General features: G+C 75.2%; 58 protein-coding genes, 1 tRNA gene and 1 pseudogene (2 of these 60 cut by a window edge). 19 read left to right on the plus strand and 41 right to left on the minus strand.

What is annotated here, in order from left to right; genetic code table 11:
* Positions 1-421, minus strand: partial view of a helix-turn-helix domain-containing protein gene (locus BJP59_RS14260; protein ID WP_194521242.1) — the start only. 1,727 nt of this gene lie to the left of the window's left edge; only the first 421 of its 2,148 coding nucleotides appear in the window; its start codon is at positions 419-421; the stop codon falls past the left edge of the window.
* A 206-nt stretch (positions 422-627) separates the two neighbouring features.
* Between BJP59_RS14260 and BJP59_RS14265 the strand changes: the two genes are divergently transcribed.
* The 3 genes from BJP59_RS14265 to BJP59_RS14275 all read left to right on the plus strand — a co-directional run bounded on the left by BJP59_RS14265 (position 628) and on the right by BJP59_RS14275 (position 3,083).
* Positions 628-1,320 carry a hypothetical protein gene (locus tag BJP59_RS14265; protein ID WP_194521243.1) on the plus strand — a complete coding sequence of 231 codons (693 nt, stop codon included), beginning with the start codon at positions 628-630 and terminating at the stop codon, positions 1,318-1,320.
* A gap of 507 nt (positions 1,321-1,827) precedes the next feature.
* Positions 1,828-2,058 (plus strand): hypothetical protein, encoded by a 231-nt coding sequence (locus BJP59_RS14270; RefSeq protein WP_194521244.1) that lies wholly within the window; start codon positions 1,828-1,830, stop codon positions 2,056-2,058.
* Complete coding sequence (locus BJP59_RS14275; RefSeq protein WP_061267978.1) at positions 2,058-3,083, plus strand: CorA family divalent cation transporter; 1,026 nt, start codon at positions 2,058-2,060, stop codon at positions 3,081-3,083. Before BJP59_RS14270 ends, BJP59_RS14275 begins: the two co-directional genes overlap by 1 nt.
* A 49-nt stretch (positions 3,084-3,132) precedes the next feature.
* Here BJP59_RS14275 and BJP59_RS14280 read toward each other — a convergent pair whose 3' ends face one another.
* From BJP59_RS14280 to BJP59_RS14320, 9 genes are all read right to left on the minus strand, one after another.
* Positions 3,133-4,773, minus strand: a complete 1,641-nt coding sequence (locus BJP59_RS14280) for a glycosyl hydrolase family 18 protein (protein ID WP_194521245.1) — start codon at positions 4,771-4,773, stop codon at positions 3,133-3,135.
* 221 nt (positions 4,774-4,994) lie between these two features.
* Entirely contained in the window at positions 4,995-5,435 is a 441-nt protein-coding gene (dtd, locus tag BJP59_RS14285; protein WP_194521246.1) for a D-aminoacyl-tRNA deacylase, read from the minus strand.
* Positions 5,432-6,514 carry an asparaginase gene (locus BJP59_RS14290; RefSeq protein WP_194521247.1) on the minus strand — a complete coding sequence of 361 codons (1,083 nt, stop codon included), beginning with the start codon at positions 6,512-6,514 and terminating at the stop codon, positions 5,432-5,434. The genes dtd and BJP59_RS14290 overlap by 4 nt, the downstream gene beginning before the upstream one ends.
* Before the next feature lie 8 nt (positions 6,515-6,522).
* On the minus strand, positions 6,523-6,861 hold the full coding sequence (locus tag BJP59_RS14295; protein WP_308200541.1) for a DUF2516 family protein: 339 nt from the start codon (positions 6,859-6,861) through the stop codon (positions 6,523-6,525).
* Between the two features lie 10 nt (positions 6,862-6,871).
* Complete coding sequence (locus tag BJP59_RS14300) at positions 6,872-7,267, minus strand: type II toxin-antitoxin system VapC family toxin (protein ID WP_228485076.1); 396 nt, start codon at positions 7,265-7,267, stop codon at positions 6,872-6,874.
* 51 nt (positions 7,268-7,318) lie between these two features.
* Positions 7,319-7,651: a type II toxin-antitoxin system prevent-host-death family antitoxin gene (locus BJP59_RS14305; RefSeq protein ID WP_194521248.1), complete on the minus strand. Its 333-nt coding sequence runs from the start codon at positions 7,649-7,651 to the stop codon at positions 7,319-7,321.
* A gap of 64 nt (positions 7,652-7,715) precedes the next feature.
* Positions 7,716-8,858 carry an FUSC family protein gene (locus BJP59_RS14310; protein ID WP_194521249.1) on the minus strand — a complete coding sequence of 381 codons (1,143 nt, stop codon included), beginning with the start codon at positions 8,856-8,858 and terminating at the stop codon, positions 7,716-7,718.
* The gene (gene ygfZ, locus BJP59_RS14315; RefSeq protein ID WP_076404532.1) at positions 8,855-9,997 is read right to left on the minus strand and encodes a CAF17-like 4Fe-4S cluster assembly/insertion protein YgfZ; all 1,143 of its coding nucleotides are present in this window, start codon (positions 9,995-9,997) and stop codon (positions 8,855-8,857) included. The genes BJP59_RS14310 and ygfZ overlap by 4 nt, the downstream gene beginning before the upstream one ends.
* Before the next feature lie 65 nt (positions 9,998-10,062).
* Entirely contained in the window at positions 10,063-10,659 is a 597-nt protein-coding gene (locus BJP59_RS14320; protein WP_043654723.1) for an FABP family protein, read from the minus strand.
* Between the two features lie 254 nt (positions 10,660-10,913).
* Here BJP59_RS14320 and BJP59_RS14325 point away from each other — a divergent pair, with 254 nt between their 5' ends.
* Positions 10,914-11,309: a DsrE family protein gene (locus tag BJP59_RS14325; protein WP_228485077.1), complete on the plus strand. Its 396-nt coding sequence runs from the start codon at positions 10,914-10,916 to the stop codon at positions 11,307-11,309.
* Positions 11,310-11,360: 51 nt separating this feature from the next.
* On the opposite strand, the gene BJP59_RS14330 is transcribed toward BJP59_RS14325, so the two are convergent.
* Genes BJP59_RS14330 through BJP59_RS14340 form a run of 3 tightly spaced genes read right to left on the minus strand, consistent with a single transcriptional unit; the run spans position 11,361 to position 13,096 of the window.
* The gene (locus BJP59_RS14330; RefSeq protein WP_076404531.1) at positions 11,361-11,840 is read right to left on the minus strand and encodes a DUF4395 domain-containing protein; all 480 of its coding nucleotides are present in this window, start codon (positions 11,838-11,840) and stop codon (positions 11,361-11,363) included.
* A 36-nt stretch (positions 11,841-11,876) separates the two neighbouring features.
* On the minus strand, positions 11,877-12,365 hold the full coding sequence (locus BJP59_RS14335) for a thioredoxin family protein (protein WP_194521251.1): 489 nt from the start codon (positions 12,363-12,365) through the stop codon (positions 11,877-11,879).
* Positions 12,362-13,096 (minus strand): hypothetical protein, encoded by a 735-nt coding sequence (locus BJP59_RS14340; RefSeq protein WP_043654716.1) that lies wholly within the window; start codon positions 13,094-13,096, stop codon positions 12,362-12,364. Before BJP59_RS14340 ends, BJP59_RS14335 begins: the two co-directional genes overlap by 4 nt.
* A 358-nt stretch (positions 13,097-13,454) precedes the next feature.
* Between BJP59_RS14340 and BJP59_RS14345 the strand changes: the two genes are divergently transcribed.
* Positions 13,455-14,237 (plus strand): winged helix-turn-helix transcriptional regulator, encoded by a 783-nt coding sequence (locus tag BJP59_RS14345; protein ID WP_228485078.1) that lies wholly within the window; start codon positions 13,455-13,457, stop codon positions 14,235-14,237.
* The gene (locus BJP59_RS14350; protein ID WP_086149747.1) at positions 14,234-15,178 is read left to right on the plus strand and encodes an alpha/beta fold hydrolase; all 945 of its coding nucleotides are present in this window, start codon (positions 14,234-14,236) and stop codon (positions 15,176-15,178) included. The genes BJP59_RS14345 and BJP59_RS14350 overlap by 4 nt, the downstream gene beginning before the upstream one ends.
* Positions 15,179-15,211: 33 nt before the next feature.
* Here the strand turns inward: BJP59_RS14350 and nth are convergent, their stop codons facing one another.
* Positions 15,212-15,937: an endonuclease III gene (nth, locus tag BJP59_RS14355; RefSeq protein WP_043654712.1), complete on the minus strand. Its 726-nt coding sequence runs from the start codon at positions 15,935-15,937 to the stop codon at positions 15,212-15,214.
* Between the two features lie 98 nt (positions 15,938-16,035).
* Between nth and BJP59_RS14360 the strand changes: the two genes are divergently transcribed.
* Positions 16,036-16,713 carry a Crp/Fnr family transcriptional regulator gene (locus tag BJP59_RS14360; RefSeq protein ID WP_047232250.1) on the plus strand — a complete coding sequence of 226 codons (678 nt, stop codon included), beginning with the start codon at positions 16,036-16,038 and terminating at the stop codon, positions 16,711-16,713.
* Between the two features lie 108 nt (positions 16,714-16,821).
* On the opposite strand, the gene BJP59_RS14365 is transcribed toward BJP59_RS14360, so the two are convergent.
* Complete coding sequence (locus BJP59_RS14365) at positions 16,822-17,310, minus strand: RidA family protein (protein WP_194521252.1); 489 nt, start codon at positions 17,308-17,310, stop codon at positions 16,822-16,824.
* Positions 17,310-17,474: a hypothetical protein gene (locus tag BJP59_RS14370; RefSeq protein ID WP_021481786.1), complete on the minus strand. Its 165-nt coding sequence runs from the start codon at positions 17,472-17,474 to the stop codon at positions 17,310-17,312. The genes BJP59_RS14365 and BJP59_RS14370 overlap by 1 nt, the downstream gene beginning before the upstream one ends.
* Positions 17,475-17,612: 138 nt before the next feature.
* Here BJP59_RS14370 and BJP59_RS14375 point away from each other — a divergent pair, with 138 nt between their 5' ends.
* The 4 genes from BJP59_RS14375 (at position 17,613) to BJP59_RS14390 (ending at position 22,586) form a co-directional block, all read left to right on the plus strand.
* Entirely contained in the window at positions 17,613-19,970 is a 2,358-nt protein-coding gene (locus tag BJP59_RS14375; RefSeq protein ID WP_194521253.1) for a transglycosylase domain-containing protein, read from the plus strand.
* Positions 19,967-20,914, plus strand: coding sequence for a metallophosphoesterase (locus tag BJP59_RS14380; RefSeq protein ID WP_144680168.1), 948 nt, complete (start codon positions 19,967-19,969; stop codon positions 20,912-20,914). The genes BJP59_RS14375 and BJP59_RS14380 overlap by 4 nt, the downstream gene beginning before the upstream one ends.
* Before the next feature lie 228 nt (positions 20,915-21,142).
* Positions 21,143-21,219, plus strand: a tRNA-Pro gene (locus BJP59_RS14385).
* A gap of 131 nt (positions 21,220-21,350) precedes the next feature.
* Positions 21,351-22,586 (plus strand): NAD(P)/FAD-dependent oxidoreductase, encoded by a 1,236-nt coding sequence (locus BJP59_RS14390; RefSeq protein ID WP_194521254.1) that lies wholly within the window; start codon positions 21,351-21,353, stop codon positions 22,584-22,586.
* A 116-nt stretch (positions 22,587-22,702) separates the two neighbouring features.
* Here the strand turns inward: BJP59_RS14390 and BJP59_RS14395 are convergent, their stop codons facing one another.
* From BJP59_RS14395 to BJP59_RS14410, 4 genes and pseudogenes are all read right to left on the minus strand, one after another.
* Positions 22,703-23,836: a bifunctional 2-methylcitrate synthase/citrate synthase gene (locus BJP59_RS14395; protein WP_194521255.1), complete on the minus strand. Its 1,134-nt coding sequence runs from the start codon at positions 23,834-23,836 to the stop codon at positions 22,703-22,705.
* A gap of 79 nt (positions 23,837-23,915) precedes the next feature.
* Entirely contained in the window at positions 23,916-24,833 is a 918-nt protein-coding gene (gene prpB / locus BJP59_RS14400; protein WP_137280731.1) for a methylisocitrate lyase, read from the minus strand.
* A gap of 98 nt (positions 24,834-24,931) precedes the next feature.
* A pseudogene (locus BJP59_RS14405) lies at positions 24,932-26,446 on the minus strand (MmgE/PrpD family protein); the annotation flags it as partial.
* Between the two features lie 29 nt (positions 26,447-26,475).
* On the minus strand, positions 26,476-27,204 hold the full coding sequence (locus tag BJP59_RS14410) for a GntR family transcriptional regulator (protein WP_168945279.1): 729 nt from the start codon (positions 27,202-27,204) through the stop codon (positions 26,476-26,478).
* A gap of 108 nt (positions 27,205-27,312) precedes the next feature.
* Between BJP59_RS14410 and BJP59_RS14415 the strand changes: the two genes are divergently transcribed.
* Together BJP59_RS14415 and sigJ are read left to right on the plus strand one after the other, a co-directional pair.
* Positions 27,313-28,068: an SDR family oxidoreductase gene (locus tag BJP59_RS14415; protein ID WP_336244575.1), complete on the plus strand. Its 756-nt coding sequence runs from the start codon at positions 27,313-27,315 to the stop codon at positions 28,066-28,068.
* The gene (gene sigJ, locus BJP59_RS14420; protein ID WP_194521258.1) at positions 28,065-29,000 is read left to right on the plus strand and encodes an RNA polymerase sigma factor SigJ; all 936 of its coding nucleotides are present in this window, start codon (positions 28,065-28,067) and stop codon (positions 28,998-29,000) included. The genes BJP59_RS14415 and sigJ overlap by 4 nt, the downstream gene beginning before the upstream one ends.
* Before the next feature lie 18 nt (positions 29,001-29,018).
* Here sigJ and BJP59_RS14425 read toward each other — a convergent pair whose 3' ends face one another.
* Complete coding sequence (locus tag BJP59_RS14425; protein ID WP_211932867.1) at positions 29,019-29,759, minus strand: DUF2625 family protein; 741 nt, start codon at positions 29,757-29,759, stop codon at positions 29,019-29,021.
* A gap of 214 nt (positions 29,760-29,973) precedes the next feature.
* Between BJP59_RS14425 and BJP59_RS14430 the strand changes: the two genes are divergently transcribed.
* On the plus strand, positions 29,974-31,476 hold the full coding sequence (locus BJP59_RS14430) for a DUF4232 domain-containing protein (RefSeq protein ID WP_194521259.1): 1,503 nt from the start codon (positions 29,974-29,976) through the stop codon (positions 31,474-31,476).
* Positions 31,477-31,480: 4 nt separating this feature from the next.
* Here the strand turns inward: BJP59_RS14430 and BJP59_RS14435 are convergent, their stop codons facing one another.
* The 5 genes from BJP59_RS14435 to BJP59_RS14455 form a co-directional block, all read right to left on the minus strand.
* Complete coding sequence (locus BJP59_RS14435) at positions 31,481-33,484, minus strand: cytochrome c biogenesis protein DipZ (protein WP_194521260.1); 2,004 nt, start codon at positions 33,482-33,484, stop codon at positions 31,481-31,483.
* Positions 33,485-33,641: 157 nt separating this feature from the next.
* Entirely contained in the window at positions 33,642-34,331 is a 690-nt protein-coding gene (locus BJP59_RS14440) for a fasciclin domain-containing protein (RefSeq protein WP_194521261.1), read from the minus strand.
* 133 nt (positions 34,332-34,464) lie between these two features.
* Complete coding sequence (locus BJP59_RS14445; RefSeq protein ID WP_194521262.1) at positions 34,465-35,232, minus strand: anti-sigma factor; 768 nt, start codon at positions 35,230-35,232, stop codon at positions 34,465-34,467.
* The gene (sigK, locus tag BJP59_RS14450; protein WP_085951324.1) at positions 35,225-35,797 is read right to left on the minus strand and encodes an ECF RNA polymerase sigma factor SigK; all 573 of its coding nucleotides are present in this window, start codon (positions 35,795-35,797) and stop codon (positions 35,225-35,227) included. The genes BJP59_RS14445 and sigK overlap by 8 nt, the downstream gene beginning before the upstream one ends.
* A gap of 163 nt (positions 35,798-35,960) precedes the next feature.
* Positions 35,961-37,043 carry a 3-deoxy-7-phosphoheptulonate synthase gene (locus tag BJP59_RS14455; RefSeq protein ID WP_255541894.1) on the minus strand — a complete coding sequence of 361 codons (1,083 nt, stop codon included), beginning with the start codon at positions 37,041-37,043 and terminating at the stop codon, positions 35,961-35,963.
* A gap of 385 nt (positions 37,044-37,428) precedes the next feature.
* Between BJP59_RS14455 and BJP59_RS14460 the strand changes: the two genes are divergently transcribed.
* Entirely contained in the window at positions 37,429-37,926 is a 498-nt protein-coding gene (locus BJP59_RS14460) for an NUDIX hydrolase (RefSeq protein ID WP_194521264.1), read from the plus strand.
* On the opposite strand, the gene BJP59_RS14465 is transcribed toward BJP59_RS14460, so the two are convergent.
* Both BJP59_RS14465 and BJP59_RS14470 read right to left on the minus strand, forming a co-directional pair.
* Positions 37,900-39,468, minus strand: a complete 1,569-nt coding sequence (locus tag BJP59_RS14465) for a PP2C family protein-serine/threonine phosphatase (RefSeq protein WP_194521265.1) — start codon at positions 39,466-39,468, stop codon at positions 37,900-37,902. The genes BJP59_RS14460 and BJP59_RS14465 overlap by 27 nt on opposite strands.
* Positions 39,468-40,292: an alpha/beta fold hydrolase gene (locus BJP59_RS14470; RefSeq protein WP_194521266.1), complete on the minus strand. Its 825-nt coding sequence runs from the start codon at positions 40,290-40,292 to the stop codon at positions 39,468-39,470. The genes BJP59_RS14465 and BJP59_RS14470 overlap by 1 nt, the downstream gene beginning before the upstream one ends.
* 78 nt (positions 40,293-40,370) lie before the next feature.
* Between BJP59_RS14470 and BJP59_RS14475 the strand changes: the two genes are divergently transcribed.
* Entirely contained in the window at positions 40,371-40,829 is a 459-nt protein-coding gene (locus BJP59_RS14475; RefSeq protein WP_034652034.1) for an RrF2 family transcriptional regulator, read from the plus strand.
* A 120-nt stretch (positions 40,830-40,949) separates the two neighbouring features.
* A complete protein-coding gene (locus BJP59_RS14480) occupies positions 40,950-41,879 on the plus strand; it encodes a sulfite exporter TauE/SafE family protein (RefSeq protein ID WP_034652036.1) in 930 nt (309 codons plus the stop codon).
* Between the two features lie 90 nt (positions 41,880-41,969).
* Here the strand turns inward: BJP59_RS14480 and BJP59_RS14485 are convergent, their stop codons facing one another.
* The 6 genes from BJP59_RS14485 to BJP59_RS14510 form a co-directional block, all read right to left on the minus strand.
* Positions 41,970-42,704, minus strand: coding sequence for a glutamine amidotransferase (locus tag BJP59_RS14485; RefSeq protein WP_031316529.1), 735 nt, complete (start codon positions 42,702-42,704; stop codon positions 41,970-41,972).
* A gap of 117 nt (positions 42,705-42,821) precedes the next feature.
* A complete protein-coding gene (locus BJP59_RS14490) occupies positions 42,822-43,631 on the minus strand; it encodes an ABC transporter permease (RefSeq protein WP_144679952.1) in 810 nt (269 codons plus the stop codon).
* Positions 43,628-44,710: an ABC transporter ATP-binding protein gene (locus BJP59_RS14495; RefSeq protein WP_194521267.1), complete on the minus strand. Its 1,083-nt coding sequence runs from the start codon at positions 44,708-44,710 to the stop codon at positions 43,628-43,630. Before BJP59_RS14495 ends, BJP59_RS14490 begins: the two co-directional genes overlap by 4 nt.
* Before the next feature lie 88 nt (positions 44,711-44,798).
* Positions 44,799-45,590: a hypothetical protein gene (locus tag BJP59_RS14500; protein WP_031315819.1), complete on the minus strand. Its 792-nt coding sequence runs from the start codon at positions 45,588-45,590 to the stop codon at positions 44,799-44,801.
* Positions 45,587-46,570 (minus strand): ATP-binding cassette domain-containing protein, encoded by a 984-nt coding sequence (locus BJP59_RS14505; protein WP_194521268.1) that lies wholly within the window; start codon positions 46,568-46,570, stop codon positions 45,587-45,589. Before BJP59_RS14505 ends, BJP59_RS14500 begins: the two co-directional genes overlap by 4 nt.
* A 5-nt stretch (positions 46,571-46,575) precedes the next feature.
* The gene (locus BJP59_RS14510; protein ID WP_031316974.1) at positions 46,576-46,995 is read right to left on the minus strand and encodes a GntR family transcriptional regulator; all 420 of its coding nucleotides are present in this window, start codon (positions 46,993-46,995) and stop codon (positions 46,576-46,578) included.
* 190 nt (positions 46,996-47,185) lie between these two features.
* On the opposite strand from BJP59_RS14510, the gene BJP59_RS14515 reads away from it, so the two are divergent.
* Together BJP59_RS14515 and BJP59_RS14520 are read left to right on the plus strand one after the other, a co-directional pair.
* On the plus strand, positions 47,186-47,878 hold the full coding sequence (locus BJP59_RS14515; protein ID WP_194521269.1) for a hypothetical protein: 693 nt from the start codon (positions 47,186-47,188) through the stop codon (positions 47,876-47,878).
* Between the two features lie 125 nt (positions 47,879-48,003).
* Positions 48,004-48,411 carry a VOC family protein gene (locus BJP59_RS14520; protein WP_194521270.1) on the plus strand — a complete coding sequence of 136 codons (408 nt, stop codon included), beginning with the start codon at positions 48,004-48,006 and terminating at the stop codon, positions 48,409-48,411.
* 99 nt (positions 48,412-48,510) lie between these two features.
* Here BJP59_RS14520 and BJP59_RS14525 read toward each other — a convergent pair whose 3' ends face one another.
* The 7 genes from BJP59_RS14525 to BJP59_RS14555 form a co-directional block, all read right to left on the minus strand.
* Positions 48,511-49,629, minus strand: coding sequence for an aspartate-semialdehyde dehydrogenase (locus BJP59_RS14525; RefSeq protein WP_194521271.1), 1,119 nt, complete (start codon positions 49,627-49,629; stop codon positions 48,511-48,513).
* A gap of 23 nt (positions 49,630-49,652) precedes the next feature.
* Entirely contained in the window at positions 49,653-50,990 is a 1,338-nt protein-coding gene (locus BJP59_RS14530) for an aspartate kinase (protein ID WP_031316267.1), read from the minus strand.
* 138 nt (positions 50,991-51,128) lie between these two features.
* On the minus strand, positions 51,129-51,923 hold the full coding sequence (locus BJP59_RS14535) for a formate/nitrite transporter family protein (RefSeq protein WP_144679939.1): 795 nt from the start codon (positions 51,921-51,923) through the stop codon (positions 51,129-51,131).
* 166 nt (positions 51,924-52,089) lie between these two features.
* Complete coding sequence (locus tag BJP59_RS14540; protein WP_114554023.1) at positions 52,090-52,854, minus strand: ABC transporter permease; 765 nt, start codon at positions 52,852-52,854, stop codon at positions 52,090-52,092.
* Positions 52,851-53,687 carry an ABC transporter ATP-binding protein gene (locus BJP59_RS14545; RefSeq protein ID WP_194521272.1) on the minus strand — a complete coding sequence of 279 codons (837 nt, stop codon included), beginning with the start codon at positions 53,685-53,687 and terminating at the stop codon, positions 52,851-52,853. Before BJP59_RS14545 ends, BJP59_RS14540 begins: the two co-directional genes overlap by 4 nt.
* Positions 53,688-53,719: 32 nt before the next feature.
* Positions 53,720-54,517: a DUF4097 family beta strand repeat-containing protein gene (locus tag BJP59_RS14550; protein WP_228485080.1), complete on the minus strand. Its 798-nt coding sequence runs from the start codon at positions 54,515-54,517 to the stop codon at positions 53,720-53,722.
* 117 nt (positions 54,518-54,634) lie between these two features.
* Positions 54,635-54,981 carry the 3' portion of a histidine kinase gene (locus BJP59_RS14555; RefSeq protein ID WP_076404492.1) on the minus strand. 184 nt of this gene lie beyond the right edge of the window, so only the last 347 of its 531 coding nucleotides appear in the window; its start codon lies beyond the right edge, outside the window; its stop codon occupies positions 54,635-54,637.

The following is a 54,981-nucleotide window of genomic DNA, read 5'->3' on the forward strand; positions in this document are numbered from 1 at the left end:
CGGCGGCGTCCTGCACGTGGCCCGAGCGCAGGGCCGCGACCCCGGCGATCGCGAACGCCTCGGCGCGGTGCTCGGCACCCGCCTGGCTCGCCGCCTCGCGCGCGACCTCGTGTGCCCAGACGACGTCGCCGCGGTCGAGGTGGCGGCGCGCGATGCGCAGGAGGCCCGGGACGAGCGCCGGGTCTCCCACGAGGGTCGCGAGCGCCGAGTGCCACACCGCGACGTCCTCCTCCCCCGCCCGCCGGTGCGCCTCGGCGAGCGCGACGTGCGCCGCCGTGCGCTCGGCCAGGCGGGCGTCCGCGTGGACGAGCGAGCGCATGCGCGGGTCGACGAACGCGAAGCGGCCCCCCGCGAGGACGAGGTGCTCCGCGAGCGGGCCGTCGAGGACCTGCTCCATCGCGAGCCCCGTCGCGGACAGCACGAGCTCGGTGCGGTCGACGACGGCGACCGCCGCGACGAGCAGCGCTTGGCGCTCCGCCTCGCTGAGCGCGGCGAGCCGGTCGGCGAAGAGCGACCGGACGGCGGGGACGGCGGGCAGCGGGTCGGGCAGGATCGACCCGCCCGAGAGCTGCTCGGGGTGAGGAGCGCCGCCGTCTGCGTGATGGCCGCGGCGTTGCCGCCGAGGAGGTGCGCGAGCCGCGCCGCGACGTGCGGGGCGACGGCGAGCCGCCGCTCGACGAGCAGGAGGTGGAGCGCGTCGGCCGGCGCGAGCGGCGGGACGGCGCGCAGCTCGAACGGGCCGGCGGACGGGTCGAGCGCGCCCGCGGGCGCCGTCCCCAGCAGGACGACGGGCGCGTGCCGCTGCGCCACGAGGCTCGCGAGGACCGACCTGCTCAGCTCGTCCTGGAGGTGCAGGTCGTCGGCGACGAGCACGACGGTCGCGCCGTCGAACGTCGCGACGAGGAGCTCGGCGAGCGCGACCGCCGCCACCTCGGGGAGGTGGCCGAAGCCCGGGTCGACCGGCTCGAGGACTCGCGTGAGCCGCTCGGGGACCACGCCGCCCGCGAGCTGCGACACCTGCGACACGACGGAGACGACGGCCGACCCGGGAGCGGGGACGCCCGCGGGCGGGCGACAGCGGAGCGTGACGGTCGGCTGCGCGAACTCGTGCGTCGCGACGGCCTCGCACACGAGCTCGAGCGTCGCGCTCGCGCCCATGCCGTGCTCGGCGGTCCACACGAGACCGCCCTTGCCCTCGCTCACGGCGGCGAGCGCGCGGTCGACCTCCTGCGCGCGGGACGAGAGCCGCTCGAGCCGTCGCGCGAACCGCGAGTCCGCACGACGGACCGGCTCGGGAACCATGTAGTCCTGCTGTTCTGACATGTCGGGACCCTCCGTCCGGGGGCTTCGTCGCCCGTCGACCGGATGAAATGTTAACAACCCTCCGTAAACAAGGGATCACCTCATCGTTTCCCGCTCGTCACACGGCCGCCACCTGGGCCGACGCCCGCACCTCGACGGTTGCTGCCCGCTGCCCGGAGGGCTAGCCTGGCCTCGATCCCCGTCGCGGCCACGACCCTCGTGCGCCCCGACCCGGGTGCGGCGCCCACGGCGCCGCCGCCACGAGAGCGAGGTGAGCCCCATGCCTGACGGCAGCAGTCATAGATCCGTGCACTGCGCGCTCACCCCCCGTGGCTCGCGACCCGACGCCTGAGCCCGGCCGACGCAGGTCCCTGCGTCCCCGGCCGTCGTCCGTCCCGCGCGGGGAGGTCGCCAGTGCGCTCCGCGCGCGCCTCGCGCGCGCCGCCGGACCTCCCCCGCCGACGCACCCGCGCCGCCCGCCGTGGCCGCGCCCGTGCCGTCCGCCCGCCGGAAAGGACGACCACCATGACCCAGCGTTCCCCTGCCACGGGACCCGCCACCACGCCCGCCGCCACCCCTGCCGCCACCCCGGTGCGGACGCGCCCCGCCCGGACGCCCCTGCGCGCCCCGCGCGAGGAGCGGCGCCGCACGCGCCGGCCGAACCTCGAACGGCAGTCGATCTCCTTCACCGTGGGGCTCTACCTGTTCATCTGCGCCGCGCTCCTCACCGCGCACTTCACGGCCGGCGGTGCGTGATGACGACGATGCTGCCCGAGACCCCGGGCCTCGCCCCCGGGACGGAGACCCGCCTGCCCGCCCCGGCGCGCGGCGGGCTCGACCTGCACGCCCGCGCGCACGGCGACGGATCGCCCCGGTTCGACCCGCGCGTCCTGCGCTCGCGCTGGGTGCAGGTCGCGGTCGGAGACCCCGACTCCGCGGCCCGCGCGGCCGAGCACGGCGTCGACTTCGCGGCCGCCGGAGGGCGCGTCTGGGAGACGGACGCGCACGTCTACCTGCCGGTGACGGCGACCCGGCGCGACGGCGACCGGGTGGTGGACGAGCGCATCGTGCTCGCCCTGTCCGCCGACGTCGTCGTGACGGCCCAGCCGCAGCGGCACTACGCCGTCTTCGACAAGGCGATCGCCCGCATGCGCCGCACGCCGTGGCTCATCGGCTCGTCGTACGGCGTCGCGTACGCGCTGCTCTACGCGCTCAACGAGGCGGCCGACCGCGTCGTGTCGTACGCGAGCGACCTGCTCGAGGACATGTCCGACGAGATCGACGAGGCCACGCGCGGAGTCGACTCGCGCGGCCGGGAGATCGGGGTGAGCGACATGCAGGACACGATCACGCGCATGAACCGCGCCGAGGAGATCGTGTCGCGCGCCCAGGAGTCCCAGCTCTCGCTCGCGCGCGCCGCGCGGCACCTGCGCAGCGAGATCGCGGACTCGGACCCCGTGCTCGCGGGGCTCGTCGAGACGCTCGTCGCGGACGTCGACGGTGTGAAGCAGCACGCCGGGTTCGAGCACGACAAGGTGCGCTACCTGCAGCAGGCGATCATGACGTCGCTCGACGTCAAGCAGGCGCAGATCGTCAAGGTCTTCACCATCATCACGGCGGTGTTCCTGCCCCCGACGCTCATCGCGTCGTTCTACGGCATGAACTTCACGCACATGCCCGAGCTCGACCGGCCGTACGGGTTCACGCTCACGGTCCTCGTGACGCTCGTCGCCGCCGTCATCCCGCTCGCGTACATCAAGCGCCGCGGCTGGCTGCGCTGAGCGACGGACGGTGCGGTGCGCGGCCGAGGCCGCGCACCGCACCCTCAGGTCAGGCGCAGGTGCCGACGACGCGCCAGGCCGGGTACCACTTCTCCGTGCCCGGGACGTTCGTGCGGACCCACCACGCGGCGCGGTAGTTCACGCCCTCGTGCGAGACGACGCGGCCCCCCACGTACGAGGTGCCGCGGTCCCAGCCCGGGAAGCACGAGCCGGGCGCGGTCGGGTCGACCGGACCGGCCGGGGCCGCGCGGTAGACGTCGGCCGCCGTGCCGACGAGCTCGTCCTCGTAGTCGCCCGCGAGGTCCCAGAACATCGAGCCGCCGAGGCCCTTCTCCGTGATCCACGACGCCTTGAACGCGACGGCGCGCGGCGTGTCGACGCTCCACCACTGGTCGCCGTCGTAGCGCCACGAGGCCCCGCTGACCTCGTCGAAGTACTCGGTCCCGTGGTCGCGCAGCTCGAAGTACTGCTTGTTCCCGGCCTCGTAGGTGCCGGGGGCGACCCCCGCGGCGGGCTGCCAGGCGCCGTTCGAGTCGCCGGCCTCGACGCCGGACCAGCCGCGGCCGAACGCCGGGATGCCGAGCGTGAGCTGGGCGGGGTCGACGCCGCGCGACAGGTAGAGGTCGATGCCGTCCTCGAGCGAGATCGTGCCGGGCTGCGTGGTGTCGTGCAGGTTCGCCTGGTGCCCGGCGAGGTTCGGCGACCAGCCGCCGTGCAGGTCGTAGCCCTGCATGTTGCCGTAGTCGAGGTAGTCGAAGATCGTCGGGGCGTCCCAGCCGGCGTTCACCACGGTGGGGCTCACCGGGATGTAGGCGGAGAGCAGGTAGTCCTTGCCCTGCGCGGCGCCGCGCTCGTCGAGCTGCTTGCGGAACTCGGCGAGCAGGGCGGTGAAGTTCGCCTTGTCGTTGACCGGGTCCACGTGGTTCTCGGGGTGCTGCGACCAGTCGGGGGCCCCGGGCCACTCCCAGTCGACGTCGATGCCGTCGAACAGGCCCGCGGCCGCGCCGGGGCCGCCGCGGCCGTCGATCACGGGCAGGTTGCCGTCGATGTAGAGGTCGATGCACGACGCGACGAACTTCTCGCGGCTCTCGGGCGTCGCCGCGGCCTTCGAGAAGAACTTGGACCAGGTCCAGCCGCCGAGCGACATGAGGACCTTGGTGTCGGGGTGCTCCTCCTTGAGCTTGCGGAGCTGGTTTAAGTTCCCCGCGAGCGCCTGGCCCGGCGCGTCCGCGACGCCGTCCACCGAGTCCTCGGCGGAGACGGCCCGCACGAAGTCGGCCTGCGCGTCGCCGGCGCCGTCGTTGCCGCCCGGCTCGGGCGTGCCGGGGGCGTCGGCGAGGAAGCACGTGAGGTCGGTCGGGTGGATGTTGCCGAACGCGTAGTTCACGTGGGTGATCTGCTCGGCCTGGCCCGACTCGACGAAGTCGCGCACGGTGTAGCCGTAGTTCTCCGGGGCCCAGGACATGAAGTAGCCGACGTTGCGGTACCCGTTGAGGGCGGCGTCGCCGTTCGGGGAGTCGGGCGTCGGGGTGGTGGCCGCCGTCGTGGCGGTCACGGGGGCGGTCGGCGCGGCGGCGGCGGTCGTCGCGGCGGCGACGGCCCCGCTCGCGGCGAGCGCGAGGGCGGTGAGGCCGGCGGCCGCGCGCGTGGCGCGGGCGCGGCGCGGGGCGGACGGGCGAGGACGGTGCATCGAGAGGACCTCTCGTCGACGAGGTCGGTCGCCGACCGCGCGGACGCGCGGCGGTGCGGCCTCCTGCGGGGCCTGAGCGACCGGCTGACGTGAGCGACCGTAGCCGTGGGCGGGGCCCGCGGGACTACGTGCTTCCCACACTCTTCGCGTCACGCGCGCCGCGTGGGGTACGCGGTCCTCCGTACGCAGGCCCCGTACGGGACAGCCCGTACGACGACGCGTCAGGCCTCGAGGATCAGCGTGACCGGGCCGTCGTTGACGAGGTCGACCGCCATGTGCGCGCCGAACCGCCCGGTCGCGACCTCGACCCCGCGGGCGCGCAGCGCCTCGACGACCGCGTCGACGAGCGGCTCCGCGACGGGACCGGGCGCCGCGCCGTTCCACGACGGCTGCCGGCCCTTGCGCGTGTCCGCGTAGAGCGTGAACTGGCTGACGACGAGCACGGGCGCGCCGTCGTCGAGCACGGACCGCTCCCCCGCGAGGATCCGCAGCTCGGCGATCTTGCGCGCGATCGTCTCCACCTGCGCGTCGCCGTCGTCGTGCGTGACGCCGACGAGCGCGAGGAGACCCGGCCGGTCGATCGCGCCGACGACCTCCGCCGTCCCGTCGTCGGACACGACGCGCACGCTCGCGCGCGTCACGCGCTGCAGGACGGCCCTCACGGCCGTCCCCCGTCGTCGCGCCGTGCGGCGGCGGACGAGCGGCCCCGCGAGGCGTCGTGCACCGCGTCCGTCCCGGGCTCGTCGAGCACCGCGCGCACGGTGCCCACCGGCTGCCCGGCGCCGAGCACGGGCACGTCGCCGAGCGCGTCGAGCCCTGAGGCGTCCGCGCCCGCGACGTCGAGCGCCCCGAGACGGCGCAGCGCCGCGGCGAGCACCGCCGGGCGGGGCCGGGACGCGCCGTCGAGCACCTTGAGGGCGAGGGCACGGCCGTCGGGCAGCCCGGCCCCGTACACCCCGTCGGCCCCGTCCTTGGCGACCAGGCCCGGGACGGCGCGCATCGCGAGGGTCGCGTCGCGTCCCGTGCCGCCCACCATCTCGGGGAACGCCGCCATGGCGCGCGCGACCTCCGCCTCGGGAGAACCCGGGTCGTCCTGCGGGGCCGCGGCGAGTCGCCCGAACGCGCGCGCGAGCCCGCGCACGGTCGTCGAGAAGAGCGGCGCCCCGCAGCCGTCGACCGTCACGTGCTCGACGGCGACGCCCGTCGCCTCCGCGACGGTCTCGCGCACCGCGACCTGCAGCGGGTGGTCGTGCTCCAGGTACGTGCGCGGGTCCCAGCCCGCGACGACGCACGTCGCGAGCATCGCCGCGTGCTTGCCCGAGCAGTTCTGGGTGATCGACGACGGGCCGTTCCCCGCCTCCTGCCACGCGAGCGCGGCCTGCGGGTGCAGCGGGAGGTCCGGGGTGTTGCGCAGCGCGGACTCGTCGAGCCCGGCGCCCGCGAGGATCTCGCGCACCCCCGCGAGGTGCTCGGGCTCGCCGTTGTGGCTCGCGGCGGCGAGGGCCAGCAGGCGCGGCGGCAGGCGCAGTCCGTGCCGCAGCATCGCGACGGCCTGGAACGGCTTGACGCTCGAGCGCGGCCAGACGACCGTGCCGGCGTCGCCGCGCTCGAGGAGCGTGCCGCCGTCGGGCTCCAGCAGCACGAGGTGCCCCGTGTGGACGGACTCCACGAGGTCGCCGCGCACGACCTCGGCCAGCGGGACGGCGGCGCGCGCGACCCCGGTGCGGACGTCGTCGGTCACCGCGGCGCTCACCAGCCGCCGGGCCGGCCGGACGACCCGTTGCCGCGCCCGTTCCCGTACGGCTGGAGGCGGGGACGCACGTCGACGAGGTACACGATCGCCGCGACGACCGCGATGATCCCGATGAAGCCGAGGTTGATCCCGCCGCCGAGCGGGATGGAGAGGAAGCCGAGCGCCGCGGCGACGCCGAGGATCGCGAGCCAGATCGGCTTGCTCAGCTTGCCCTCGGCCGTGAACGCGCTCGCGGGCCGCCGGATCGCGTCGACGAGCGCGAAGAGCTGCGTCCCGAACACGACCAGCGACAGGAGGAGGTAGACGATCCACTGCAGCGACCCGAAGATTCCCACGGGCACGAGCCTACGGTCTGGCGAGCGGCCACGGCACCACGCGCAGCCCGGCGGCACGCGCCGCGGTGACGACGTGCGGGTCCCACGCGGCCACGACCGTGTCGTCGTGCGCGACGGCGAGCGCGCTCGCCACGTGCACCGCGTCGTTGCTGCGCAGCGACCCCGCGGCGACGAGCCGCGACGCGCGGTCGGTCACGGCGCCGGACACCTCGACCATGTGCAGCGCGGGTCGCAGCGTGTCCCACGTGCCGAGCGCGCGGGCGTGCGCCGGGCCGTCGATGACCCCGCCGCGGGCCCCCGCGGCGAGCGCGGCGCGGACCTCGACGTCGGCGAGGCGGCTCGTGACGACGACGTCCGCACGGTTCCACAGGCGGCTCGCGAGCGCGGAGCCGGCCTCGGGACGCACAGCTTCACGAGCGCGCTCGCGTCGAAGTAGACGAGGGCCACCGCGGGCCCCTCAGCGCCGGATCCGGCGCACGAGCGCCGCGACCCCGCCGCCGCGGGCGGCCCGGGCGCCGTCGGACGGGCGCGAGCCGTCGGGACCCGCCGGACGTGCCCCGTCCGTCGCCGCGGCGAGCGCCGGCGCGGGCACCGCGTGCACGGGACGCTCCCCCGCCGGAGGCACCAGGACGCCGTCGCGCACGAGCTCGGTGACGAGGTCCGCCGTCGCGACGCCGGTCAGCCGGGCGACGGGGACGCCGCGCTCGGTGATGACGACCTCCTCACCGTCCCTGGCCCGCTCGATCCACGACTTGAGCTCGGCGCGCAGCGCGCTGACAGGGACCTCCATGCCCCGACCGTACCGGCCCGCGGTACCGCTGTGCAGGGGTCGGTCGTCCCGGGTGCGAACGCTCTCAGAGCTCGGGGAGCGCGTCGCGCGCCTGCTCGGGCGTCGCGCCCGCCGCCTCCAGGGCGTCGACGATCGGCGACCGCACGAGCATCACGAGCGACTGGACCTGCCAGTCGCCGTCGCCGAGCGCGTGGGGGTCGGCGCTGCGGGCCACCTCGAGGAGGACCTCGCGCGCGACCGCCGGGTCGCGCCCCGCGCCGACGGCCTCGGCGAGCACGTGCACCCCGGCGCCGAACCGAGCGACGAGGTCCGCCACGGCGTCGAGCTCGTGGTGGTCCGGGCCGCTCGCGACCGGCCGCGCGCGCCGCGCCAGGACGCGCACGCTGCGCATCGCGCGGTCGACGAGCACCGCCTGCCGCTCGAGCCCGCCCAGCTCGTCCCGGTGCCGCAGCCCGGCGGCGCTCACGCGCGCGAGCTCGCGCGCGGACGTCGCGGACGACTGCCACTCCTCGAGCGCGCCCTCGGACGCCCGGCCCTTGACCAGCGCCGCGTCGAGGTCCCCGGGGTCGCGCGCCCGCAGGCCGCGAGCGAGCACGTCGAGCACGCCCGCGAGCTCAGACGTCGCCTCCGCGCCGAGGAGACGGGGGCGTCGCCGCGGGTCGCCCGGGGTGAGCGCCGCGACGGCGAGCGCGACGGCGCCGCCCACGAGCGCGTCCGTCCACCGCCCGAGCGGGCCGCCCGCCTGCGCGGCCGGGAGCCCGACGATGACGATGGCCTGCACGCCCGCCTGCGTCGTGAGCATCGCGCCCCGGTCGATGAAGCGTGCGGCGAGGGCCGAGACCGCGAGGACGACGGCGACCTGCCACCAGCCCGACCCGATCGCGTGGACCACGAGGTCCCCCAGGCCGACGCCGATCGCGACGCCCACCGCGAGCTCGAGCACGCGGCGGAGCTGACGGTCCTGGCTGAAGCCGAGGCAGATCCACGCGGAGACCGGCGCGAAGAAGGGGGCCGTGTGCCCGAGCCCGTACCGGGCGATGCCGAACGCGAGACCGGCGGCCGCCGACGCCTGGAGGATGGGCCACAGCGCCACGCGCACGCGCGACGCGCCCTGACGGACCCGGGCCCGCAGGAGGAGCCGGCGCCACGCCGTCCGGGCGACGTCGACCGCCCCCGGGGACTGCCCGCGCGCCGGCCCCGACGTCACAGCATGCTCGTGGGTGCGCCCTCGCCGCGCGGCGTGACGCCGCGCCCGACGGGACCGCGCGCGGCCGGACGGTCGACGGAGACGCCCTCGCCGGGCACCACGACCTCCTGCGCCGCGGAGATCGCGCCGCCGTCGCAGTCGACGAGGAGCTCGGCGTCGACCGGCGCACTCCGCTTGAGGACCGCGAGCGCGATCGGCCCGAGCTCGTGGTGGCGCGCGACCGACGTGACGGCCCCGACGGCGCGGCCGTCGAGCGTGACCTCGGCACCCGGGGCGGGCAGCAGGTGGCCCGAGCCGTCGAGGTGCAGCATGACGACTCGCCGCGGCGGACGCCCGAGGTTGTGCACGCGCGCGATGGTCTCCTGCCCGCGGTAGCAGCCCTTGTGCAGGTGGACGGCAGTGCGCAGCCAGTCGGTCTCGTGCGGGATCGACCGGTGGTCGACCTCCGTCGCGAGGCGTGGGCGCCAGGCCTCGACGCGCGCGGCCTCGCTCGCCCACGTGCCCACGAGGCGCCACCCGGCGGCCTCGCGCGCCGCGACGGCGTCGGCCAGCTCCGCGCGCGGGACGAGCACGAGCCGCCACGGGCGCTCGCGGCCCGGGTGCTCGTCCTCGGGCGGGCCGTACCGCGTGCCGCCCGCGAGGACGCGCGGCCACGGGTCGCGCCACGTCACGGGCTCGTCCTCGGCGCCCTCGGCGTCGACCGGCTCGCCGAGCGCGGCCCACTCGTCCGTGGCGTCGGCGATCTCGACGCGGAGCATGAACTTCATGCGGTCCAGCCACGCGGCGAGGTCGGCCGCGTGCGAGCGCTCGGTGACGAGCCAGGTCGTGGTGCCGTCGTCGACGACCGACGCCGCGTGCTCGACGTGGCCCTGCGGCGAGAGCACGAGCAGCTCGGTCGAGGTGCGCGGCGCGAGGTCCGTGAGGTCCTGGGACGTGATGGAGTGCAGCCAGCTCAGCCGGTCCGGGCCCGTGACCGTGACGACGCCCAGGTGCGACTGGTCGACGACGGCGCCGCCCGTGCGCAGCGCGCGCTGCTCCCCGGTCGGGTCGCCGTAGTGCCAGGCGACGCCCTCGTCGGGGCCCGTCGCGGGCACGGCGCCGTGGCGGGACAGGAGCGGGCTGGTGTAACCGGTGGTCACGGGTGGTCCTCCTTCGTCGACGCGTCCGGGCCGGGCGGGCCCCTCGGGCCGCCCGGTGGCCTGCGTCAGGCCGACGGGCGCCGGGTCAGCTTCGCGGACGCGTACGACTGCAACGGCTGACCGAAGGCCGCCAATTCCCACACCCACAGGAGCTGGCCCTCGACGAACCCGTAGAGCCGCTTCGAGGCCGTGACCTCGGACGCGGTGGACGTGCGCGCGATGAGGTCGCTCGCCAGGTCCACGCGGCCGTTGCCGACGGCGCCCAGGTACACCGACACGCGGCCCGCCGGGTCGGCGACCAGGACCTCGAGGGGGTGGCGGTCGTCCTCCAGGCCCTCGGGCCGGTCGGTCGACACGCGCCAGTAGCCGGTCTCCGTGGACCAGACGGGCGACGCGGCGGCCGCGGCGTCGAGGGTGGCCTCGTCACGCTCGGGCCACTCGCCCTCCGCGGGCACCGTCTCGGGGACCGCGGCGTCGAGGACGCGCAGCGTCGACTCGTAGCGCAGGTAGGGGCCGCCGTCGTGATCGAACACGACGTCGTGGACGAACGGCGTCTCCTCGATGCCCGGGTACTTGACGACGCCCTCGCCGCGCCAGCTCCCGACGAGCCAGGCGAGCGGGTACACCTCGGGAGCGAGGCCTTCGGGGAACTCGAACGGCATCAGCGACCACCTCTCGGAGTCGGGCGGCGCGTGGCGCCCGCGCGGGGACGGGCCCCGCGCGGCGACGTCAGCGCTGGCCCTTGAAGAGCTTGTAGACGACGTACCCGGCGAACCACGTGATGGTCACCGTCGCCGCGAGGAGCAGGCCGAGGAAGATCAGCTCGAGAGTGTGCGGGCTCATGCGGGCGATCCTACCGGCCGGACGGCACCGGCACGCCGTGGCCGTGGTCACCCGCGGGACTACGCTCGGCCGCGTGACCGACTCCTCGCTCCCTGCCGCCGCCCCCCGCCCCCGCTCCCTCGTCGTCAAGACGACCTCCGGGCTCGACCGGCCCGAGGCCGCGAACCAGGCCTTCACCGTCGCCGCCGCCGCGGTCGCGGCGGGCGTCGAGGTGAGCGTGTGGCTCACGGGCGAGGCGGCGTGGTTCGGGGTGCCGGGCCGCGCGGCGGAGCTCGAGCTCGAGCACGCGGCGCCGCTGCCCGACCTGCTCGACGCGGTCCTCGCCGCGGGCACGCTGACCGTCTGCACGCAGTGCGCGGCGCGCCGCGGGATCACCGCCGACGACGTCCTGCCCGGCGTGCGCATCGCGGGGGCGGCGGTGTTCGTCGAGGAGGCGCTGCGCGAGGGTGCCCAGGCGCTCGTCTACTGAGCGAGCCCCGCCCGCGGGCGCTCGCCTGCCGGGCGGGCGCGCGCCGGGCCGTCAGCGGGCCGGCGCGACCCGGCGCAGCAGCAGGTACAGCTCGCACCCGAGGCACAGGCCGAACGCGGCGTTGAGGACGGCGGCCACGAGCGCGAGCGCCGCCGCGGCTGGCACGGCGCCCGCGACGCCGATCAGCCCGAGCACGACTCCGGCACCGGTGATCACGAGGCCCACCGCCTGCGCGAACCGCGGCGGCCTCGGGTCCTCGCGCTCCGTCGTCGGGCCGATGCGCGGGAGCAGGACCAGCCGGTAGACGGCCGCCTGCCACGTGCCCTGCGCGCCGCGGACGGTGCCGAGCAGGAAGCTCGCCGCGACGACCGCGAGCAGCACGAGCGCCGCGGGCGACGTCCAGAGCAGGATCACCACGGCGAGCAGGACGGCCGTCATGCCCGCCCCCGCGCGCGGCCCGCGCGGGTCGATGCCGGCGGGCGCGCCGCCCGGCTCGGTGACGGTGGCCTCCGGGCCTGCCTGGTCGCTCACTCGGGTCTCCTCCGGTCGGGCCGTCGGAGACGGCGGTCAGCTGCCTGGCACGCTCGCGGGCCGCGCGCCCGGGTCCGCGACGGCGAGCGCCGCGAGCGCCTGGGCGCGGTTCATGCCCCCGCTCGCGCGGGCGACCTCCCGACCCTCCGCGTCGAGCACGAGGACGGTCGGCGTGCGCAGTATGCCGAATGCTCGCACCAGGTCGAGGTGGTCGTCGACGTCCATCTCACGATGCGTCACGTCCGGGTGCGCGGCGCTCACGTCGCGCAGGACCCGGGCGGTGGCGCGGCACGGCGCGCAGAGCTCGGCGGAGAACTGGACGAACGTGCGGCGCTCCGCGAGCGCGACGCCGTGCGCCGCCCAGTCCACGGGCGCGGGCCCGGCGACGGCGGCCGCCGGCGACGCGGGTCCTCTCCCCCGCGCGGCCCGCACGACGCCCTGGCGTCGCTGCCACCACACGCCGAGCGCGGCCGTCGCGACGAGGGTCACGACGAGCAGCACGACGGCGAGCGGCGACGGGGTCACCCGACGATCACCCGGCCGACGACGAAGATCAGGGTCCCGCCGACGGCGACGGGCAGGGCGGTCGCCGAGAACGCGCCCAGACGGCCGCGCAGCTCGGGGAGCTGGTCGAAGAGCGCGTGCAGCGACGCGACGAGCAGGCCCGCGACGACCCCCGCCCAGACGCCGCCCAGCAGCTCGAGGTCGGGCATGACGTAGCCGACGGCGCCGCCCGCGAGCACCGCGAGGCCGAGCGTCAGCGCGGCGTTGAGCCAGCCGCCGAGCGGCAGCGCGGACACCGCGGACGCCACGGCGAGCGCGACCGCCGTCGTGACGACGAGGGACTCGCCGGCGTCGGTGCGGCCCGCGGCGATCCAGCCCGCGCTCGACGTCGCCACGACGATCCCGCTCACCGTGCCGATGAGCGACTCGACGAGGCGCGGACGGCCGTCGCGCCGCAGGAGCTCGGCGACGAACGCGAGGACGACGGAGAGCGCGAGCACGACGGGCAGGTGGCGCAGCGCGGGCTCCCCGTGCGTCGCGGCGGTCGCGGCCACGGCGCCGAGCCCGGCGATCGCGATGACGACCCGGGTCCCGCCGTGGACGGGGATGTCGAGCAGCCGCGGCCAGCCGATCGCGACGCCCAGCGCCAGCGCGCCCGACGCGATCGTGAGCGGCAGCGGGCCGAAGAACGCGGCGACGGCCACGACCGCCGCCAGGCATGCCGTCACGACGGCACGGGTCGAGAGGTCCACGCGGTCAGCGCCCCGTTCGGGGGTCGCGGGAGGGCGTCGGGTCGTGCAGCACGCCTCAGAGTGTCGCAGAGACTCGCCACGGGCCGCTCACCGGCTCCCTGTCGACGGCCGGGCGGCGGTGTCGCGAGCGGGCCGCGGCGTCGCTGCCGGGCAGCGCTGTCACCGGCCGGGGAGAGCGGACGCGCGCGATGTGAGACACGCACCGTGCGAGCGGCCGGCACGCGATACGGTAACCGTCCACGGACCGCGGACGTGGCCGACGACGTGGCGTGCCCCGTAGAGGTCCGTCCCGTCCGGTCGCCACGCGTCGACGCCCGGGGGCGCCGCCCGCGCCCCGCGACCCGGAAGGAGGTGCCGGATGGCCGACCTGCTCATCCTCACCCCCGCCACTGGCGGTTCCGTCGAGGTGCTGCCCGCGCTCGGCCTGCTCTCGCACCGCATCCGGGTCCTGCCCATGGAGCCGTCGGCGCTCGTCGACGCACCGGACTCGGACGTCGTGCTGCTGGACGCGCGCCGCGACCTCGTCGCCGCCCGCACCACGTGCCGGCTCCTGCACGCCACGGGCCTGACGGTCCCGCTCGTGCTCGTGCTCACCGAGGGCGGGCTCACCGTGGTGACCGCCGAGTGGGGTGCCGACGACCTCCTGCTGGAGGGTGCCGGACCGGCCGAGGTCGAGGCCCGCCTCCGCCTCGTCATCGAGCGCTCCGCGCGGGGTCCAGCCGAGGACGGCCCGCAGGAGATCGCGGCGGGCGAGCTCGCGATCGACGCGAGCGGCTACACCGCCCGGCTGCGCGGCCGCCCGATCGACCTCACGTACAAGGAGTTCGAGCTCCTCAAGTACCTCGTCCAGCACCCGGGCCGCGTGTTCACGCGCGCGCAGCTCCTCCAGGAGGTCTGGGGCTACGACTACTACGGGGGCACGCGCACCGTCGACGTCCACGTGCGCCGTCTGCGCGCCAAGCTCGGGCCGGAGCACGAGCAGCTCATCGGCACGGTGCGCAACGTCGGCTACCGGTTCGACCCGCCGAAGGACCGCCGTCCCGCGGCGGCCACGGAGACGTCCGGAGCGGACGCCGCCGGCGCCGGCTCCGGGTCGTCGGCCGACAGCGGGTCCGGGACGCCGGTAGGTTCGTCCGGGTGACGCCCGACCCCTCCGACTTCACGTCCGCCCTCCTCGACGGCCCCTGGCGCCACGAGTTCGTGCCGGCCAACGGGGCCCGCTTCCACGTGGCGCTCGCCGGTCCCGAGGACCGCGGCGTGCGGGACCCCGGCCCGCCGCTCGTCGTGCTGCTCCACTCGTTCCCCCAGTTCTGGTGGGCGTGGCGGCACCAGCTCGAGCCGCTGGCCGCCGCGGGCTACCGCGTCGCCGCGATGGACGTGCGGGGCGTCGGGGCGTCCGACAAGCCGCCGATCGGCTACGACGCCCCGACGCGCACACGTGACATCGCCGGCGTGATCCGCTCGCTCGGGTCGGGGCGCGCGGTCGTCGTGGGCCACGGCACCGGCGGCAGCCTCGCCTGGGCGATGGCCGCGCTCCAGCCCGCCGTGACGGCCGGGGTCGCCGCGTTCTCCGCGCCGCACCCCGCACGCCTGCACACGTCGGCCCGGCGGCTCCTCACGCCCGCCGCGCAGCGCCAGCTCGCGTTCTACCAGGTGCCGACGCTGCCCGAGCGCGCGCTCGTCCGCGGCGACCTCGTGGCCGACGTGCTCGCCACGGGCGCCGCGCAGCCCTTCGCGCCCGACGTCGTCGACACGTACCGCACCGTCATGCGCATCCCGTTCGCGGCGCACACCGCGATGGAGTCGCTGCGCTGGGCCGTGCGCTCCACCCCCCGGCCCGACGGGCGCCGCTTCCTCGCCGCGCTCCGCCACCCCGTCGAGGTCCCCGCCCTCCAGGTGCACGCGGCGCGCGACGGGCTGCTGCGCCGCGAGCTCGCGGACGCCGACGGCGCAGCGCTCGCCCGAGACTTCCGCTTCGAGGTCGTGGACGACGCCGGGCACTTCCTCCCTGAAGAGGCCCCGGGCACCGTGACGGACCTGCTCCTGGACTGGCTCCCCACGACGCAGCGGCCCGCGGGCTGACCGCGCCCTCGCCCGACCGTCCGCGCGAGGCCCTCAGCTCGTCTTGACCAGCGCGGCCGCCTTGACCGGGTCGACCTCGCCGACGCCGAAGGACGGGCACCACCGCGCGATCGTGCACGCGCCGCACGCGGGCTTGCGCGCGAAGCACACCCGCCGGCCGTGGAAGATCAGCCGGTGGGAGAGCATCGTCCACTCCGACTTCTCGATGAGCCCGCCGACGACCTGCTCGACCTTGACCGGGTCCTCCTCCGTGGTCCACCCCAGGCGGCGCACGAGGCGGCCGAAGTGCGTGTCCACGGTGAGCCCCGGCACGCCGAACGCGTTCCCGAGCACGACGTTCGCCGTCTTGCGCCCCACGCCGGGCAGGGTGACGAGGTCCTCCAGGCGGGCGGGCACCTCGCCGTCGAACCGCTCGACGAGCGCCTGGCCGATCCCGATGACCGACTGCGCCTTGGCCCGGAAGAAGCCCGTGGGCCGCAGGATCTCCTCGAGCTCGGCGCGGTCCGCCGCCGCGTAGGCCGCGGCGTCCGGGTAGCGCGCGAAGAGCGCGGGCGTCGTGAGGTTCACGCGCTTGTCCGTCGTCTGGGCCGAGAGGACCGTCGCGACGAGCAGCTCGAGCGGCGTGGTGAAGTCGAGCTCGCAGTGCGCGTCCGGGTAGGTGACCGCGAGCTCACGGTTGGTGCGGCGCGCGCGCCGCACGAGCGCGAGGTGCGACTCTGGCTTCGGGGCCCGCGCGCGGGCCTGCTCGGTGGTGGTCACGAAACCCACCGTAGCCGCCGCCCCTGACACCCGAGTTGCAGCGGTAGGGCAGACTTGTCCTGGAACATTTCCGAGGACGAGACGATAGGACACCCCGCGTGGACGACGACGTTGTGCTCTCCGCCCCCCTGTTCGCGACGATGGACGCGGACGAGACGCGCACCCTCTTCGAGTCGATGCAGCAGATCGAGCTCTCGCGCGGAGACGTGCTGTTCCGCGAGGGCGAGCCGGGCGACCGCCTCTACGTGATCGCGAGCGGCAAGATCAAGCTGGGGCGCCGCTCCAACGACGGCCGCGAGAACCTCCTGTCGATCCTCGGCCCCGGCGAGATGTTCGGCGAGCTCTCGCTCTTCGACCCGGGCCCCCGCACCGCCACCGCGAGCTCCGTCGCCGACTCCGTGATCTACGAGCTCGGCCACGACCAGCTCGTCGAGTGGATCGAGAAGCACCCGAGCGTCGCCAAGCACCTGCTCAACGCCCTCGCGCGCCGCCTGCGCCGCACGAACGAGACGCTGGCCGACCTCGTGTTCTCCGACGTGCCGGGCCGTGTCGCCAAGGCGCTCCTCGACCTGTCGACCCGCTTCGGCGAGGAGACGGACGAGGGCGTCCGCGTCGCGCACGACCTCACGCAGGAGGAGCTCGCGCAGCTCGTCGGCGCGTCGCGCGAGACCGTGAACAAGGCGCTCGCCGACTTCGCGACGCGCGGCTGGGTCCGCCGCGAGGGCCGGGCCGTCGTCCTGCTCGACATGGACCGCCTGGAGCGCCGCGCGCGCTGAGCGGCCACGCCGGCTGAGATGCCGCACGAGATGCCGACGAGAACGGGGTCGGCGACCGGATCCTCACGGACCTGGTCGCCGACCCCGTTCTCGTGCGGGCGTCGCGGGCTAGTCCGCCAGCTCGACGACGAGCTCGACCTCGACCGGGGCGTCGAGCGGCAGGACCGCGACGCCGACGGCGCTGCGCGCGTGCACCCCGGCCTCGCCGAAGATCTCGCCGAGGACGGTGCTCGCACCGTTCACGACTCCGGGCTGGCCCGTGAACGACGGGTCGCTCGCCACGAACCCGACCACCTTGACGACCCGGACCACGTCGTCGAGGTTCCCGACGACGTCGTGCACGGCCGCGAGCGCGTTGAGCGCGCACACGCGCGCGAGGTCCGCGGCGTCGGCGGGCGCGACGAGGCCCTCGCCGTCACCCACCTTGCCGGCCGCGAGCAGGGCGCCGTCGACGAACGGGAGCTGGCCCGAGGTGTGGACGTACCGGCCGGAGCGCACCGCGGGGACGTAGGCGGCGACCGGCGCCGCCACCCGCGGGAGGGTGATCCCGAGCTCCGCGAGGCGCGCGGCGACCGTCCCGGCGGGGACGCCCGTCACTACTTCTCCCCGGTGGGGCGCTTGAGGTAGGCGACGAGGCCGTTGCCGTCCGGGCCGGTCACGACCTGGACGAGCTCCCAGCCGTCGGAGCCCCACTGGTCGAGGACGGCCTTCGTGTTGTGGATGATGAGGGGGATGGTCGCGTACTCCCACGTGGTTGCCATGGGGCGAGCGTAGTCGGACGGCACGGGCCGCGGCGCGGCCGGACGGGCGCGCCGTCCCGGGATGCTTACACAACCCGCACACCCGGGAGAGGCGGCTTTCCGGGCCTCTCCCGGGTGTGCTCCCGTAGGGTTGGCACCATGGCTTCCCCTGTGCGTCCTCGCGGCCGGCAGATCAACGCGTACCAGCTCGTCGCCCTCTTCCTGGCGTTCGTGCTGGTCTCCGGCGTCGGCGGCGTGCTCGCGGCCGGGCTCCTCGTGCCGCTGGCCGCCGGGGCGAACACGGCGACGGACACCGCCGTCGAGGTGTTCGACGAGCTGCCGGCCGACCTCGAGCCGGGCCCGCTGTCCGAGCAGTCGCGCATCTACGCGAACGACGGCACGACGCGGCTCGCGACGTTCTACACGGAGAACCGCATCGTCGTCCCGCTGGACCAGGTCTCCGAGCCCATGAAGAACGCGGTCATCGCGATCGAGGACAAGCGCTTCTGGGAGCACGGCGGGGTCGACGTCGAGGGCATCCCGCGCGCGTTCGTCAACAACCTCACGGGCGGCTCGACGCAGGGCGCCTCGACCCTGACGCAGCAGTACGTGAAGAACGTCCTCATCGAGCAGGCCGTGCGCGACGACGACGTCATGGCGCAGCACGAGGCCAAGGCCGACACGCTCGGCCGCAAGGCCCGCGAGGCGAAGCTCGCCATCTCGCTCGAGAAGAAGATGACCAAGGAGGAGATCCTCCAGGGCTACCTCAACATCGCGCAGTTCGGGCGCTCCGTGTACGGCGTCGAGACGGCGGCCCGGCACTACTTCGGCATCTCGGCGAAGGACCTGAACTACCTCCAGGCGGCCACGATCGCCGGGATCACCAAGGCGCCGTCCACGTACGACCCGACGGCCGACCCGGAGAAGGCTCAGAACCGCCGCAACGTCGTCCTCAACACGATGTACCAGCAGGGCTACATCACCAAGGAGGAGTACGACGCCGGGCTGGCCACGCCCATCGCCGAGACGCTCCAGATCCAGCCGCTCGAGGCGGGCTGCCAGGCGGCCGAGAACGGCGCCACGTTCTTCTGCGACTACGTCACGAAGATCATCATGTCGGACCCGGTGTTCGGCGAGACCAAGGAGGAGCGGCAGTCGCTGCTCTACCGTGGCGGTCTCGACATCTACACGACGCTCGACCCGAACATGCAGGCGGCCGCTCACCAGCACGCGACGGCCGCCGTCCCGGCGGACGACCCGAGCCAGGTCGAGGACGCGATCGTCACCGTCGAGCCCGGCACGGGCAAGATCCTCGCGATGGCGCAGAACCGGGCGTACGACAACACGCAGGACCCGGCGCCGAACACGACCGCGGTCAACTACAGCGTCGACCAGGCCCACGGCTCGTCGAACGGGTTCTCCCCCGGCTCGACGTGGAAGCCGTTCGTGCTCGCCGAGTGGCTCAAGGAGGGCCACTCGCTCTACGACACGGTCAGCGCCAACAAGCGCACCTGGACGATCAACCGCGACTTCCGCGCGAGCTGCACCCGCCTGGGCAACGAGAAGTGGACCCCGGCCAACTCGGACGGTCCCGGCTCGGGCTCCATGTCGGTCCTCAAGGCGACGTTCAACTCGGTGAACACCGCGTACACCACCATGGCGAGCCAGCTCGACCTCTGCGGCATCGCGGAGACCGCGAAGGCCGCCGGGTTCCAGCCGTCCATGCTCAAGGACGAGGGCAACGTCAACGTCAACGCGTCGATGATCCTTGGCACGCAAAACTCGTCGCCGCTCCAGATGGCGGCCGCGTACGCCACGTTCGCCTCGGGCGGCACGTACTGCAAGCCGATCGCCATCACCAAGGTGGTCGCTGGTGACGGCAAGGAGCTCCCCGTGCCCACCGCGGACTGCCAGCCCGGAGCGATCGACCCGAACATCGCCAACACCGTCACCTACGCGCTGCAGCAGGTCATCACGCAGGGCTCGGGCCGCGGCAACGGTCTCGCTGACGGGCGCCCCGCAGCGGGCAAGACAGGGACGGCGAACAACAACACGCACACGTGGTTCATCGGGTACACCCCGCAGGTCGTCACCGCGGTGTGGATCGGCAACGCCGAGAGCGACGTCCCGATGAACGGCCGCTTCACCATCAACGGGAAGACGCGCCCCTACTGGTACGGGTCGAGCCTCGCCGCCCCGACGTGGCGCGACTACATGAACCAGATCCTCGCCGGCCAGCCCGCACCGGGGTTCGCCGACCCGGACTGGGGCCGGGTGAACGCCCCGACGCCCCCGCCGCGCACCCCCTCGACGCCCGAGGGCGGCCAGGACGGCGGCGACCAGGGCGGTCAGCAGCCCGGGGGCGACCAGCCGGGCGGCGACCAGCCCGACGACGACCAGCCGGACAACGAGGCCGACGGCGGCCGCGGCGACCGCGGGGACCGCAGCAACGGCGCGGGCCGCGAGAGCGACCTCGGCGCGTGGCTGGAGAGCCTCGGCGGCGGGGGGAACGGCTGAGCGCCGACGGGGCGCGCCGGGTCCTGCGCGGGCTCGGGGCGCTGGCCGCCGTCGGTGTGGCGGGCGTCGCGTACGCGCACGTGGAGACGAAGCTCTTCACGCTCCGTGAGGCGACCGTCCCGGTCCTGCCGCCCGGGTCGCGCCCCCTGCGGGTGCTGCACGTCTCCGACCTGCACCTCGTCCCGACCCAGCGGCGCAAGATCGAGTGGGTGCGGTCGCTCGCCGAGCTCGAGCCCGACCTCGTCGTCGACACCGGGGACAACCTCGCGCACGTCGACGCGCTCGAGCCGCTGCTCGACGCCCTCGCCCCGCTCCTGGCGGTGCCCGGCGCGTTCGTCCTGGGCTCGAACGACTACTTCGCCCCCGTCCCGAAGAACCCGGCGCGCTACCTCCTGCCCGACGCGCGGCTGCCGTTCGCGTCGCAGGCCCGCCTCCTGCCCGCGGCCGAGATGGCCGGCGCGATGCGCGACGCCGGGTGGGTCGACCTCACGAACCGTCGTGACGCCCTCGACGTCGGCGGCGTCCGCCTCGACCTCGTGGGCGTCGACGACCCGCACCTCGACCGCGACGTCTTCCCCGCGCCCGCGTCGCAGGCTCCGGCCGCCCCGCCGGAGGGCGGCGTGCTCCGGCTGGGGGTCACCCACGCGCCCTACCGGCGGGTCCTGGACCAGATGCACGACGACGGCGCGGAGCTCGTCCTCGCGGGCCACACCCACGGCGGGCAGCTCTGCGTCCCCGGGTTCGGCGCGCTCGTCACCAACTGCGACATCGACCGCAAGCGGGCCAAGGGCCTGCACGGCTGGCCGGGCCCACGCCCCGACGCCGCGGGCGGGCAGGACTCGACGTGGCTGCACGTCTCCGCCGGCGCGGGCACCTCGCCCTACGCGCCGGTCCGGTTCGCGTGCCGCCCCGAGGCGACGCTGCTGACCCTGACGTCGCGCTGACGGCTCCCCCCTTCCCCACCGCTCCGCCGAGCACGGGGTCAGCGACCGCGATCCCGGGTTTTCCGGTCGCCGACCCCGTGCTCGACGCGCGCGAGTCGGGGGGTCGAGGGGGTGTCGTCGGGGTGGCAGGGATCGGGTTTCGTGGCACGGCACTTCGTCGGCTATTCTGGGCAGGCTTCCTGCGGGGAAGACGAGGTTTCCTCGTCGACCGTCACGTGGGCCAGCAACCGGGGTGTGGCGCAGCTTGGTAGCGCGCTTCGTTCGGGACGAAGAGGTCGCAGGTTCAAATCCTGTCACCCCGACCAGCCGAGAGGCCCGGGATCCGCGAGGATCCCGGGCCTCTCGTCGTTCTCCCGCCCGCCGCTCCTCCGGCGGTGCGCCCCGGTTCGCGCGAGACTGAGGCCGTCCGCTGTCCCGAACCACCGCGGAGGTCGCCATGAGCGCTGGACGTCACGTCGTCGTCGGAGGAGGGCTCGCCGCGGCGAAGGCCGTCGAGGCGCTGCGCGCGGAGGGCTACGACGGCGGGATCACCGTCGTCGCGCGCGAGCCGCACCGCCCGTACGAGCGGCCGCCGCTGTCCAAGGACTACCTGCGCGGCGAGGCCGAGCGCGACGCGGTGTTCCCGCTCGCAGCGGACTGGTACGCCACGCACGACGTCGAGCTGCGCACCGGGACGACGGCGACGGCCCTCGACCTCGCGGAGCGGCGCGTGACGCTCGACGACGGCCGCGCGCTGTCGTACGAGAGGCTGCTGCTCGCGACGGGCTCGGACCCGCGCCGGATCCCTCTGCCCGGCGGCGACCTGGCCGGGGTGCACGAGCTGCGGACGCTCGACGACAGCGACGCCCTGGCCGCGGCACTGCGCGCGGCCCGGGACGACGGCGTCGGGCGGCTGGCGGTCGTCGGCGACGGCTGGATCGGGCTGGAGGTCGCGGCGTCCGCCCGCACGCTCGGCCTCGACGTCACCGTGATCGGGCTCGGGACCCACCCGCTGGAGCGCGTGCTGGGGCCCGAGATGGGTGAGCTGTACGGGCAGGTCCACGCCGACCACGGGGTGCACCTCCACCGCCGCGCCCAGGTCACGGGCATCTCCGGCGACGGTCGTCGGGCCACGGGGGTGGACCTCGCCGACGGCACCCACGTCGACGCGGACCTGGTGCTCGTCGCCGTGGGCGCGGTCCCGAACGTCGGGCTCGCGCGCGACGCCGGGCTCGCCCTCGACTCGGCGACGGGCGGCGTCGTCGCGTCCGCGACGCTCCAGACCACCGACCCCGACGTCTTCGTCGCGGGTGACGTCGCGAGCGTGCCCTCGGCGCGCTACGGGCGGTCGCTGCGCGTCGAGCACTGGGCGACCGCCCTCCACCAGGGCCCGCACGCCGCGCGCGCGATGCTCGGCGCGACCGACCCCTACCCCGAGCTGCCCTACTTCTTCTCCGACCAGTACGACGTCGGCATGGAGTACCTCGGCTTCGTCGCCGGCCCGGACGCCTACGACGAGGTCGTGGTCTCCGGCTCCGTCCCCGACCGTGAGCTCGTCGCGTTCTGGCTCAAGGACGGCCGCGTCGAGGCCGGGATGGCCGTCAACGTCTGGGACCGCATGGAGGACGTCAAGGCGCTGATCCACCGCGACGGCCCGCCCGACCGCGCCGAGCTGGAGTCGTTCGTCGGCTGACCCCCTCCGTCGGCCCACCAGGCGATCCCGGCGGTCCGAGCAGGTGGTCCCGGCTCGTCCGGGGGACGGGACGCGCCAGGACCACCTGTTCGACGCAGGGCGGGGCGGGGGCAGGGTCAGGGGAGGTCGCGCTGCTCCGGGCCGACGTACTGGCTGAGCGGGCGGATGAGGGCGTTGGCGGCGCGCTGCTCCATGACGTGCGCGGTCCAGCCGACCACGCGCGACGCGACGAACAGCGGCGTGAACATCGGGGTGTCGAAGCCCATGAGGTGGTACGCCGGGCCGGCCGGGTAGTCGAGGTTCGGCAGGATGTTCTTCCGCTCGGTCATCGCGGTCTCGAGCGCGGTGTAGAGCTCGAGGAGGTCCGGGCGGCCGTAGTGGTCGACGAGGTCGTCGAGCGTCGCGCGCATGGTGGGGACGCGCGAGTCGCCGTGCTTGTAGACGCGGTGCCCGAAGCCCATGATCTTGCGCTTGTGGGCGAGCGCGTCGTCGAGCCACGCGGCGGCGCGGTCGGCGGTGCCGATCTCGGCGAACGTCGCCATGACGGCCTCGTTCGCGCCGCCGTGGAGCGGCCCCTTGAGCGCGCCGACGGCGCCCGTCACGGCGGAGTGCAGGTCGGACAGCGTGGACGTGATGACGCGCGCCGTGAACGTGGACGCGTTGAACGAGTGCTCGGCGTACAGCACCATCGACACCTCGAACGCGCGCACGACGGCGGGCTCGGGCTCCTCGCCGAACGTCATCCACAGGAAGTTCTCGGCGTAGGAGAGGTCGTCGCGCGGCTCGACGAGCTGGAGGCCGCGACGGCGACGCTGGTCGAGCGCGACGGCGGCCGGCAGCACGGCCCACAGGCGGACCGCCTTGGCCTGCTCGGCCTCGGGCGAGGAGTCCTCAGCGTCGGGGTCGTGCGCGCCGAGCTGGGAGATCGCGGTGCGGACGACGTCCATGGGGTGGCACGTCGTGGGGAGCTCGAGGATCGCGTTGCGCACGTGGCCGGGCAGCGCGCGGTGCGCCCGCTCGACGGCGGTCTGCTCGGTGAGCTGCTCCGGCGTGGGCAGCTCGCCGTGCCACAGGAGGTACGCGACCTCCTCGAAGCTGCGGCGCGCGGCGAGGTCCTGCACCGGGTAGCCGCGGTACAGGAGCGAGTTCGTCTCGGGGTTGACCTTCGAGATCGCGGTGACGTCGACGACGACGCCCGCGAGGCCCTTGCGGATCTCGGGCGCGTCGGTGGTCGGTGCGGTGGTGGTCATGCGGTCACTCCTTCGTGCAGCACGGGTCGCGGGGAGATGCCGGTGCCGCGGCCGACGGGCGCGCGGCACCGGCCGGTCGTCAGGGCCGGTAGGTGAAGATGCCCTCGTCGAAGGTGTTGTAGGCGGCGTAGTCGAGCAGCTCGTAGAGGCGTGCGCGCGTCTGCATGCCTTCGACCTGGCCTGCCTGGGTGCCGGTCGCGGAGATCTCGTCGAGCGCGCGCTCGGCGGCGCCCATCGCGACCCGCAGGAGCGTGACGGGGTAGATGATCAGCCGCACGCCGGCGTCGCCGAGCTGGCGGCGTGTGAAGAGCTCGGACTTGCCGAACTCGGTCATGTTGGCGAGCACGGGCACGTCCACGGCCGACGCGACGGCCTCGAACTCCGACAGGTCCTTCATCGCCTCGGGGAAGATCGCGTCGGCCCCCGCGTCGACGAGCGCCTTGGCGCGGTCGATCGCGGCGCGCAGCCCGGCGTCGCCGGGGACCGTGCCGCGGACGTCGGTGCGCGCCATGATCAGGAAGCCGGGGTCGCGGCGCGCGTCGGCGGCCGCCCGCACGCGCTTCGCCGCCTCGTCGAGCCCGACGACCTCCTTGCCGTCGAGGTGGCCGCACCGCTTGGGGTTGACCTGGTCCTCGACGTGCGCGCCCGCCACGCCCGCGTCCTCGAGCGCCTGGACGGTGCGCGCGACGTTCATCGGCTCGCCGAAGCCGGTGTCGGCGTCGACGAGCGCGGGCAGGTCCGTGACGCGCGCGATCTGCTGCGATCGCCCCGCGACCTCGGTGAGGGTCGTGAGGCCGATGTCGGGCAGGCCGAGGTCGGCCGACAGCACGGCCCCCGACACGTACACGCCCTCGAAGCCCTTGTCCTGGATCAGGCGCGCGGACAGCGGGTTGAACGCGCCCGGGAGCCGCAGCGGCTCCCCCGTGGTCGCCGCGGCGTCGAGCGCCGCGCGGAACGCGCGCCGCTTGTCCGACGGCGTCACCTGGCTGTACAGCATCAGCGCGCCTCTCCCTCGGTGGTCGCGTCGGCCTCGTGCATGGTGAACCCGTCGCCCTCGACCTCGGGGTGCGCGGGGGCGTCGTCGCGACCGAGCTCGAAGAGGCCGGTCGGCGTCGGCACGGAGTCGAGCAGACCGGGCCGCCCGACGATCGTCAGCTCGCGCACCTCCGCGGGCGTGAGCTCCGGGAGCCGCTGCGCGAGGTCGAGGAAGCGCTCGATCTCGGCGTCCTCGAGGACGCCCGCGGCGAGCGTGCGGAACTTGTGCACGTACTGCTCGCGCCCGAACGGCCGCGCACCGAGCGGGTGCGCGTCGGCGACCGCGATCTCGCGGACGAGGCGGCCGCCGTCGGCCAGCTCGATCTCCACGCGCCCGCCGAACGCCTTCTCCGCCGGGTCGGTCGAGTGGTAGCGGCGCGTCCACTCGGGGTCCTCGGCCGTCGTGACCTTGGCCCACAGCGCGACGGTGTCGGGGCGGGCCGCGCGCTCGGGGGCGTACGAGTCGACGTGGTGCCAGCCGCCGTCCTGCAGCGCGACCGCGAAGATGTAGGGGATCGAGTGGTCGAGCGTCTCGCGCGACGCCGTCGGGTCGTACTTCTGCGGGTCGTTCGCGCCGGAGCCAATGACGTAGTGGGTGTGGTGGCTCGTGTGGATGACGATCGACGTGACGTTCTCGGGGTCGGCGAGCCACGGGTGCTCGTCGTGCAGTGCCCGCGCGAGGTCGATGAGCGCCTGCGACTGGTACTCCGCGGAGTGCTCCTTGGTGTACGTGTCGAGGATCGCCGTCTTCGGCTCGCCGGGAGCCGGGAGCACGACGTCGTACGCCGCGTCCGGGCCGTCGAGCAGCCACGCGACGACGCCGTCCTCGCCCTCGTAGATCGGCTCGGGCGACGTCTGGCCACGCATCGCGCGGTCGACCGCCTCGACCGCGACCTTGCCCGCGAACGCCGGGGCGTGCGCCTTCCACGTGGAGATCTGGCCCTTGCGCGACTGGCGGGTGGCCGTCGTCGTGTGCAGGGCCTGGCCGATCGCCTGGAACACCGTCTCGGTGTCGAGGCCGAGCAGCGTCCCTATGCCCGCGGCGGCCGACGGCCCGAGGTGCGCGACGTGGTCGATCTTGTGCCGGTGCAGGCTGATCGAGCGCACGAGGTCGACCTGGATCTCGTAGCCGGTCGCGATCGCCCGGACGACGGCGGCGCCGTCGGACCCGGCGTGCTGCGCGACGGCGAGGATCGGCGGGATGTTGTCGCCCGGGTGGGAGTACTCGGCGGCGAGGAACGTGTCGTGGAAGTCGAGCTCGCGCACCGCGACGCCGTTCGCCCAGGCCGCCCACTCGGGGCTCGTGCGGGTGGTGAGGCCGCAGCCGAACACCGTCGACCCCGGGGTGTAGGGGTGCGCGAGCGCCTGGCCGCGCGCCGCGACCGCGGGGCCGCGCGTCAGGCTGGCCGCGGCGACCGCGGCGTTGTCGATGACCCGGTTGACGACCATGTCGACGACCTCGGGCGTGACCTCGACGGGGTCGGTCGCGAGCTCGGCGAGCTTCCACGCGAGCTGGTCGGTGCGGTCGAGCGGCTCCGCGCTGGGGTAGACGCGCAGGTGGTGGGTGTACGGCATCGGTGTCTCCGTCGTGCGGTGGGCGGTGGTCAGGGGAGGTCGTCGGTCGCCGACCCCGCGCCGCGCAGCGACTGCTCGGCGAGGGCGGCGCTGCGCTCGATGTGGGCGCGCATCGCCGCCTCGGCGGCGGCGGCGTCGCGGCTCGCGATGGCGTCGGCGACGGCGCGGTGCTCGTCGACGTGGTCGGTGGTGCCCACGCGGCGGCGAGCCGCGAGCGCGCGGTACCGGTCGACGTGGCCGCGGATCTGGCGCAGGAGCGCCGAGCCCCAGCGGTTGTCGGCGAGCGCCTCGATCTCGCCGTGGAACTGGGCGCCGATGCGCAGCACCTCGTCCTCGTGGTCGCGGACCGCGTCCATGAGCGTCACGAGGCGCGCGAGCCGCGCGACGTCGTCGGGCGTGGCGCGCTCGCACGCGTCCCGGGCGAGGAGGCCTTCGAGGCGGGCGCGCACGTCGTAGACGCGCCGCGCGTCGGCGAGGTCGAGCGGCGCGACGCGCACTCCCCCGGTGGGCAGCTCGACGACGAGCGCCTCGGCCTGGAGCAGCCGCAGCGCCTCGCGCACCGGGGTCCGCGAGACGCCGAGCTCGGCGGAGAGCACGGGCTCGGTGAGCCGCGCGTCGGGCGCGAGGGAGCCGTCGATGATGCGGCCGCGCAGCAGGTCGTAGACCGCGCGGGCCCCGGACTGGCGGCGCGCGAGGCCCGCGTCGCCAGGCGCCGCGGACGGCCCGACGGCGGTGCGCAGCTCGGGCGTCGTCGTCACCCGGCCATCGTGCCACACGCCCTGCGCACTTGTATACAACTCTCGCTGAGGCGGGAGATGTCACATCAGGGGGCGCCGCGTCGTCGTCCGGGTATGAGGATCGCTGTGGTGGGTGGGACGGGGACCGTCGGTCGGCACGTCGTGGCGCGGCTGGCCGCGCGCGGCCACGAGGTGCGGGCGCTGAGCAGGCACGCGCGGGAGCACCCCGTCGACCTCACCACGGGCGCAGGTCTCGCGGCGGCGCTCGACGGCGTCGACGTCGTGGTCGACGCGAGCAACACCGCGACGTCGTTGCGGCACGTGCGCGCGGCCGTCGTCCACGGCACGCAGCGCCTGCTCGCCGCCGAGCGCGACGCCGGGGTGTGGCACCACGTGCTCGTGTCGGTGGTCGGGTGCCACGATGTGCCGATGGCCTACTACGCCGCCAAGGTCGCGCAGGAGCGCGAGGTCGCGGACGGGGGCGTGCCGTCGACGGTCGTCGCCGCGACCCAGTTCCACGAGCTCGTCGCCGCGACGCTCGGGGCCGCGGCGCGCCGGGGCGTCGTGCCGCTGCTGCGCGCCCCGGTCCAGCCGGTCGCGGCCGCCGAGGTCGGCGCCGCCGTGGCGGACGCGGCCGAGCGCGACCCGCTCGGTGGCACGACGACCGTCGCGGGTCCCGAGGTGGTCGACCTGCGCGACCTGGCGCGCGCCTGGCGCGACGTCACCGGCTCGCGCGCCGTCCCCGTCCGGGTGCCGCTCCCCGGCGCGCTCGGCCGCGCGCTGCGCGCCGGCGGCCTCACCGACCCGCAGCCTGACGTGCGCGGCACCACGACGTTCCGGGACTGGCTCGCCGCGCAGCACGCCGAGCGGGCGGCGGCCCGATGACGAGCCCGGCCGCCGACGACCTCGCGCGCGCGTTCGAGGCCGAGCGCCCCCGCCTCCTCCGGCTCGCGTACGCGACGACCGGCTCCTGGTCCGACGCCGAGGACTGCGTCCAGGACGCGTGGCTGCGGCTGCGCACCCAGGACGCGGGCTCGATCCGCAACCTCGCGGCCTGGCTCACGACGACGGTCGGGCGGCTCGCGCTCGACGTGCTCGGGAGCGCGCGGGCGCGCCGCGAGCGCTACGTCGGGACGTGGCTGCCGGAGCCGGTCGTGACGACCCCGGGCGCCGCCTCGCCGGTCGCCGCGGGCGTCGTCGACGCGGCGGACCCGGCCGACCGCGTGACGCTCGACGAGGAGGTGAGCATGGCCCTCCTCGTCGTGCTCGAGCGCCTCTCGCCCGCGCAGCGCGTCGCGTTCGTGCTCCACGACGTGTTCGGGCTGCCGTTCGACGAGGTGGGCGACGTCGTCGGGCGCTCGCCCGCCGCCGTCCGCCAGCTCGCGGCGCGCGCCCGCAAGGACGTGGAGGCGGGGCGGCCGCGCGGGACCGCGACGCGCGCCGAGCAGGCGCGCGCCGTCGAGGCGTTCGTCGCGGCCTGCTCCGACGCCGACCTGCCGGCCCTGCTCGCGGTGCTCGACCCCGACGTGGTGCTGCGGGGCGACGGCGGCGGCAAGGTCCGCGCGCTGCGGCACACCGTGCGCGGGGCGGGGACGGCAGGTCCCGTGCTGCTCAGCTACCTGCGCCGGCCGCCCGAGGCCGTGCGCGTGGTCGACGTCAACGGCGCACCGGGGCTGCTCCTGCGCGACGGGACCGGGGTGCTCACGGTGATCGCGTTCACGGTCGTCGGGGGGCGGGTCGCCGCGATCGACGTCGTGCGCAACCCCGACAAGCTCGGGACGGTGCGCGCCGACCTCCTCGACGCGGACCCGGCATGACCAGGGCGTGACCGGGGCTCAGGGGCGGTAGCCGTCCGCGGGCCAGGCGCCGTAGCCGTCGAGATGCTCGTCGGCGTCGCGCACGTAGTCGTCGACCGGGGCCATGCGCTCCGCCATCTCGAAGTGCCAGTCCACGAGCTCGCCGAGCGGCACCGGGGTGCGCGACGACCGGGCGACGTCACGCCCCTCCTCCGACCACAGGGGCGGGTAGACGCTCAGGCCCTCGTCGAGGCGCACGGAGCCGATCTCGTCGTACCAGCCGGGCCAGCGCACGGGCGCGTAGAACTCGGCAGTCCCCCCGCTCACGGACCACTCGAGGAACGCCGCCTGGCCGAACCCGAGGTCGAGCCAGGACAGCGAGCCGGGCGCGAAGTAGTGGACGTTGCCGAGCGGGCCGGGGAGCCCGCCGCCGTTGATCGCGAACGTGCCGCCGAGCACGTCGTACGCGACGACGAGGACGGACGGCGCAACGCTGTCCTCGCCCGGCTCGCCGAGGCCGTTGACGGTCGCGAGGTCCGGCAGCCCGGCCCCGCCCCCGCCGATGATCCGGAGCCACCCGCCGTCGACGAGGACCCCGCCGGTGTGCAGGGCGAGCGCGCCGAGGGTCGAGCGGACGGTGACCTGGAGCCGGTAGAGGACCTCGAGCGACCAGGCGGGCGCGGGCACGACCTCGACGCCGCCGCGACCCAGCATGCGCGAGAGCGTCGGCCACGCCGGGTCGTCGACCGCAGCGAGCTCCGCAGCCGTCCGCACTGTCATGGCCGGATCATGCCAGATGTTGCCCGTCAGCAGGAGTCCTGGTAAAAGCGCAGGGTCGGTACGCGCCCGGCTCGTCCGTCGATGCACCGAAAAGACCGGTTCCCCCGCGCGGTGGCCCGGGTAGGCCCTGGCACGGTGAAGACGCCGGGCGGACCCTGGGGAGGACGTCGGCGCGCCACCCCGCACGGTCGCGGTGACCGGTACGGTCACGGCCGTGGACGACGACGGCACACCCTCCCCCGAGCCCGCCACCGACCCCGGCACCGGCACCGGCACCGGGACGGTCCCGCCACGGGCACGACGGCGCGGCCCCCTCGTCGCGGTGGCCGCCGCGGGCGTGGGCGGTGTTCTCGCGGTGGTGGCCTCCGTCGTCGGGCCGGCGGCGCTGCGCACCGCGGCCGAGCAGCCCGCCCCGACCACCTCGTCGGTCGGCACGACGACCCCCGCTCCCGGTGCGACGCCCGCGCCGACCTCCCCCGAGAGCGACCACGAGGCCGTCGCGGCGCGGCTGCGGGCGCTGCCCGGCGTCGCGGCCGTCGAGGCCCTGGGGACCGCGGGCGAGTCCGCGCGCATCACGCTGGTCAGCCCGCTGCCGAGACCCGAGGAGGCGCAGCGCACCGCCGACGACGCGAGCGCGATCGTCGCCGTCGTGCCCGGCGGTGGTGCCTGGTCGCTCCGCGTCGAGGGCACGGGCGCGGGCGGCGGGACGTTCGCCGTCGCGCACGGCCCGGGCGCGGGCACCGACCGCGGCGTCGACCCGGCCACCGGGGAGCCACGCCCCGAGCTCCTCGGGGCCGACGCCGTCGCCGACGCCGTGCGCCTCGTCGCCCACGACCCCGTGCGCCGCGTGTTCCTGTCGCCGGGGTCCGCGTCGGTCGACGTCCGCGCGGCCGGGGACCTCGTCGCGGCCGCCGCGCTCGTCCGTGCCGAGGGCCGGGGGCTGACGAGCCTCGGTGTCGCCGGCGGTGCCGTCGGCACCTACGACGACGGCGGGCAGTCCGTCCCCGACGACGCGCTGCTCACCCTGCTCGGAGAGGTCGCCGCGGAACCCGGCGTGACGCAGGTCGTGCACGAGACCGCGCGGGACACGTTCCCGCCGAGACCCCTGCTCACCGTCATCACCTCGGGCGACGCGGCCGTCGTCGCGCGCACGCTCGACGGCGCGGCCTACTCCGGACCCGTGCTCGCGTACCAGGTCCACGGCTCGACCGACGGCGGCGCGTCCGCGACGCGCTCCGGGTTCGTCGCGGGAGCCGCCGCACCGACGACCGGGACGCGCCCCGCGGGCGCGTGCGCCCCCGGCGACCTCACGCTCGGGGCCCTCGGGTTCGACGCCGCGGCGGGGCGCCGGTTCCTCACCGTCACGGCCCGCAACGACGGCACCGCGGAGTGCGTCCTCGCGGGCGCGCCCGCGGTCCGCTTCGTGGCCGACGACGGCTCGGAGACGGACGTGCTCCTCGAGCCGGACGACGACGGCCTCGCCCCGATCACCCTCGCGCCGGGCGCCACCGCCTGGGCCGCGCTCTCGTGGCGGGGCGGGTCGACGGCGGACGACCCGCCGCTCGTCACGACGCTGCTCGTGGCCCCGCACCCGGGAGACCCCGAGTCGGTCGTCGGGCTCGCGGGGATCCCCGGCGTCGGGGACGGCCTCGACCTGCTCGGCGGCGGGACCGCGACGATCGGGTCGTGGACGCCCGCGCGGGAGCTCGCGAGCTGACGCGTCACCCGAACGTCGCGGTGAACACCTGGACGCCGGGCGGGACGTCGAGCTCGACGAGTCCCTCCGTCGGACCGTCGCCCTCCAGGACGGGGTAGAGCGTCGGGCTGCCGGACACGTCGATCTCGCGGGTCGTGGTCCGCCCGTCCGTCGTGACACGGGCCCTGACGGTGCCCTCGCCGCCGAGCACCGTGAACACGTCGGTCGAGCGGTACGCGAGGCGCACGCGCGCGTCGTCGGACACGGCGGTCGCGCCCTGGAAGTCGACGTCCCACGTGCCGCCGAGCGAGAACGTGTCCTGCCGCTGGTCGTCGGCGAGCGTGAAGTCCTGCTGCCCCGCGGCGTAGCGCGGCTCGCCGGCGTAGTTGACGACGCGCTTGATGGAGAAGTACGTCTCGGGCGTCGTCTCGTCCTGCGGGGTGGTGTCGCCGACGGTGGTGGGCTCGGGCAGCTCGACGCCCGGGTTCGCGTCCTCGAGGAGCTCGCGCACCAGACGCTCGGTGTCCTCGTACCCGCCCTCCCCGAAGCGGATGTGGCGCACGGTCCCGTCGGCGTCGACGAGGTACTGCGCGGGCCAGTAACGGTTCCGGTAGGCCGTCCAGGTCGCGTACGCGTTGTCCTGGGCCACGGGGTAGGTGACGCCGAGGTCCTGCGCGCCCGCGACGACGTTGCGCGTCTCGCGCTCGAACGCGAACTCGGGCGTGTGGACCCCGACGACCTCGAACCCCGCGCCGACGTCGCGGTAGCGGTCGTACCAGGCGTTGACGTGCGGGATCGCGCGCTGGCAGTTGATGCAGGAGTAGGTCCAGAAGTCCACGAGCACGACCTTGCCGCGCAGCCCCTCGAGCGTCAGCGCCTCGCCGCCCGGGGTGTTGAGCCACGTGTCGATGCCGCGCAGCTCCGGGGCGGTGCCGCAGTCCTCCAGCACGGGCGCGCCGTTCGAGCAGTTCGACAGCTCACGGTTCTCGTCGGTGACGAGCCCGCCGAGGTCGAGCGCCTCGCGCACGGCGTCGTTCTCGTCGACCCGCTGCTGGAGCGCACCCGTGTAGTCGGGCAGGGCGCGCTGGAGCGCGGCGGGGAGGTTCAGCGCGAGCGCGCCCGCGAGCGCGATCATCACGACGCCGCCCGTGATGCGGATGCCGCGCGTGTGCCGCTGGAACCCGCGGACCCGCTCCGCGACGCGACGTCCCGCGAGCGCGAAGACCAGGAGCGGGATCGCCGCACCGACCGCGAAGGACACCGTGAGAGCGACGGTGCCCGGGCCGATGTTCCCCGTCGCCCCGGCCACGGTGATCGCTGCGAGGACCGGCCCGGCGCACGGCACGTACAGCACGCCGAGGCCGAGGCCGAGCACGAACGCCCCGCGGTCCTGGCGGGCGGCGCCGCGTCGTGCCCCGAGCGCCGCGATCCGCCGGAACGGCCGCTCCAGGACCTCCTCGACGCGCGGCACGATCATCCCCACGCCGATCGCGACGAGGAGCACGATGCCCGCCCAGCGCAGCAGGTCCTGCGGGAGCCCGAGCGCGGTCAGCAGGAGGGAGCCGAGGAGCGTGAAGACGCTGAAGCTGAGGACCAGGCCCGCGATGACGAGGTAGGGGCGCCACGAGCGGCGCGCGGTCGGCCGCGTCGCGCGGGGCCCGGGCCCGCCGCCGGCCGGGGCGGCGGGCTCCGCGTCCCCCGTCGACAGGTCGAGGGCGAGCGTCCCGCCACGCGTCGGCCGCGCCGCGACCTCCCGCGACCCGGCGGCCTCCGGCGCCCCACCCGGGCCACCCCGGCCACGCAGCCCCGCGGCCGGGCGACCGCCGACGCGGACGGCGTCCGGGACGCCCGCGAACAGCCCCGGGGAGACGCCGCCTGTCCCGGTCTCCGCGGTGCCCGACGGCGCCTCCCCCGTGCGCGCGCCCTGCACGCCGCCCGCGAAGAAGATGACGGGCAGCATGGGCAGGATGCACGGCGAGATCCCCGTGATGAGTCCGCCGAGCAGGCCGATGACGATGAGCGTCTCCATGCCCGGAGTTCGGACCGGCGGCCCTCACGGATGGGTCCGCCGCGCGCCGAGCGCACGTCGCCGGGCGCACGACGACGGCCCCGACCGTCCGGTCGGGGCCGTCGGGACCCGCTCGCGCGGGTCCACCGCGCGCCCGCTTCTGGACGCGCCGGGAGGATCACATCGTCGGCATGAGCACCTTGTCCACGAGGTACACGGTCGCGTTCTGCGTCATCACGCCACCGCACACGACGGCCGCGTCGTTGACCATGAGCTCGTCGCCCGAGCCGGTCACCTCGACCGTGCCGCCCTCGACGGTCTCGTGCTCGCCGACGACCTGGTCGGGCGTGAGCTGGCCGGGCACCACGTGGTACGTGAGGATCTTCGTCAGCGTGTCGGAGTCCGTCTTCAGCGACTCGAGCGTCGCGGCGTCGATCTTGGCGAACGCGTCGTCGACGGGGGCGAACACGGTGAACTCGCCGCCGTTGAGCGTGTCGACGAGGTTGACGTCCGGGTTGAGCTCACCCGAGACGGCCGCGGTGAGCGTCGTGAGCAGCGGGTTGTTCGACGCCGCCACGGCGACGGGGTCCGTCGACATCCCGGTGATCGACCCGGCGCCGTCGGGCACCTGCTCCGCGTAGGCGGCACAGCCGGGGCCCACGAGGTTCGCGGCGGGGTCGGCCGCCATGTCGTCCGAGCCCTCGGTCGAGTCGTCGGACGTCGAGTCGTCCGTCATGGTGTCGGACTGGGCGTCGGTCGTCGTCGAGTCGGACCCCGTGTCCGAGTCGGAGCTGCACGCGGACAGGCCGAGCACGGCGAGCGTGGCGATGCCGGCGACGGCGTACGACGTGCGGGTGCGAACGTTCATCGGTCTCTCCTCGGGTCGTCGCCCCGCCGGTGCGGGGCGTCATGCCGAGGGTTCGGAGCGCTGGCCCGGGTGGATGGGTCGGGATCGGCACGAGTTTTCTCGCGCGCGTCCCGACCCCTCCGGGCCGCGGCGCTCAGCCGACGAGCGCGACCACCGGGTCCGTCGTGGGCTGCTCCGAGCCGCCCGCCGGCTCGACCGTCACGGCCATGCCGACGCCCGGCTCGCCCTGGACGAGCCGCGACGTGCTGCCGTCCTGGACGTCGAGGACGCCCGCCGAGACGACGGCGCCGTCGGGCTCGACCACCCAGAGCTGGTAGTCGCGGTCGTCGCCCGCGTCCGGCAGGTCGGACGCGCGGAAGTACATGTCGTCGCCTGCCGCGACGACGGACGCCTGTCCGCCGCCCGCCACGTCGCCGTGCAGGATCGTCACATCGGGGTCGGCGAGCATGCGCTCGATCGCGTCCGCCCGCGCCTCCAGGCGGGACTGCTCCTGCGTCGCGCGGACCGCGACCGTCGTCGGGACGGCCACCGCGACCACCGCGGCCACCGCCGCCGCGAGCCCGGTCCAGCGCCGTCGGCGGGCGCGGCGCGCGGCCGCGAGGTCGACGACGACGCCTCCCGTGCTCTCCCCGGCGGACGGGACCGCGTCCGCGGTCGCGGCCACGCGGGCCAAGACGGTGTCGCGCAGCGCGGGCGGCGGTGCGCTCTCGACCGCGAACGCCGCCACGACGTCGCGGTACTCGTCGAGCTCGCGCCGCGCGTCGGGGTCGGCCGCGAGCAGGCGCTCGACGGCGCGCCGCTCGACGTCGTCCACCGCGTCGAGCGCGTAGGCGGGGAGCAGGTCGCGGACGTCCGGACGGTCGTGCGCGCCGTCGCCGTGAGGCGTGGTCAGGTCAGCCACGACGCACCCCCAGGCAGTCGCGGAGCCGCAGGAGCCCGTCCCGGATGCGGGACTTCACGGTCGGCAGCGCGGCGTCGAGCCGCTCCGCGACCTCCCGGTAGGTGAGCCCGCCGTAGTACGCCTGCACGACCGCCTCCCGCTGCGTCGCCGTGAGCGAGTCCAGGCACCGCCGCACGGCAGCGCCCTCGAGACGTCGCTCGACGTCCTCCACCACCACGTCCCGCGGTGCCGCGGCCGTCGAGGCGTCCACGTCGCGCTGGTCGCGGTCGCGGCGCGCCTGCTCGGCCCGCACGCGGTCCACCGCGCGCCGCCGGGCGAGCGTGGCGACCCAGGTTCGCGCCGAGCCGCGGGTCGCGTCGTAGCGCGCCGCCGTCTGCCACACCTCCACCATCACCTCCTGCACGACCTCCGCCGCGTGGTCCGGGTCCCGCAGGACCCCCAGGCACGTGCCGTACGCGACCGGCGCGAGCGCGTCGTAGACGGGCGCGAACGCGGCGGGGTCGCCGCCGGCGCACGCCGCGAGGGCGGCGTCGACGGCCGGGTTCGTCGTCACGGGAGGTGGCACCCGGTCAGTGTGCAGCACGGGCGCCTCCCGCACGCGCTGCGGCGCGTCGACCACGGCTCTCGGCACCCGACCTCCCGTCGCCAGCGCCGTCCCGGTCCGTCCGGGACACCCTGGGTTCGGCGCCGACGCGCGGACGGATGGGTCCCCGCCCCGCGGGCACCGCTCAGAGCGCGCGTCGGGCGCGGACCGCGCCCGCGAGCTCGCGCAGGAGGTCGGCCGTCGTGTCCCAGTCGATGCACGCGTCCGTGACGGACTGCCCGTAGACGAGGCCGCTCGGCGCGGGCTTCTGCGCGCCCGCCACGAGGAAGCTCTCCATCATGAGGCCCGTGATGCCCTGCTCGCCCTCGGCCAGCCGTGCGGAGACCTCGCGCACGACCTCCGCCTGGCGCACGTGGCTCTTGCCGGAGTTGCCGTGCGACGCGTCGACCACGAGCCCGTGCTCCGTGACCCCGCCGCGGCCCGAGGTGCGCGCGACCGCGAGCGCCGCCGCGACGTCGTCGGCCCCGTAGTTGGGGCCCGAGCGCCCGCCGCGCAGGATGACGTGGCAGTCGGGGTTGCCCGCGGTCTCCACGGCGGCGGCCCGGCCGAGCGAGTCCATGCCGAAGAACGTGTGCTCGCTCGCCGCGGTGATGCAGCCGTCGACCGCGATCTGCACGTCGCCGTCGGTCGCGTTCTTGAACCCGACGGGCATCGACAGGCCCGAGGCGAGCTGGCGGTGCACCTGCGACTCGGCGTTGCGCGCGCCGATCGCGCCCCACGACACCGCGTCCGCGATGTACTGCGGGCTCGTCGGCTCGAGGAACTCGCACGCGGCCGGGACGCCGGCGTCGAGGACGCCGAGCAGCACCTCGCGCGCGAGCCGCAGGCCGTGGTGCACGTCGTGCGAGCCGTCGAGGTGCGGGTCGTTGATGAGGCCCTTCCAGCCCACGGTCGTGCGCGGCTTCTCGAAGTAGACGCGCATGACGACCATGAGGTCGTCCGCGAGCTCGTGCGCGACGGCGGCCAGGCGCCCCGCGTACTCGAGCGCGGCCTCGGGGTCGTGCACCGAGCACGGGCCGACGATGACGAGGAGACGGTCGTCGTCGCCCGCGAGGACGTCACGGACCTCGCGGCGCGACGTCGTCACGAGGTCGCTGCGCGTCGCGCCGAGGGGCAGGTCGGCGAGCATGGTGCGCGGCGCGGGGAGGGCGTCGAGCGCGCGGACCCGCAGGTCGCTGGTGCGCGCCTGGAGCTCGGGGCTGTCCACGGGGTCGACGGTACTCGTCGCACCGTCGGTCGTCGCGGTCTCGGGCGAGGTGGTGGTGCTGGTCACGGGGGGGCTCCTGGTCTGTGCGGCGGGGTCTGGGAACGCCGTGAGTCGGGATGCCCAGCGGCGCTCCACCGGCCTGCTGCCGCCCGTGGTCCCGGAGCGGCCCGTCTCACGACGAAGGGCCCGGACGCGGTCCGCGTCCAAGGCCCTGTGCTGGCTCCGGGTGGTGATCTGTGGTCAGGCTGACGCCCGCACGGCCCCACCGGGAGCCTGCGTAAAGCGCCAATACCACTGAGAAGTCACGAGCCGACCGTAGCACAGCGCCTCCGAGGGGCGGACGGCCCGTCTCACGGGCCGGTCGGGCAGCGCCTACGCTCGGGGTATGCCGATCCCCGACTTCGTCGCCGCCCTCCGCTCCCGTGTCGGGACCGACCTGCTGTGGATGCCGGGAGTGTCGGGCGTCGTCGTGGACGACGCCGGCCGGGTGCTGCTCGGGCAGCGCGCCGACTCCGGCCAGTGGGCCGTGATCAGCGGGATCCTCGAGCCGGGCGAGGACCCGGCGGTCGGGCTCGCGCGCGAGGTGCTCGAGGAGACGGGCGTCGAGGTCGTGGTGGACGCGCTCGTCGCGGTGACGGTCACGGAGCCGATGGAGTACCCGAACGGCGACCGGTCGCAGTACCTCGACCTGGCGTTCCTGTGCCGCCCGGTGTCGCCGGCGGCCGCCGCGGCGGCGCACGTCGCGGACGACGAGTCCCTCGCCGTCGCGTGGTTCGCCCCGGACGCCCTGCCCGACGACGTCGCGCGCTCGTCGACCGAGCGCCTCGGCCACGCCCTCGCGCGGCTCGCCGACCCCTCAGCCGGCCCGTTCTTCGTCCGCTGACGCGGCGGCCGGCGCGTCGGGCACCGGCGCCCTCCCGTCCGTGGCGGGGCCGAGCCAGCGCACCGCGAGCAGGCACGCGTCGTCGTCCTCCGGAGCGCGCGAGACGACGGCCTCCAGCAGCCGCTCGTCGCGCAGCCCCGCGCCGAGCGCGCGCGTGACGACGTCCGCGAGCTCGTCGAGCGCGAGCGCGAGCGGCCGGTCGCGGCGCTCGACCACGCCGTCCGTGAAGAGCAGCAGGAGATCGCCCGGGGCGAGCCGCACGGCCTTCGCGACGCGCGGCGTCGTGCCCCGCACGCCCAGCGGCGTCGACCGCGCCTCCCACAGGTACGCGGCCGAGCCGCCCGCGCGCACGAGCAGGGGCGGCAGGTGGCCCGCGCACGTGTAGCGCAGCACCCCGGCCCGCAGGTCGAGCTCCCCGTAGACGAGGCTCGCCATGAAACCCGTGCCCGTCCGGTCGACGAAGCGGTCGACGCGCTCGACCACCTCCTCCGGCGGCAGCCCCGTGTCGGACGCGGCCCGGACGGCGGTGCGCAGCTGCCCCATCGACGTCGCCGCCTTGAGCCCGCGGCCGACGACGTCCCCCACGCTGAGCGCGACGACGTCGGGCGCGACCCGGAAGGTGTCGTACCAGTCGCCGCCGACCTGGAGGTCGTGGACGCCCGGGCGGTAGCACGCCGAGACCTCGACCTGCGGGTCGGTGACGATCCCGTCCGAGAGCATCGCGCCCTGGAGCTCGCTCGCGACCGAGACGCTCTGCTCGTGGACCCGCGCGCGCGAGAGCGCGAGCGCCGCGAGCTGGCCCGCGGCGGCGGCGGTGCCCAGGTCGACGGGGTCGGAGCCCGCGGCGCGACGTGGTTCGAGCGCGAGCACGCCGAGCAGCGCGCCCGCGGTGCGCAGCGGCACGACGACCGTCCCGTCGTCCCGCACGGTCGCCTCGGCGAGCTCGTCGATCGACGGCGCCAGGACGCCGACGGCGCCGCCCCACCGCCGCAGCGGGCCGCGCTCCTGCGCCGTCCACAGCGCGGCGTCGCCCGCGCCCAGCATCGTGACGGCCGCCCGGAGCAGGACCCACGCGACGCCGTCGAGACCGGCGACGCTCGCGAGGTCGGCCGCGACGCCGTGCAGCAGCCGCACCCGGCGCTCCGCCTCCTCCGCCGCGCGGCGCGCCTCGACGAGCTCGTGCTCGAACCGCGACCGCTCGCGCGCGCCCAGCATCGCGACCTCGATCAGCCGCTCGCCGCGCGCCTCGCGCTCGATCGCCGTGAGCAGCACGGGCTCGCGGCCCCCGGGCGTGCGGAGCTCGACCGCGACCTCGTCCACGCGGCCCTCGATGTGCAGGCGCGGGCCGACGTGCGTCTCCCAGAAGATGCGCCCGCCCACCGTGAGCAGGTCCGCCAGCCGGCGGCCCGCGACCGCCTCGACGTCCGGGACCTCGATCGTCCGCAGGAACTCGTCGTTGGCGTCGAGGACGCGCGCCTCGGTGTCGAGGAGGAGCAGCGCGACGGGGGCGAGCGCCCAGCGCTCGGCCCGGGACATCGCCATCAGGCGGCGCCCAGCCAGTCGCGCATCGCGCGCACGAGGAGGTCCGGGTGCGAGAGGTTCGGGCAGTGCCCCACCGAGTCGATGACGACGAGGTCGCTGCCGGGCAGGTGCTCGTGCACGTAGCGCCCGACCTCGGGCGGCGCGATGACGTCCTCCCGGCTCTGCACCACGAGGCTCCGGGTGCGCACGCGCGCCAGGTCCGCCCGGTTGTCGCCGAGGAACGTCGCGCGCGCGAACTGCCGGGCGACCGCCGGGTCGTTGCGCCGGAACACCGCGGCGAGCTCGTCGCCGAGCGCCGGGCGGTCCGGGTTCCCGGCGATCACGGGCGCCATGACCTGCGTCCAGCCGAGGTAGTTCGCGTCCATCGTCTCCAGGAGCTCGTCGATCTCCTCGGCGGTGAACCCGCCGCGGTAGCCGTCGTCGTCGACGTACCGCGGGCTCGGGCCCACGAGGATCAGCCGGTCGAACAGGTCCGGGCGGTCGGCCGCGGCGAGCAGCGCGATCACGGCGCTCACCGAGTGGCCCACGAGCACCACGGGCCCGCGCCCGTCCCCGTGCTCGTCTGCCTGCCCCACGGCCTCGACGATCTCCACCACGTCCGCGGCGTAGCCCGCGAGGTCGGCGTGCCGGACGGGGTCGTGCGCGGTCGGGTGCGACGCCCCGCAGCCCGAGTGGTCGAACAGCACGACCCGGTGGTCCGTCGCGAACGCGGGCGCGACGAAGCGCCACATCGACTGGTCGCAGCCGAAACCGTGCGCGAAGACCATCGTCGGGCCGTCCTGCGCCCCCATGACCCGCACGTTGTTGCGCTCGTGCACGTCCACGCGTCACAGCGTAGGGGGAAGGGGTCGCGAGGGGCAGCGGCGCCCCGGGGTGAGACCCGCGCACGGCACAATGTCCTCATGCGTGTCTCGGCGAAGGCGGACTATGCGGTGCGGGCGTGCGCCGAGCTCGCGGCGTCGCCGCACGGCGACCCGGTGCGGGCGGAGGACCTCGCGACGGGTCAGGGCCTCCCGGTGAGCTTCCTCGAACGGATCCTCGGCGACCTGCGCCGGGCCGGGATCGTCGCGAGCGTCCGCGGGCGCTCCGGCGGCCACCGCCTCGCGCGCCCGGCGTCCGAGGTGACGCTCGCCGACGTCTTCCGCGCGGTGGACGGCCCGCTCGTCACGGTCCGCGACGAGCGCCCCCCGAGCCTGGAGTACGACGGCTCCGCGGCGGGCCTGCTCGAGGTGTGGATCGCCCTGCGCGCGAGCGTCCGCGACGTGCTGGACCGGGTGACGATCGACGACGTCGTGCGCCGCGACCTGCCCGACGACGTGCACGCGCTCGCCGCCCGCGCCGACGCGTGGGAGAACCCCTGACGGGAGGCTCCCGTTAACACTGGCCCACGATGCGGGCGGTGCTTCACATAGTGGACCCGCCCGGTCAACCTTGTCAGGACACGTCGGGACCCTCCCGACGGCCCGAGCAAGGAGGCCCCGGTGCGGACCCTCGTCCTGCTGGCCCTCGTGGGCCTCGGCGCCCAGCTCGTCGACGGCAGCCTCGGCATGGCGTACGGCGTGACCTCCACGACGCTCCTGCTCGCGATCGGGACGAACCCCGCGGCGGCGTCGGCGACGATCCACCTCGCGGAGATCGGGACGACGCTCGCGTCCGGCGCGGCGCACTGGCGGTTCGGGAACGTCGACTGGAAGGTCGTGCTGCGCATCGGCGTGCCGGGCGCGCTCGGGGCGTTCGCGGGCGCGACGTTCCTCGCGAACCTGTCGACCGAGGTCGCCGCCCCCGTCATGTCGCTGCTGCTCCTCGCGCTCGGCGTCTACGTGCTCTCGCGCTTCACGTTCGCCGGGCTGCCGACGGGTCGCCTGGGGCTGCCGCTGCGCAAGCGGTTCCTCGCGCCGCTCGGTCTCGTGGCGGGCTTCGTCGACGCCACGGGCGGCGGCGGCTGGGGCCCGGTGGGCACGCCCGCCCTGCTCGCGTCGGGCCGGATCGAGCCCCGCAAGGTCATCGGGTCCGTCGACACGAGCGAGTTCCTCGTCGCGGTCGCCGCGTCGCTCGGGTTCCTCTGGTCGCTCGGCTCGCAGGGGATCGACCTGACGTGGGTCGTGGCGCTCCTCCTCGGCGGGCTCGTCGCCGCGCCGATCGCCGCCTGGCTCGTGCGGATGCTCCCGCCGCGGATCCTCGGCTCGGCCGTGGGCGGCGTCATCGTGCTCACCAACGTCCGCACGCTGCTGCGCTCCGACTGGGTCGACGCGAGCGGCGCGGTCCAGGGCGTCGTGCTGGCGCTCGTCGCGGTCGTCTGGGCCGCCGCCGTCGTCTGGTCGGTGCGGGCGCACCGCCGCGCCGTGGCGGCGGAGGCAGCGGCCGACCCGACACCCGCCGACACCCCCCACCCGGCCCCGGCCACCCGCTGACCCCGTCCCCGCCGAGCAGGTGGTCGTGGTCCGTCCTGGCGGCAGGACGGACCACGACCACCCGCTCGACCTGCGAGGACCGGCTCGATCTCAGTCGCTCGCGTAGCGGCGGACGAAGGTTGCGAGGATGCGGTGGGGCTCCCGGACGTCGCCGCGCCGGACGGCCGCCTCGACGTCGCCCGCAGCCTCGGGCGGGAAGTAGCCGTAGTCCCGGTAGACGCCGATGCGCGTGAGGATGCCCTCCAGGTCGAGCTCCGGGTGGAACTGCGTCGCGTAGAGGTTCTCCTTGACGCGGAACATCTGCACCGGGCACGCGTCCGACGTCGCGAGCAGCACCGCGTGCGGCGGCAGCTCCCGCACCGCCTCCTTGTGGCCCACGTACGCCTCGAACGCGTCGGGCAGGCCCGCGAGCAGCGGGTCGGCCCGGCCCTCCGGGGTGAGCCGGATCGTCACGGGCGAGATCGGCTCGGCGTACGTGTCGTCCAGCACCGCGCCCTCGTGCAGGCCGAGGGTCCCGACGCCGTAGCACGCCCCGAGGAACGGGACGTCGCGCTCGACGATCTCGTCCAGGAGCGGCGCGAGCTCGCGCTCGACCCGGCGCTGCGTCGCCGACTTCTCCGCCTCGGGCCGCGACGAGTCGAACGGGCTGCCGCCGACGATCACCCCCGAGTACGCGTCGAGGTCGATCGCCGGCAGCGGGCCCGCCTCCATCCGGACGCGGTGCAGCTCGTGCGGCGCGAGGCCGGAGTGACGCAGCACCGCCGCGTGCTCGCCGTCCGCGGCCGGGTCCTCCGCCCGGGACGCCAGCAGCAGGAAGGGCTTCATGCCGGTCAGGCTAGGGGCGCTCCGGCGGCCACGCCCGCGGGCGCCGGGCCGCGGCCCGGGCCAGACAGAGCTGCGGCCCGGACGGGGCCGAGGCCCGGCCCCGCGGTCCGTCCCGCCTCAGCTCCAGCGGAACAGCCGGATGCCGAGCGGCAGGAGCACGGCCGTCCACACGACCATGACGACCACCTGCACGGTGGGGAAGCCCTCCTCGAACCACCCCGCCGTCATCGCCTGCGACGCGGCGCCGAGCGGCGTGAACCTGCCGACCTGCGCGACGGCCTCCGGCATCATCGGCCCCGGCGTCCACAGGCCGGAGAGGAACAGGAGCGGGAAGTAGATCAGCGTCCCGATCGCGGACGCCGTGCTCGCCTTGGGTGCGCGCGCCGCGACGAGGGTGCCGAGCGCGTACATCGACGCGACGCCGAGGACGAACGCCAGCACGACCGTCGCCGCGTTCTGCGGCGCCGGCAGGCCGAACACGAGCTGCCCGACGACGAGCGCGACTACGGACGCGACCACGACGGCCACGAGGTTGATGACGAGGTGCGCGACGACGATCCCCTGCGGGCGCATGGGCGTCGTCGACAGGCGCCGCAGCAGGCCCTTCTCGCGGAACGTGGCGAAGTAGACCGGCATGGTCGTCAGGGCCGGGGTCGCGATCGCGGCGGCGAGCACCACGGGCGCGTAGAGCGCGACGGGCGTGAGCCCGCCCCACGGCGGGGGCGCGTCCTCGATCGGCACGCGCATCCCGGGGATGGCGAACCCGACCCCGACGAGCAGGACGGTCGGGAACACGAGCGCGAAGAACACCGTCCCCGGGTCGCGCAGCCAGAGCCGCGCCTCCGTGGCGAGCAGGACGCCGAACCCGCGCCAGCCGCTGCTGCGGCGGACGGGCGCGGCGGACGGGGTCAGGGTCGTGGCGGTCATCGGGACTCCCCTCGGGTCGGCCGGGCGTCGGTCGCGTCCGAGGCGTCGGTCGCGTCCGGGTCGTAGGTGCGGCCGGTCACGGCCACGAAGACGTCCTCGAGCGTCCGGGAGACGGTCCGGACGTCGTCGGGCACGACCTCCTGCTCGGCGAGCGCGAGCACGACGGCGGGCAGCACCCGCCGGGAGCCCGTGACCTCGATCTCGCGCCCGCCGCTCGGCGACGCCTCGACGCGCTCGACGTCCGCGAGCCCCGCGATCGTGTGCAGCGCGAGGTCGTGGTCCGCGGGCGGCACGCGCAGGCGCACGGTGCGCGACGTGTCGACGGAGTCGACGAGCTCCCCGGGCGTGCCCTGCGCGACGACCCGGCCGCGGTCGATGATGACGAGCCGGTCGCACAGGCGCTCCGCCTCGTCCATGAAGTGCGTGACGAGCAGGATCGTCACGCCGCGGTCGCGCACGCGCTCGACGAGCTCCCACGTCGCGCGGCGGGCCGCCGGGTCCAGCCCGGTGGTCAGCTCGTCGAGGATCGCGACGCGCGGGTTCCCCACGAGCGCGAGCGCGATCGACAGCCGCTGCTTCTGCCCGCCCGAGAGCTTGGCGAACGCGACGCGCCGGTGCGCGGAGAGATCCAGCAGGTCGAGGAGCTCCTCCACGTCGCCGGGCGACGCGTAGAACGACGCGAAGAGCCGCATCGCCTCCTCGACCGTGATCTTCTCGTTGAGCGCGGCCTCCTGGAGCTGGACGCCGACGACGTCGCGCACCGCGGCGGGGTCGGCCTGCGGGTCGACGCCGAGCACGCGCACCGTGCCGCCGTCGGCCTGGCGCAGCCCGGCGAGGCACTCGACGGTCGTCGTCTTGCCGGCCCCGTTGGGCCCGAGGATGCCGAAGATCTCGCCCTGCCGGACGGTGAGGCTCACGTCCTCGACCGCGACGGTGCGCGTGCCGGAACCCTGCGGTCCCGGGTACGTCTTGCGCAGGTTCCGGATCTCGACGACCGGGGCGGGCCCGGCCGTGCGGTCGGTGGGCGGGGCGGGCGACGTCGCCGTCGTGCCGCCCGGGGGCGGTGCTGCGGTGCTCATGGTGACCTCCAGGAGGGTGTGCGGCACCCACGGACGGCGCCGTGCGCCGCCCGGACGGGTGGGAGTGCGGTCGGGAGGGTGCTGCCGGTCAGGCGCTCGCGGTGCCCGCGAACTCGACCGGACGGATCGCGACGCCCCGCAGGACGACGCGCAGGAGCAGTGCGGCGAGCACGACCCCGACGAGCCCGCCGAGCACGGCGAGCCAGACGGGGGTGTCGTCGAGACCGACGACGCGCGAGAGCGCGTGGCCGAAGAACCCGGAGCGGAGGAACACCTCGCTCACCACGACGGTCGCGAGCGACGCGACGACGAGGAGCACGCCGCGCAGGAACCCGAAGCCGTAGAAGCCCGCGGCGACGACCATGCCCGCGAGGTAGTAGACGACGCAGAACGTGCCCTCGACGAGGATCATGAGCCCGACCTCGGAGCCGTCCGCGTAGAGCTGCGTGAGGTCCTGCTCCGTCGGCCAGCCGGCCTGGCGGAACAGCGCCCACTCCGCCCACCGCACGAGCGCGGTCGCGATCCCGAACGTGAGCCCGGAGACGGCGGCGCCGATCCACAGGCCGTGCGTGTACGACCGCCGCGTGCCGCCGGCGGCGACGTGCAGCGCGATCGTCATGAGCGGCAGGAGGATGCCCATGACGAAGAGGAAGAACTTCGCGGAGCCCGCGACGCCGCCCACGCCCTCGATGCTCACGTCGTCGTTGCGCAGCATGATCCACAGGACGAGGGCCCCGACGGCGAGCGCGATGAGCCAGAACCACACGCCGACGTACCAGGTGCCGCCGATGAAGTACCAGGCGACGGCGCGGACGCCGCGCCGGTGGGCGGCCTTCTCGAGCGCGCGGCGCTCCGCGGAGCGCGGGGTCGTGGCGGTCATCGTGCCTCCTGCGTGCGGGTGCGGGCGAGCGCGCCGTCCTCGGTGCGGTCGGTGCGCGTGAGGTGGACGAACAGGTCCTGGACGGGCACCGACCCGACCTCGAGCCCGGCCGCGGCGGCCGCGGCCCGCTCGTCGGGGGCGAACGCGCCGAAGAGCGTGACCTGGGCCGTGCTCCCCAGCCGCTGCCGGGCGAGCACCTCCCGGCCCGCGGTGTGGCGCTCGACCACGTCCGCCGGCCCGGTGAGGCTGACGCCGCGCGCGCGGACGTCGTCGGCGTTCTCGGCGAGCAGGACCCGCCCGCGGTCGATGATCACGACGTCCTCGAAGAGCCGCTCGACCTCGGCGATCAGGTGGCTCGAGAGCAGGATCGTGCGCGGGTGCTCGGCGTAGTCCGCGACGAGCGCGTCGTAGAACGCGTAGCGGCTCGGGGCGTCCATGCCGAGGTAGACCTCGTCGAAGATCGTCAGGGGCGCGCGGGCGGCGAGCCCGACGACCGCCCCGAGCGCCGAGCGCTTGCCGCGCGAGAGCTCGTTGGGCTTCTTGCGGACGTCCACCTCGAACGTGTCGAGGAGGCGCCCGGCGAGGTCGGCGTCCCAGTGCGGGCGCACGTCCGCGTAGTACTCGAGCGTGTCGCGCGCCTTGTCGGACTCGCCCACGTCGCCGCTCTCGCGCACGAGCTGGGTGTGCATGGTCGCCCAGACGTTCTCGAACGGGTCCTCGAGCTCGCCGTCCGGGCCGACGCGGACCGTGCCCGACGTCGGGCGCCGGAACGCGGCCAGCAGGGCGGCGAGCGTCGTCTTGCCGGCGCCGTTGCGGCCGAGCAGGCCGGTGATGACGCCGGGCCGGATCGTCAGGGTCGCGCCGTCGAGCGCAGGGTCGTCGCCGCGGGAGTACCGCACGACGACGTCGCGCACCTCGGCGCCGAAGGGCGCGGTCGCGACGGGATGGTCGGTGGGGTGGCTGGTGGGCCGGGCGGTCACGGGTCTCACCTCGGGGTGGGGTCGGTGTCGGGGCCGGTACGGGGTGCGTCGCCGGTCCCGGGACCGGCGGGCCGCGGGCGGCCGAGGACGTGCTCGACGATCTCGGCGGCCGGGATGTCCAGGAGGTCCGCCTGCGCCAGCGCGGGGTCGAGGACCTCGTCGAAGAACCGCGCGCGGTGCTCGGCGAGCAGCCGCTCGCGCGCGCCCGGTGCGACGAACATGCCGAGCCCGCGCCGCTTGTAGAGGACGCCCTCGTCGACGAGCCCGGCGAACGCCTTGGCCGCCGTCGCCGGGTTGATCCGGAACGTCGTCGCGAACTGCGTCGTGGACATGACCTGCTCCTCCTCGGCGAGCTCCCCCGCGAGCACCTGCGCACGGATCATCTGCGCGATCTGGAGGTAGATGGGTTCAGGTCCGTCGAACATGGGGCCCATCCTCTCCCGCCTCGCGCGTTCTGTGGTTCATTACTTGAGTAATGAACCACAGATGGGCTGCCCGGCGCAACCCCTCGTCCGGACGCGCGGCGACCGGCGCCGGGCGGAACGATGGGGACGTCGGTGCCGAGGCCGGTCCCCGCAGGCCGGGTCCGACCGGCTGCGAGGCGGAGGAGGCGGGGTGGGCGGAGCGTGCGAGCCCGCGGGCGGGACGCCCTGGGCCGAGCCGCTGAGCACGTGGACGAGCCTCGCGTTCGTCCTGGCCGGCGCGGCCGTCGTGCTGGCGGCGCGTCGGCCCGGACCGGGGACGCACCCGGCCCCGGGCGTGGCCGACGCCGTGGGTGCGGCGTCGCGCCTGCGCGTGGCCTTCGGGGTGCTGGTCGTCCTCATCGGGGTGGGCTCCGTGGTGCAGCACGGGCCGTCGCCGTCGTGGAACCCCGTCGCGCACGACCCGCCGCTGCTCGGGGCCCTCGCGCTCGTCGCAGCCGACGCCCTCGCGGACCTCACCGGGCGTCGCCTGCGGACGTGGTGGTGGCTCGCACCGACCCTGCTCGGGGTCGTGCTCGCGGCGGTCTCCGTCCCGGCGTCCACCGCCGCCCAGGTGGTCGCGGCGGGCGTCGCCGTGGCCGCGAGCGCCGCGCGCGCGTGGCGACGGCCCGCCGTCCGACGCCGCACGGTCGCCGCGCTCGTGCTGGTCGCCGTCGGCAGCACCGCGGGGACCCTGACCCGCCCGGGCTGGCCGCTGTGCGACGCCGACGGCGCGCTCGGCCTCGCGCTCCCAGGGCACGCCGTCTGGCACGTGCTGGCCGCCACGGCCCTGTGGGTGCTCGCGCCGACCCTCGGGACCCGCCCCGCGCCCGCACGCTCGCCCTGACCCGCTCCCTTCACCCGCCGCGGGCGGTACCCACGGCGGGCCGGCGGTGGGACGCTGGGAGGATCCGGCGTCCGCGGCGGGCCCCGCCCTCCGGCCGCCGGCGGTCCCGAAGGAGTGAGGCAACGATGGTCACCATCAGGCGCGGGTTCTCCAGCTTCTCGGCGGACGACCTCGACGCGACGCGCGCGTTCTACGGGGACACCCTCGGGCTCCCCGTCACGGCACTCGACGGCGGGAACGGTCTGGTGCTCCACCTCGGCGGCGGCTCGGACGTGTTCGTCTACCCGAAGGAAGACCATCGGCCGGCCGCCTTCACGGTCATGCACCTCACCGTCGACGACGTGGACCAGGTCGTCGACGAGCTCGCCGCGAAGGGCGTGACGTTCGAGCGCTACGAGGGGTTCGACCAGGACGAGAAGGGGATCGCGCGCGGCTTCATGGAGGGCGGCGACGGCGCCTGGTTCACCGACCCGGCCGGCAACATCGTGGGCCTCGCGGACGGGGACGACATGGCCCGGCTCGTCGAGGGCTGAGCGCGGCCCGCTGACACCCCCGGCTCGCGAGGTAGAGCCCTGGTCACGACCAGGGCTCTACCTCGGCGGACCAGGGCTCTACCTCGCGGGACCGGGGCTCTACCTCGCGAGGGCGGGGGCGAACGCGGCGCGGACGCCGTCGAGGTCCTGCGCGACGAGCTCGGCGAGCTGCACCGCGTTGAGCGCGGCGCCCTTGCGGAGGTTGTCGTTCGAGACGAACAGCACGAGGCCGCGTCCGCCGGGGACGGACTGGTCGGTGCGGACGCGACCGACGAACGACGGGTCCTTGCCCGCCGCCTCGAGCGGGTTCGGCACGTCCGCGAGCGCGACGCCGGGGGCGGCAGCGAGGATCTCGCGCGCCCGGTCGGGCGTGATCGCGGCGCCGAACTCGGCGTGGATCGCGAGCGAGTGCCCGGTGAACACGGGGACGCGCACGCACGTGCCCGCGACGGCGAGCTCGGGCAGCCCGAGGATCTTGCGGGACTCGTTGCGGAGCTTCTTCTCCTCGTCCGTCTCCTCCTGCCCGTCGTCGACGATCGACCCGGCGAGCGGGACGACGTTGAACGCGACGTTGCGCGGGAAGACGGTGGGCTCGGGGAAGGCGACCGCGCCGCCGTCGTGCACGAGCCCGACGAGCCCGGCACCCGTGCCCTCGGCCGCCGCGCCCGCGACGGCCTGGGCGCGCAGCTCCTCCGCGCCGGCGAGCCCGGCCCCGGAGACGGCCTGGTACGTCGCGACGACCAGGCGCTCCAGCCCGGCCTCGTCCGCGAGCGGCTTGAGGACGGGCATCGCAGCCATCGTCGTGCAGTTGGGGTTGGCGATGATGCCCTTGCGCGCCTCGCGCAGCGCGCCCGGGTTCACCTCCGACACGACGAGCGGGACGTCGGGGTCCATGCGCCACGCGGAGGAGTTGTCGATGACGACGGCGCCCGCGGCGGCGAACCGCTCGGCCTGCGCCTTCGACGTCGCGCCGCCCGCAGAGAAGAGCGCGACGTCGATCCCCCGCAGGTCCTCGGTCGGGGTCGCGGCGACGTCCTCCACGACGACGTCGGTCCCGCGCCACGGGAGCGTCGACCCGGCGGAGCGCGCCGACGCGAAGTAGCGGACGCTCGCGACGGGCAGGTCGCGCTCCTCGAGGAGGCGGCGCATGACCGCGCCGACCTGGCCGGTCGCGCCGACGACGGCAAGGTGCAGACCGGGGGTGCTCTGGGTGCTCATGGTGGGTCCTCTCCTGCGTCGGGTCAGCGGCCGGTGCCGGCGTAGACGACGGCCTCGCCGTCGGCGGCGTCGAGCTCGAAGGCGGTGTGCACGGCGCGCACCGCGTCGTCGAGCGAGTCCTCGCGCGTGACGACGGAGATGCGGATCTCCGAGGTGGAGATCATCTCGATGTTGATGCCCGCGTCGCGCAGCGCGCCGAACAGCTTCGCGGAGACGCCGGGGTGCGACTTCATGCCCGCGCCGACGAGCGAGAGCTTGCCGATCTGGTCGTCGAACTGGAGCGAGTCGAACCCGATCTCGGCCTGCAGCGCCGAGAGCGCGGACATCGCGGCGGGCCCGTCGCCCTCGGGGAGGGAGAACGAGATGTCGGTGAGGCCCGTGCGGGCCGCCGACACGTTCTGCACGATCATGTCGATGTTCACGCCCGAGCCCGCGACGACCTCGAAGATCCGCGCCGCCGTGCCCGGGACGTCGGGCACCCCGACGACGGTGATCTTGGCCTCGCTGCGGTCGTGCGCGACGCCGGAGATGATCGGGTCTTCCATGACGGTCTCCTCGGGAAGGTCTGCGGTGCTGCCGGCGGTGCCGGCCGGGGAGCCGGCGCTCGCGCCGGGGCGCGCGGTGTACGCGTCCGCGCTGACGAACGTGCCGTCCTTGCCGCTGAACGACGAGCGCACGTGGATGGGGACGCCGTACCGGCGGCCGTACTCGACGCAGCGCAGCGCGAGGACCTTCGCGCCGCTCGCCGCCATCTCGAGCATCTCCTCGTACGTGATGCGGTCGATCTTGCGCGCGGACGGCACGATGCGCGGGTCGGCCGTGAACACGCCGTCCACGTCGGTGTAGATCTCGCACACGTCGGCGTCGAGACCCGCCGCGAGCGCGACGGCGGTCGTGTCCGACCCGCCGCGGCCGAGCGTCGTCACGTCGTTCGTCGACTGCGTGACGCCCTGGAACCCCGCGACGATCGCGACCTGGCCGCGGTCGAGGGTCTCGCGCACGCGCGTCGGGACGACGTCGACGATGCGCGCCTTGCCGTGCACCGCGTCGGTGATGAGACCGGCCTGCTGCCCGGTGAACGACTTCGCCTTCACGCCGAGGCTCGTGATCGCCATCGCGAGCAGCGACATCGAGATGCGCTCGCCCGCGGTGAGGAGGATGTCCATCTCGCGCTGCGGAGGGAGGGGGCTGACCTGCTGGGCGAGGTCGATGAGCTCGTCGGTCGTGTCGCCCATCGCCGAGACCACGACGACGACGTCGTTCCCGGCCCGCTTCGCCTCGGCGATGCGCTTGGCCACCCGCTTGATGCTCTCGGCGTCCGAGACGGACGAACCGCCGTACTTCTGCACGACAAGTGCCACGTGCTGCTCCATCTGTCGCCGGCCTCCGTCTCTCTCAACGGCCCGCCGGGTGCTTGTGGGTCGGTCGATGATAGGCACGCGTCCCACGCCCCGGCCAAGCCCGTCCCGCCCTGCGGACCGTGGCGACCGACGCCGGGGTCACACCTCGGGCAGCACGCGCGCCCGCGGACCGGCCACGACGACGTACGCCAGCCCGACGACGACGGCCCCGCCGACGAGGTTGCCGAGGCCCACCCAGGTGAGGTTGCGGCCGAAGTCGGCCCACGTCGTCGGGCCGAGGTCACCGAAGAGCCCGAGGGAGAACGTCGTCATGTTGGCGACGACGTGCTCGAACCCGGACGCGATGAACGCGAGGATCCCCCAGAACAGGATGACCGCCTTGCCCGCCTCCGAGCGCAGGCGCCCGCAGGCCCAGATCGCGGCGCACACGAGGACGTTGCAGAGCACGCCGCGGAAGAACAGCTCTCCCCCGGTCTCGTGCGCCTTGGCCCGCAGCATCGAGGCGACCATCTCGCCCGCCGCCGCGTTGGAGCGCAGCACCCCCGCCTGCGTGACGGCCCAGGCGAAGAGCATCGACCCGGCCAGGTTGCCGACGAGGCACAGGCCCAGCGTGACGACGGCGTCGCGCACCCGGACGGCGCGCGTCGCGACGCCCTGGGTGAGGACCATCATCGCGGACGTGGCGAGCTCGGCCCCGGCGAAGACGACGAGGGTGAGCGCCGCGGCGAACACGCCGCCGGCGACGAGCCGCTCGCCCGGCGCCCCGGCGGCGAGGAACGGTCCCGCCGTCGCGACCATGAGCACGACGCCGACGCCGATGTACGCGCCCGCGAGCATCGCCGCGACGAGGTAGCGCCCGGGGCGTCTGGCGAGGAGCACCTTCTCCCGGGCCGCCTCCGACTGGGTGGTCACCGCCTGGGCGAGGGTCTGCACGCCTCGATCCTCGCCGCCGGGCGGCGTCTCGGACAGGGCCGGTGGTCGCGACGGCGCGGGGCCGAAGGTCCGCCCGCCGGCTCCGGGCCGCACGGTGCGGGAACGCCCGAGGGGCCGCGCGCGGTCTCCCGCTCGCGGCCCCTCGGGCGTCGGTCCCCGGCGGTCGTCAGCCGACGCGGCGCCGGTAGATCGCCGTCGCCCACGCGTAGGCGAGGACGAGGATTCCCACGAGCCACCCGAGCGCGACCCAGATGTCGCTCCCGACGGGCTGGCCGGCGAAGAGGGACCGCAGGGTGTCGACGATCGCGGTGACGGGCTGGTTCTCGGCGAACCACGCGACCGGCCCCGGCATGCTGTCCGTCGGGACGAACGCCGAGCTGATGAACGGCAGGAAGATCAGCGGGTAGCTGAAGGCGGACGCGCCGTCGACCGTCTTGGCCGACAGCCCGGCGACGACCGCGAGCCAGGTGAGCGCGAGGACGAACAGGACGAGGATGCCGAGCACGGCCAGCCACGATCCCACCGACGCGCTCGTGCGGAACCCCAGGAGGAGCGCGACCCCGACGACGAGCGTCACGGAGACGAGGTTGGCCACGAGCGAGGTGAGCACGTGCGCCCACAGGACGCTGGACCGGGCGACGGGCATCGACCGGAAGCGCTCGACGATGCCGCCCTGGAGGTCCAGGAACAGCCGGTAGGACGTGTACGCGACGCCCGACGCGACGGTGATGAGCAGGATGCCGGGCAGCAGGTAGTCGACGTACGACCCGCCGCTGCCGGTGTCGATCGCGCCGCCGAGCACGTAGACGAACAGGAGCATGAGCGCGATCGGGGTCACGGCGGTCGTGATGATCGTGTCGGGGCTGCGCAGGACGTGGCGCAGCGAGCGGCCCGTGAGGGCTCGGGTGTCGGCCAGGGCGTGGGTGGTCATCGGGCTTCCTCTCCTGCCGGGCGGGCGCCGTCGACGCTCGTCCGGTCCGCGGTGGGGGCGCTGTCGCCGGCGTCGCCGACGAGCGCGAGGAACACGTCCTCGAGGGAGGGCTGCTTCTCGACGTACTCGACGGTCGCCGGGGGCAGCAGGGCCTTGAGCTCGGCCAGGGTGCCGTTCTGGATGATCGTCCCCCGGTGCAGTATCGCGATCCGGTCGGCGAGCTGCTCGGCCTCGTCGAGGTACTGGGTGGTGAGCAGCACCGTGGTGCCGCCCCGGGCCAGCTCGCGCACCGTGGCCCAGACCTCGCTGCGGGCCTGCGGGTCGAGGCCCGTCGTCGGCTCGTCGAGGAAGATGACGGACGGGTCGCCGACCAGGCTCATGGCGATGTCCAGCCGACGCCGCATCCCGCCCGAGTAGGTCCCGGCGCGGCGGGCCCCGGCGTCGGTCAGGGCGAACCGGGCAAGGAGGTCGTCCGCGACGCGGCCCGGGTCGGCCAGGTGCCGCAGTCGCGCGACGAGCACGAGGTTCTCCCGCCCGGTGAGCACCTCGTCGACCGCGGCGAACTGCCCCGTCAGCGAGATGGACTCGCGCACCTGCCCGGGCCGGGCGACGACGTCGTGCCCGTCGACGGTCGCGGTCCCCGCGTCCGGCGCGAGCAGGGTGGACAGGATCCGCACGAGCGTCGTCTTGCCCGCACCGTTGGACCCGAGCAGCGCGACGATGCTCCCGCGCGCCACCTCGAGGTCGACACCGCGCAGCACGCGCAGGTCGCCGTACGACTTCTCGATGCCTCGCACCCGGACGGCCGGGGCGAGGGTCTGGTCAGCAGACATCTGCGGATCTCCGATCCTGGGTTCTGGTGGGTTCAGGGCCGGCGGACGACGACGTCGCCGAACCCGGTGCTGGCGTGGATCTCCGCGGTGGCCTCGTCCTCGACGGGGCCCTCCGTGGGCGTGAGGTGGTTGCGCACGCTGCCGTGCTCGGAGCTCGCGTCGAGGAACGCGGCGGTGCCCTCGGGCACGCCCACCTCGATCGAGCCGTACGACGTCGCGAGGGTGACGCTCCCGGAGTCCAGGCGCTCGACCCGGATGCCGGCGTGCGCGGACTTGGCCGTGAGCGCGCCGCTCACGCGCGCCACCGCGATGTCGCCGTGCGCGCCGTGCACGGCGAGCGAGCCGGTGACGGCACCCACCGTCGTCGTGCCGTTGGTCGCCTTGATGGTGCCCTCGCCACGGACCTCCTCGACGCGGACCGACCCGGCGCTGACGCGGGCGTCCAGCGAGCCCCGCACGCGGCGTGCCGCCACGGAGCCCGCCGAGGCCTTGACGTCGAGCCGGTCGACGTCCTCGACGCGGGCGTCCCCGGCGGAGAGCGCCATCTCGACGGTGCCGAGCCTGCCCTCGGCGTAGAGCGAGCCCGCCTTGCCGCGCACGTCGGAGCCTGCGGGCAGCTCGACGGTGATGTCGGCGGTGCCGGACGCGAACGGCAGCACGTACTGCTTCCACGACCCGGGGTAGGAGATCGTCAGGGCGCTGCCGTCACCGTCGACGCGGACCGCCTCGGCGGCGCGGACGCTGCCGGACTTCGCAGGGTCGGTCGGCAGGACCGTGACGACGACGTCGTCGCGGTCCCCGGCGACCACGTGCAGCTGGGCGAACGGCACGTCGACGACGACGGGCAGGGGCTGGGGGCGGGGAAAGTGGGCATGACGAAGCTCCAGGAGTGGTGTCGTGGTGGTGTCAGGTGCGGTCGGAGGAGGCGGGGGCGGGGACCGAGGCGGTCAGCGCACCCAGCCGGTGACGCGGGCGGAGCCGCGCTGCTGCGGGCGGGCCTGCGCGGCAGGGCGTCCGGTGGACTGCTCGAGCGCCGCGGCGACCGCGCGCACGAGCCACGTGTTGACGGAGACGCCGTCGCGCGCGGCGGCGGTCTCGGCCTGCGTCTTGAGGTGGTCGGGCAGGCGCAGGGTCGTGCGGGTCGTGGCCCCCGCCTCCACGTCGGCCGGCGCGGGGCCGGCCGGCGCGGCCGGGGTGCTCGCCGGGACGAGCGCCTCGGTCGGGGCGGGCGCGACGGCGGGGACGGCGACCACGAACTCGGGGGCACCGCCGCGCAGCCGCACGTCCACCGACC

The sequence above is a fragment of the Cellulosimicrobium sp. JZ28 genome, from assembly GCF_015327065.1.
GTDB classification, from domain to species: domain Bacteria; phylum Actinomycetota; class Actinomycetes; order Actinomycetales; family Cellulomonadaceae; genus Cellulosimicrobium; species Cellulosimicrobium funkei.

Coding starts and splice junctions, on each gene's coding strand:
- BJP59_RS14345 (WP_228485078.1), top strand. CDS start 13,455: ATGGCCGACCTGCTCATCCTCACCCCCGCCACTGGCGGTTCCGTCGAG.
- BJP59_RS14525 (WP_194521271.1), bottom strand. CDS start 49,629: ATGAGCACCCAGAGCACCCCCGGTCTGCACCTTGCCGTCGTCGGCGCG.
- BJP59_RS14375 (WP_194521253.1), top strand. CDS start 17,613: ATGGCTTCCCCTGTGCGTCCTCGCGGCCGGCAGATCAACGCGTACCAG.
- BJP59_RS14475 (WP_034652034.1), top strand. CDS start 40,371: ATGCGTGTCTCGGCGAAGGCGGACTATGCGGTGCGGGCGTGCGCCGAG.
- BJP59_RS14270 (WP_194521244.1), top strand. CDS start 1,828: ATGACCCAGCGTTCCCCTGCCACGGGACCCGCCACCACGCCCGCCGCC.
- BJP59_RS14520 (WP_194521270.1), top strand. CDS start 48,004: ATGGTCACCATCAGGCGCGGGTTCTCCAGCTTCTCGGCGGACGACCTC.
- BJP59_RS14395 (WP_194521255.1), bottom strand. CDS start 23,836: ATGACCACCACCGCACCGACCACCGACGCGCCCGAGATCCGCAAGGGC.
- BJP59_RS14545 (WP_194521272.1), bottom strand. CDS start 53,687: ATGTCTGCTGACCAGACCCTCGCCCCGGCCGTCCGGGTGCGAGGCATC.
- BJP59_RS14510 (WP_031316974.1), bottom strand. CDS start 46,995: ATGTTCGACGGACCTGAACCCATCTACCTCCAGATCGCGCAGATGATC.
- sigJ (WP_194521258.1), top strand. CDS start 28,065: ATGACGAGCCCGGCCGCCGACGACCTCGCGCGCGCGTTCGAGGCCGAG.
- BJP59_RS14390 (WP_194521254.1), top strand. CDS start 21,351: ATGAGCGCTGGACGTCACGTCGTCGTCGGAGGAGGGCTCGCCGCGGCG.
- BJP59_RS14425 (WP_211932867.1), bottom strand. CDS start 29,759: ATGACAGTGCGGACGGCTGCGGAGCTCGCTGCGGTCGACGACCCGGCG.
- BJP59_RS14370 (WP_021481786.1), bottom strand. CDS start 17,474: ATGGCAACCACGTGGGAGTACGCGACCATCCCCCTCATCATCCACAAC.
- BJP59_RS14540 (WP_114554023.1), bottom strand. CDS start 52,854: ATGACCACCCACGCCCTGGCCGACACCCGAGCCCTCACGGGCCGCTCG.
- BJP59_RS14500 (WP_031315819.1), bottom strand. CDS start 45,590: ATGACCGCCACGACCCCGCGCTCCGCGGAGCGCCGCGCGCTCGAGAAG.
- BJP59_RS14305 (WP_194521248.1), bottom strand. CDS start 7,651: ATGGAGGTCCCTGTCAGCGCGCTGCGCGCCGAGCTCAAGTCGTGGATC.
- BJP59_RS14460 (WP_194521264.1), top strand. CDS start 37,429: ATGCCGATCCCCGACTTCGTCGCCGCCCTCCGCTCCCGTGTCGGGACC.
- prpB (WP_137280731.1), bottom strand. CDS start 24,833: ATGCTGTACAGCCAGGTGACGCCGTCGGACAAGCGGCGCGCGTTCCGC.
- BJP59_RS14320 (WP_043654723.1), bottom strand. CDS start 10,659: ATGCCGTTCGAGTTCCCCGAAGGCCTCGCTCCCGAGGTGTACCCGCTC.
- BJP59_RS14435 (WP_194521260.1), bottom strand. CDS start 33,484: ATGGAGACGCTCATCGTCATCGGCCTGCTCGGCGGACTCATCACGGGG.
- BJP59_RS14280 (WP_194521245.1), bottom strand. CDS start 4,773: ATGCACCGTCCTCGCCCGTCCGCCCCGCGCCGCGCCCGCGCCACGCGC.
- BJP59_RS14490 (WP_144679952.1), bottom strand. CDS start 43,631: ATGACCGCCACGACCCTGACCCCGTCCGCCGCGCCCGTCCGCCGCAGC.
- BJP59_RS14485 (WP_031316529.1), bottom strand. CDS start 42,704: ATGAAGCCCTTCCTGCTGCTGGCGTCCCGGGCGGAGGACCCGGCCGCG.
- BJP59_RS14275 (WP_061267978.1), top strand. CDS start 2,058: ATGACGACGATGCTGCCCGAGACCCCGGGCCTCGCCCCCGGGACGGAG.
- BJP59_RS14465 (WP_194521265.1), bottom strand. CDS start 39,468: ATGGCGATGTCCCGGGCCGAGCGCTGGGCGCTCGCCCCCGTCGCGCTG.
- BJP59_RS14495 (WP_194521267.1), bottom strand. CDS start 44,710: ATGAGCACCGCAGCACCGCCCCCGGGCGGCACGACGGCGACGTCGCCC.
- BJP59_RS14440 (WP_194521261.1), bottom strand. CDS start 34,331: ATGAACGTTCGCACCCGCACGTCGTACGCCGTCGCCGGCATCGCCACG.